Here is a 57,301-nt window from a genome sequence, read left to right as displayed (position 1 = left end):
CAGGCCTGCACCAACGCGCCGGTGATCTCGTGGGCTTCCTTGAACGGCACGCCGCGCACCGCCAGCCAGTCGGCGACCTCGGTGGCGAGGGTGAAACCCAGCGGCGCCTGACGCCGCAGCTCTTCAACATTGACGCGCATGGTCGCGACCATGCCGGCCATCGCCGGCAGCACCAGCAGCAGGGTGTCGACGCTGTCGAGCACGCCGTGCTTGTCTTCGCTGAGGTCGCGGTTGTACGACAGCGGCAGGGATTTGAGGGTGGAGAGCAAACCGGTCAGGTTGCCGATCAGACGGCCAGCCTTGCCCCGGGCCAGTTCGGCGATGTCGGGGTTTTTCTTCTGCGGCATGATCGAGCTGCCGGTGGCATAGGCGTCGTCCAGGTCCACCCAGCGGAACTGGCGCGACGACCACAGGCAGAACTCTTCGGCCAGGCGCGAGATGTTGATCCCGAGCATGCTGGCGATGAACAGGAATTCGGCGACGTGGTCGCGGCTGGCCACCGCATCGATGGAGTTCTCGCAGACCCCGGCGTAGCCCATTTCCCTGGCCGACTGTTGCGGCTGGCGGACGATGGCGGAACCGGCCATGGCGGCGGCACCGAGTGGCGACAGCGCGGTGCGCGCGTCCCAGTCCACCAGCCGTTGCACGTCACGCAGCATCGATTGCGCGTGCGCCAGCAGGTGATGGGCGAACACGATAGGTTGCGCCTGCTGCAAGTGGGTGAAACCGGGGCAGATGCTGTCGATGTGCTGCTCGGCCTGGCCCACCAGTGCCTGCTGCAGGGCCAGCACTTCCACCGCCAGGGTGCGCACATGGTCGCGCAGAAACAGACGCAGGTCGTTGGCGGTCTGGTCGTTGCGCGAGCGGCCGGCGCGCAGCTTGCCGCCCAGCGCGCCGAGGCGTTCGGTGAGCAGGCGCTCGATGAAGGTGTGCACGTCTTCATCGTCCAGCGTCGGGGCAATACGCCCGGCGGCGAAATCGACGCCGATGCCGTCCAGGGCTTCGATCATCGTGCGGGTTTCCTGCTCGTCCAGCAGACCGGCACGCAGCAGTTCGCCGGCATGGGCCTTGGACCCGGCGAGGTCGTACGGGGTGAGGCGGAAATAGCGCTCGGGGCAACGCGACAGGGCCGCCAGGGCGGCGGAAGGGCCGCTTTTGAAACGGGCGCCCCAGAGACGGTCGGTGGTTTGAGACATTGGTTGTTTTCCTCGTCGGTAACGCGAACTGAAATCGGGTGCATGGCCTGCACAAACCGCCTGAAAAATCAGTGCGCGGACTCAGGCCAAAGCAGTTTTCAAGAGGGCAGTTGCAATGTCGCGAGAGCTGATCGAAGTGTCAGCTTTTGATGTTTCGAGATCAGTGTCATGGCACTGATGTTCTGGATTTTGTGGCAGTTGCCAAGCCTTGTTTTCTGTGTTCATTATTATTGGTCGGCGATGTTTTTGTTGTTGGACACAGATTGTTGAACATTGCGCCAGAGGTAAATCAGCATTATGGAAACCCCACTTTCCAATTCCGGAAACCCGCCGCCGAAAACGGTGCAGCGCGCCCCGTTGGCCCTCAGCGGACTGGACTTCAAACTGCTCAAGGTGTTCAAAGCGGTGGTCGAGGCGGGCGGTTTCAGCGCCGCGCAGAACGAGCTGAATGTGGGCCTGGCAGCCATCAGCAAACAGATTTCCGACCTGGAAATCCGTATCGGCATGCGCTTGTGCACGCGTGGTCGGGAGGGCTTTCACCTGACCGAAGAAGGGCGTCTGGTGTATCAGGCGTCAATTGATCTATTTGCTTCTGTCGACAACTTTCGAGATCGGCTTAGTTCTGCGCAGAATGAACTTATCGGCGACCTTGGTGTGGGTGTAATTGATAATACGATCAGTGATGCCAATTCACCGTTAGTTGCAGCGTTAAGGCACTTGAATGAACATTCACCAAAAGTAAGGTTTCAACTTCAAGCGTCACAACTGGATGAAGTTGAGCGCGGCGTAGTTGAGGGGCGCCTGGTGGCTGGGATTGTTCCGGTTTATCAACGTCGCGAGGAGTTTGACTATTACCCGCTGTATGAAGAATGCTCGCAAGTCTACTGCGCCGTCGGCCATCCGTTGTTCACCCTGCCCGAAGCGCAAATGAGCGGCAATGTGCTGCAGGACTATGAGTGCGTCAACCACCGCTACGCGATCCACCGGGACAAGCTCAACTACGCGCGCTACGACAGTTTTTCCGCGTCCGCGACCCAGGTCGAAGCGGTGGCACTGTTGATCAAGACCGGGCGCTTCGTCGGGTTCCTGCCTCAGCATTACGCCGCCCCACTGGTCGCGGCGGGAGAGTTTCGCGCGGTGTTGCCGGAGCGGATCAACATCGTCACGCCGTTCAGTCTGATCCTGCGGCACAACACGGTGCGCAGTCCGCTGGTCAAGGCGTTCGCCCAGGCCCTGGGCGTCGATCTGAAGGCACCGGCGTGACGTCAGGCGAGCGCCAGGCGCATCGCGCAACGGCGTGCGCGGGGCAATCCGTGGCGGGTTTCGTTATCCAGCACTGCGCGCAAATAGGCGTCGGTTTGTTGCGTCGTCAACAGTGAAAAGCCCAGGCGTTGATAAAACGGCGCATTCCACGGCAGGTCGCGAAAGGTAGTCAGGGTGATGGCCTGGAGTTGTGCGTGGCGTGCCTGTTCTATCGCCGCCAACAGTAACTTGCGACCGATGCCGCGCCCCTGCCAATGTTGGCTGACCGAAAGTTCTTCGATATGCAGTTGGTTGTCGACCGGCACCGCTCTTAGAAACCCGGCAAGTTGCTGTTGTGCAACCTCTGCGACCCATACCGTGGCTTCGCGGATGGCCTGCGCATGTTGCGCTGCATCGGGCACCGCCGAGTCCGCCAGCCAGGCCAGTTGTGGATCAAGACGAAACAGTTGCGCGGCGGACTGTTCGATGGCGGGCAGGTGCGGGGCATCGGCTTCACGGGCGCGCCGAACAACAATGGTCATGCTGAGAAAAATCCCTGTGCGGCAGCCGCAGGCTACGATCTTCTTGAAGAAAAGCTAAAGATCGCAGCCTTGGCCGACAGCTACAAGGGCTTGAGATAGAGCAGGACGTAGTCGTTCTTGTCGAAGCGTCCGCTCAGCAGCGGTTGCAGGCCGGCCAGTGCCGTGCCTTGCAGCGATTGCAGGTCCTTGCTGTCCATCATCAGCCAGGCCGGGCCTTTGAGCGCCTCGAGTTGTTGCACCGACTCGGTGAACTGCGGTTGCAGGTCCTGCTCGATGTTGACCATGAACTTGATCGCCTTGGCGTCCTTGCCCATGCCGTGCAGTACCAGCGGGGCCGGGTTCTGTTGCACCCGGGCGAACGCCGCACGACTGAAATCGCGGGTGTCGTACAGCCGACGCTCGACGGGCTCGAACACCGCCGCGTAGACCGTCCACAACGCCAGCACGGCGCTCAGCGCCAACACTTCGGCACGCCGCCAGGGTCGCCACAGCCGCGACAACGCCAGCACTTGCAGAACACCCAGCACGATCAGCACTGGCAGCACACCGCCGAGCAACTGCGCAAATTTGTGCCGGGCCACCAGCAAGGCAATCAGCAACACGCCAGGCGTGAGCAACCACAGACCCTGAATGATCCCGCGCAACCAGGCGAATACCCGCCCGTGCGCGACCTGGAACGGATACGCGGCAATGATCGCCGCCATCGGCAGCATCGGCAGCAGATAACGCGCCTTCTTCGCCTGCGGAATCGACAGGCCGACCATCACGATCAACCCGGCGGCCGCGCAGTATTGCACCAGACGCAATGCCGGCCCGCGCTGCTGCGGTTTGCTCAACCAGGCGGCCGCCAGCACGAGAATGGCCAACGGATAGGCCAGCGCGTAATTGCCCAGGGAACTGGTGAAGTAATACAGCGAACCGCTGACGCCTTCGCTGCCGTCCATGCGCCCCATGAATTGCATGCGGATCACGTCCTGCAGGAACGCCTCGCCACCGCTGGCCTTCGCCAGCCACAACAGCAGACCGACGCACGCGGCGAGCAGCAGCGCTGCCAGGACGCCGAACACCCACAGCCGTGCCCACTGCCGATTGAGCAGGTAGTAGCTGCACAGCATGCCGGTCGGCACCACCAGGCCGATCGGCCCGCGAATGCCGAAACCGAGCAACAACAGGACAAACATCAGCCACCAGCGTCGACCCGCGCCGAAGTGGTCGCGCGCGTAACCCAGGTAGAACACCGACAGCGCCACGGCGGCCAGCATCAAGTCCTGCGATACCGCCCGCACTTCAGTGACGAACGTGCTGGTGAGCAGCAGCAAGGCAATGCTCAGCCAGGCCCAGCGCCGCGAATGCACCGCTAGCAGGCGGTACATCAATGTCACGATCACCGCGCCGGCGATGGCGCTGGGCAACCATGCGGTCAGGGTGTTGACTGCACCGAACGGTAACGACAATAGCCAGATCAACAGCGTCGACAGCGCCGAGTAGTCGGCGTACGGCTCACCGTAGGTGGTCGGAAACACGGTCGGCCCATGCCTGAGCATTTCCTGGGCAAACAGGAAGAAGCGTGAATCGAAGCCAATGGGCGCCTGGCCGTAGACCCCGGCAACAAACAACAGCAGTGCCAGCAGCCCGGCGATCAGGGACTGCCGGCGGATGGCCGGCGACAACGTAATCAAGCGACGTCCGCGGTGCTGGACCATTGCTGCAGCGGGATCGGCAGTCTGCGCGAATCGCCACGGCCGATCGGGAAGTATTTGAAGCCGTTGCGCGCCAGGCGATCGGCGTCGTACAGGTTGCGGCCGTCGAAGATCACCGGGGCTTTGAGGCGTTGTTCGATCAAGTCGAAGTCCGGCGCCTTGAACTGTTGCCATTCGGTGCAGATGATCAGGGCCTCGGCGCCGGACAGCACCGATTCCGGCGTGCCCATCAGCATCAGCTTTTCTTCGTTCGGATACAGGCGCTGGGTTTCCTGCATGGCCTCCGGGTCGAATGCGCGGACATTGGCGCCAGCGGCGAACAGCGCGTCGAGCAGCACACGGCTCGGCGCATCGCGCATGTCATCGGTGTTCGGCTTGAACGCCAGGCCCCAGAGGGCGAAGGTCTTGCCACGCAGATCGCCCTGGTAGAACGCATTGATACGCTCGAACAGCTTGTGCTTCTGGCGCTGGTTGATCGCTTCCACGGCTTGCAGCAGGTCACTGGAGCAATGGGCCTGTTCGGCACTGTGGATCAGCGCGCGCATGTCCTTGGGGAAGCACGAACCGCCGTAGCCGCAGCCCGGGTAGATGAAGTGATAACCGATGCGCGTGTCGGCGCCGATGCCCTGGCGCACCGATTCGATGTCGGCGCCCAGGTGTTCGGCCAGTTCGGCGATCTGGTTGATGAAGCTGATCTTGGTCGCCAGCATGCAGTTGGCGGCGTATTTGGTCAGCTCGGCGCTGCGCAGGTCCATGAACATGATGCGGTCATGGTTGCGGTTGAACGGCGAATACAGATCGCGCATGACGTCCTGCACTTCGTCACCCTCGCAGCCGATGACGATGCGATCCGGGCGCCGGCAATCGGCGACGGCCGAGCCCTCCTTGAGGAATTCCGGGTTGGAGACGATATCGAACTGCAGGTGGCGCCCGGCCTTGTCCAGCGCCGCCTGAATGTGCGCGCGCAGGGTGTCGCCGGTGCCGACCGGTACGGTAGATTTTTCCACCAGGATCAGCGGCTGTTCGCGATGCCGGGCGACCGCATCGCCCACCGACAGCACGTATTTCAGATCGGCCGAGCCGTCTTCGCTGGACGGCGTACCCACGGCAATGAAAGCCACCCGGCCGTGTTGCACGGCGAGTTTTTCATCGGCGGTGAAGTGCAGGCGCCCGGCCTCCAGGCCCTCGCGCACCAGGCTCGCAAGGCCCGGTTCGAAGATGCTGACGTGCCCCTGGCGCAGCAGCTCGACTTTCTTTTCGTCGATATCCATGCACACGACGTCATGACCGACTTCCGCCAGCACCGCGGCTTGGACCAGGCCGACGTAACCGCTGCCAAATACTGTGATTTTCATGGAGCACTCCTGAATTCGGGCGCACGAGCCGGACGAGTGTTGATAGTGATGACCCCGAGCATGACCAGCGCCACGCCCAGCGATTTAGTGAAACTGAAGGATTCGTTGAACAGCGGCAGACTGGCCGCCAGCAGATAGACCAGGGCGTAGCTGATGCTCAGCAGCGAGTAGGCGCGCCCCAGCGGCAGATCGCGCAGGGCGACGAGCCAGCAGAGCATCGACAGCGCATAGGCGACGATCGCCGCGAACACCACGCTCAGCGCCGCCAGATCGACACTGCCGCTGCCGAGGGCAGCCAGCCATTGTTGCGGTTGCGGCAGGCGCGTCATGCTCCAGCGCATGCCCAGTTGGGCGGCACTGACCAGCATCACGCTGCCGAGGGCGAAAACGATGCCACGGGCCTGACTCATGATTGTTGCCCCAGCAGCACCACGCCGCCGATCACCAGCGCCACGCCCAGCCAGTGGCGGCGGTCGATCGTTTCGTGGAAAACAAAACGGGCGATCAGCGTGATCAGCACGAAGTTGAGGCTGAGCATCGGGTAGGCAATGCCGACTTCCAGACGCTGCAACACCAGCAACCAGACCAGCAGGCCGCAACCGAGCGCGACGAGCGCCAGCCACAGCCATGGCGAGCGCAGCTTGGCGGTCCAGGACGAATCGCCACCGCGCCAGCTCTCCACGGCATACTTTTGCGCGACCTGGCCCAGGCAAGTCAGCAGACAGGCCGTCAATAACAGAATCCAGCTCATGACGGATCCTTGGGCAGGATCATGATCACCAGATTGCCCTGCTCGTAGCGGGTGCCGTCCTTGGGCAGCAGATCGACCTCATGCAACTCGTCGTCGCCCTTGACGCGCATGACCACGCCGACCGAACCACTGCGCCGGGCATCGCGTACCCATTGCTGCACCTGGTCGGTGGTGATGCGCTGCGCGGCGCCTTCGGGATAGCTCAGGCCATATTTCAGCTCGCCGACGGTGTTGTACAACGCAACCTTGGGTTGCTGCATGCGCCAGGCCAGTGCCGCGGCGGCGCCGAGGTCGTTACTCAGCAGGTGGGTGGTGGCGGCCAGTTCGGCGGCGTGATGCAGAATGAACTGATCCGGGGTTTTGTTGGCCACCACCGATTGCGGCAGCGCGGCCGGCAGTACCCCGGCCAGCAGCAGGCTGCCCAGCGCTGGCGCCGCCCAGCACTGCAACGGCAGGAAGGCTTGCGCCAGGTTGGCAATGATCCAGCCGATCAGGGCAATGAACACCAGTACCAGGCTGTGCAGTTCATGGTCATACAGCGGCTTTTTCACCTGCAGGTACACCAGTGCGATCAGCACCACCACGCCAAGTACCAGGTTGAGCAGGCCATTGACGCCCAGCGCACGGCCGTGTTCCAGGCGCAGCCGGTCAGTCAGCGCATTGCCCAGCAACAAGGCCAGCGGCAGCAGGCACGGCAGGATGTAGGTCGGCAGCTTGCCGTTGCTCAGGCTGAAAAACAGCAGCGGCATCAGCAGCCACAGCAGCACAAACGCGATGCCGGGATGGCGGCGCGACTGCCAGGCCTGTTTGACCGCGGGCGGCAACATGCCCACCCACGGCAGGCTGAACCCGACCAGCAGCGGCAGGTAGTACCACCACGGCGCATCGTGCTGGGCATCGTCGCCGGCAAATCGACGGATGTGTTCATGCCAGAAGAAGAACCGCCAGTAGTCCGGCTCCTGCGCATGCACCGCGAGCACCCACGGCAGGCTGACCACAATCGCCACGACAATCGCCACCGGGCCGAACAGCAGCAACTCGCGCCAGCGCTTCTGCCAGAGCATCCACGGCAGCGCAATCAGCACCGGCAGCGCCCAGGCGAGAAAACCCTTGGTCATGAACCCCATGCCACAGGCCAGGCCCAACACAGCCCAGCCCGCCAGGCGCTGACCGTTGCGACGACTGTCGAGGGCAAACCACAGAGCTACCAGGCTCAGGTTGACCCAGAAGGTGAATTGCGGATCGAGGTTGGCGTAGCCGGCCTGACCGGCGATCACGGTGAAACTCATGTAGAGCAGGGCGCAGACGAAGCTCTTTCGCGGCTCGTTCCACAACCGCCGGGCCACCAGGAAGCACAACAGCATGCTCAGCACGGTGCTCAGCGCCGAAGCGAAACGCACGCCGAACAGGTTCTGCCCGAACAGTTGCTGGCCGAGGGCGATCATCCAGTAGCCGGCCACCGGTTTTTCGAAGTACCGCAGGCCCATGAAATGCGGCGATACCCAGTTGCCGCTCAGCAGCATGTCCTGGCTGATCTGCGCGTAACGGGTTTCGTCGGGAATCCACAAGCCGTGAGTACCCAGCGGCAGCAGGTAAGCCAACAGGCAAATGCCTACCAGCAGCGGTAGTGCCCAGCGTTTGCTCATGCGCCTTGCACTCCCAGCCAGCCTTCACGTCCCTCCAGTGCGCCGCGTTGTACGCGCCCCACCGGCAAGGTATTGAAGAACTCGGGCAGCAACGCGCCCAGTGGTTGGAACTCGATGTGGCGCTGGCGGGCATCGGCCAGCAATTGACGAAAATCCTGAGCCATCAGAATCCCTTCTACTTCGGCATGAATGGTGTAGACGTTCAGTGCTTGCGCACGGAAGCGGTCGAGGATGAAGGCGTTGAAGTCCCTGGCCGCGACCTGCGGACCGACCACCTCGTCAAAGGTCGGCAGGTCCACCGGAATCTGCGGCGTCCCCGGCGTGCCATCGGCGAGCAACGGACGAAACAGGCTGTGCCCGCGGCAGTCGCTGTTGTAGCGAAAGCCGAAGGCCTGCTTGGCCTCGATCACACGTTCGTCGGCGCGCCAACCGGCGGCGGCCGAGCACTCGATCTTCGCGCCGAGAATATCGCTGAGGGTGTCGACCCCGCGGCGGATCTGCTCGATCAGCTGCGCCTCGCTCCAGCGCCCGGTATTGGCCTGCCAGCCGTGGTGATCCCAGGCGTGCAGGCCAACCTCATGGCCGGCGTCCCGGGCCTGACGCATCAGGTGTCCGAGATCCCGGCCAATCGGCTTGCCCGGCCAGGCGGTGCCGGCCAGCAGAATGTCCCAGCCATACAGGCCGGCGGCGTTGGAACGGAGCATTTTCCAGAGGAACTGCGGGCGGATCAGGCGCCACAGATGCCGGCCCATGTTGTCCGGGCCGACACTGAAGAAGAACGTTGCCTTGACCTGCGCCTCGTCGAGCATTTCGAGCAACCGCGGTACCCCTTCACGGGTCCCGCGGTAGGTGTCGACATCGATACGAAGGCCTGCCTGCATCAACGCTTGTCCGCGATTTCGAGCATGGCTTCACGCAGGAAGAAGTCCAGCGTGTTGCCGATGGTCTCGCGCATTTCCACGGTCGGCTCCCAGTTCAGCAGGCGCTTGGCGTTGGCGATGCTTGGCTTGCGGTGCTCCACGTCCTGGTAACCGGCGCCGTAGAACGCCTTGCTTTCGACGTCGCGGAACCCGGCGAACGGTGGGAAGTTGTGGCGCAGCGGGTGCGCCTCGAACTGACGCAGCAGCTCTTCGCCCAACTGGCGGATGCTGGCTTCGTTGTCCGGGTTGCCGATGTTGATGATCTGGCCGTTGCACACGTCATTTTCGTTGTCGATGATGCGTGCCAGCGCCTCGACGCCGTCGGCGATGTCGGTGAAGCAACGCTTCTGCTCGCCACCGTCGAACAGGCGAATCGGCGTGCCTTCGACCAGGTTGAGGATCAACTGGGTGATGGCACGGGAGCTGCCGATCCGGGCCGAATCGAGACGGTCCAGGCGCGGGCCCATCCAGTTGAACGGACGGAACAGGGTGAAGTTCAGGCCCTTGGCGCCGTAGGCCCAGATCACCCGGTCCAGCAGTTGCTTGGAGACCGAGTAGATCCAGCGCTGCTTGTTGATCGGCCCGACGACCAGGTTCGAGCTGTCTTCGTCGAAGTTCTTGTCCTGGCACATGCCATAGACTTCCGACGTCGACGGGAAGATCACGCGCTTGTTGTACTTGACGCAGTAGCGCACCAGCTTGAGGTTTTCCTCGAAGTCCAGCTCGAACACACGCAGCGGGTTGCGGGTGTATTCGATCGGGGTGGCGATGGCCACCAGCGGTAGGACCACGTCGCACTTCTTGATGTGGTACTCGATCCACTCGGAGTGAATGCTGATATCGCCTTCGACGAAGTGGAAGTTGGGGTGGCTGCGCAGGCGGTCGATGGCGTCGGAGCCGATGTCCAGGCCATAGACCTCGTAGCGGTCGTCACGCAGCAGGCGCTCGGAGAGGTGGTTACCGATGAAGCCGTTGACGCCGAGGATCAGTACGCGGGTGCGACGTGGCGCGCGGCCGGATTCGGCACCGCGCAGCAGCGAGCCGTCGACCAGGCCCAGTTCGTTGGCCAGTTGCGGGCCGCTGAGGTACAGACCGTTGTCGTTGCGCTGCCCGGCGTTGATCACCAGCGAGTCTTCACCGCAGGCGATGCGCAGCGGATCGACGCTGATGACCCGGCCCGGGGCCTGGCCTTCGTTGCCCTTGACGACTTCGGCGCTCCACACGATCAGCTTGTGTTCGCCCACGGCGCAGAAGGCCCCCGGATAAGGCTGGGTCACGGCGCGCACCAGGTTGAACAGCTGCTCGGCCGGTCTGGCCCAGACCAGTTTGCCGTCCGCCGCGGTACGACGGCCGAAGACGCTGGCCTTGGACTCGTCCTGCGGGGTTTCGCTGATCTTGCCTTGCAGCATGTTCGGCAGGGTGTCGCGCAGCAGGTCGCTGGCGGCGGTACGCAGCTTGGCATGCAGGCTCAGGCCGGTGTCGCTGCGTTCGATGGCCACGCGTTGCTGGGCGACGATGGCGCCGGCATCGGCGCGCTTGACCATGCGATGCAGGGTGACGCCGGTTTCGGTTTCACCGTTGACCAGCACCCAGTTGGCCGGTGCGCGACCACGGTAGCGCGGCAGCAACGAGCCATGCAGGTTGAACGCGCCTTTTTTCGCGGTGGCCAGCAGCGGCTCGCTCAGCAGGTTGCGGTAGTAGAAGGAGAAAATGTAGTCGGGGTCGAGCTTGGCGATGCGCTCGATCCACAACGGGTGGTTGGCGTCTTCCGGCGCATGCACCGGGATGCCCTTGTTCGCGCACAGTTGCGCCACCGAGGCGTAGAACGCGTTTTCCTTCGGATCATCGGCGTGAGTGAACACCGCTGCAATGTCGTAGCCGCTGTCGAGCAGGGCTTGAATGCCGGCGCAGCCAATATCGTGGTAGGCGAAGACAACAGTTTTTGCACTCATGAGAGAACCTGATCAGAAGTAGAGTTGTGATGGGGTGCAGAGGACAGACCATCGACGGTGACGGCAGGCGCCGGATCCGCCGGCTGGCTGCGCAGCACCTTTTCAATGAAAAAGCGTGGACGGGCGCGCACGTCGCTGTACATCCGGCCCAGGTATTCGCCGAGCAGACCCATGCCGATGAACTGCCCGCCGGTGAACACGAACAGCACGGCGAACAGCACGAACAGACCGTCACCGCCCCAATCGGCGCCGAGCGCGAGTCGCAATACGATCAACACGAACGCGAACAGCAGGCCGAGTGCGGCCATGGTGAAACCGACGATGCTCAGCAGGCGCAACGGTGTGGTGGTCATGCAGGTGATCAGGTCGAACATCAGATTGATCAGGCGCATCGGGCTGTACTTCGAATCACCGTGTTCCCGTTCGGCGTGGGCGACGACGATTTCCGTGGTGTGACGGGCGAAGCTGTTGGCCAGGATCGGAATGAACGTGCTGCGTTCGCGGCAGGCGAGCATTGCGTCGATGATCGTGCGGCGGTACGCGCGCAGCATGCAGCCGTAGTCGCTCATGGCGACGCCGGTGGAGCGTTGCACGGCGAGGTTGATCAGCTTCGACGGGTAGCGGCGCAGCGCCGAATCCTGACGATTGCCGCGCACGGTGCCGACCACGTCGTAACCTTTTTCCGCTTCGGCGACCAGGCGCGGGATTTCTTCCGGCGGATTCTGCAGGTCGGCGTCGAGGGTGATGACCACGTCGCCCTTGCATTGCTCGAAACCGGCCATGATCGCCGCGTGCTGGCCGTAGTTGCGGTTGAGGATCACCGCCACGAACGGGCTGTCGGGTGTCGCGGCGGCGTCTTCGAGCAACTGCGCCGAGCTGTCGCGGCTGCCGTCGTCGACCAGCACGATTTCATAGTCATGCTCGAGCTGCGCGCAGGCTGCAGCCGTGCGGCGCAGCAGCTCGGGCAGACTGTCCTCTTCGTTGTAGACCGGAATGACGATCGACACGCAATTGATTGGGTAAGGTCTCACAGGCGTTTGTCCATAAGGGTAGCGATGGCACCGACGACGCGATCAAGGTCGTGATCGGTCATGTCGGGAAACAACGGAATCGAGCATAGCCGCGCCGAGTTCCATTCGGTGTTGGGCAGGTACAGGTCGGGATCACGCTGGCGATACCAGGTGTGCAAGTGGGTGGCGATGAAATGGATACCGGTGCCGATGCCCTGATCCTGCAAGCCTTTCATGAACGTTTCGCGATCCATGCCGCAGCGTTCGCTGTCGATGCGCAGGATGAACAGATGCCAGGCGTGTTGCTGGGCATAGGCGGGCAGGGCCAGCGGTTGCACCGGCAGGCCTTCGAACTTTTGCAGGTAGCGGGTGGCCAACTCGGTGCGCCGGGCGTTGATTTCGTCCAGGCGCTGCAACTGCACCAGGGCAATCGCGGCGTTGATATCGGCCAGATTGTACTTGAAGCCGGGTTCGATCACCTGCGCCTGCGGCTTGCGGCCACCGGTGAGGCGGTCGTAGGCATCCACGCCCAGGCCATGGAACTTGAGCATGCGCACGCGATTGGCCAGCGCTTCGTCGTCGGTGACGAACATCGCGCCTTCGGCACAGGTCATGTTCTTGATCGCGTGGAACGAGAAGATCGCCGTGCCTTGCGAGCCGACGTGGCGCCCTTTGTAGCGGGTGCCCGCCGCGTGGGCGGCGTCTTCGATCACGGCGATGCCGTGCTTGGCGGCCAGGGCATACAGCGGATCGAGGTCAAACGCGGCGCCGGCGTAATGCACCGGGATAATCGCTTTGGTCCGTGGGGTGATGGCGGCTTCGATGCGTGCGGCGTCGGTCATCAGCGTGTCGCGGTCGACATCGACGAACACCGGCTTCGCCCCGATCAGGCTAATCATGTTGGCGGTGGACACCCAGGTTTGCGACGGCGTAATGACTTCGTCGCCCGGGCCGATGCCCAGGGCCAGCAATGTTATGTGCATGCCGCCAGTGGCCGAAGAAAGTGCCACGGCATGCCGGCAACCGACGTAGTGTGCGAACTGCTCTTCAAGTGCCTGGTTTTTCGGCCCGGTCGTGATCCAGCCCGAGCGCAGGACCTGCTCGACAGCTGCAATTTCTTCTTCGCCGATACTGGGGCGGGAGAAGGGGAGAAACGCCTGACTCATGGGCACCTCGTTGTGGAAAATGATGGACAGATCCCTCTGGCTTTTCATCGGATCCAATCCCAGAGTAGACGCAAAAAATGGTTTTGCATCAAGAAGTTGCCAAAACGACGTGACGTCGGAGGTTGGTTGACTTTTCAGGCGTTGCCCGGCAGGTTGGGGCGGTAACGACCGAGGATCTGAATCGGGCTCAAGGTTATGCTCGATTTTGTGAAAGGAATATGAAAAACCGGTCGGTGAATCGTTTATCTGTAACTCATACAGCCACTGTTCAGACTGGCGCCGTTTATCGCGTTTTTTAGCGCAAAGTCCGACTGAAATACTCTTCTTTAGACTAAGTAGATTCGATTGTTAGTTGTTGTGTTGAATAGTTTTTATTTAAGGCCTCTGGTTTGATTGACTTGCCCGCTACACCCACCGATACCGTTAGAACCAATCCCCTGTCGTTGTACCTGGCACGATTGGCCCCCTCCAGCCAGTTGACCATGCGATACGTGCTGCAGGACGCCGCTGACCGTCTCGGCTTCGAAGACATGAATGTCGAGGAAATTCCCTGGCACGCCCTGCAGCCCGAAGATGTAGTGGCGCTGGTCGCTGCACTGCGCGAAGACAACTACGCCCCCAACACGTCTTCGTTGTATGTGAATGCGGTGCGCGGAGTGATGAATGAAGCCTGGCGCATGAGTCTGATCAGCCAGGAACACTTGTTGAAGATGCGTTCGGTCAAAGGCATTGCCGGTACGCGCTTGTCCCAGGGGCGCAACCTCAAGCGCACATTGATTCACGAGTTGATGGAAGTCTGCGCCGCCGATCCGCGTCCGCAGGGCCTGCGGGATGCCGCCGTGATTGCCTTGTTGTACGGCACCGGCATGCGCAAGTCGGAATCGGTCGACCTCGACCTCGATCAGGTCGACTTCAGCGAGCGCAGCCTGCGCGTCACCGCCAAGGGCAACAAACAACTGATCAAGTACGCGCCACCCTGGGCGTTCGCCAAGCTCGACGCCTGGCTGGAATTTCGCCGCTCGCAACTCAAGGAGGGGGAAAGCGACGACGCGTTTCTGTTCAACCGCATTCGCCGGGGCAGCCACATCACCCGCGAGCGCATCACCAAGCACGCGATCTATTACATCGCGCGCCAGCGCGGCACGCAGGTCGGGGTGAAAATCATGCCGCACGATTTCCGTCGTTCGTTCATCACCCGGGTGATCGAGGAGCACGACCTGTCCATCGCGCAGAAACTGGCCCATCACAGCAACATCCAGACGACCGCCAGCTACGACGTGCGCGATGACAACGAGCGGCGGCGGGCCGTGGACCGTTTCGACCTCTGATCAGGCCAAGTCGAACACATGCGCCGGGCCGAGCACCGACAGTTGCACGGCGCTCCCGGCTGGCGGCGCGTGCATGCCGGTGCTGCGTACCAGCAATGAGCGGCCCTGATCCTGGCTGGCCTGTGGGTGCAACTCGACGGTGAGGGTGCAGGTGTTGCCGGCGAAATCGCGCTCGACAACCACCGCCGGGCAGCCTTGGCGGGCGTCCGGCGAGTCTGGCTGATCGGAGAGTTGCAGTTGCTCGGGGCGCAACATGATCTGTGCGCTGCCGCAGAAACCGTTGCTGTTCACCGCCACGCGGCCCAGGTCGCAATGCGCCCAACCCGATTCGATCCGGGCCGGCATGACCACGGCTTCTCCAAGGAAATGCGCGGTCTGCTCGTCACCCGGGTAACGGTAGAGGTCCATCGGATGCCCCGATTGCACCAGGCGTCCGGCGCGCATCACCGCCAGTTGATCGGCAAACGACAGTGCTTCGCCCTGGTCGTGGGTCACCAGAATGGTGGTCACGCCGGCAGTTTCCAGCAGCCGCGCGACCATTTTGCGCATGGCGCTGCGCAGCCCGGTATCGAGCGCCGAGAACGGCTCGTCGAGCAGCATCAGCCGGGGTTGCTGGGCCAGCGCCCGGGCCAGGGACACCCGTTGCTGCTGGCCGCCGGACAGCTCGTGAGGCCAGCGGTTGGCCATATTGGCGTCCAGCGCCACGCTGTCCATCAACGCAAGGATGCGCTCGGTCCTGGCCGCGCCGGTGTCCGTCAGGCCGAAGCCGATGTTGGCGGCCACGCTCATGTGCGGAAACAGCGCGCCGTCCTGCGGCACGTAACCGATCTGGCGCTGATAGGCCGGCACGGCGTGGCTGCTGTCGACCAGGGTCTGGCCGTTGAGGGTGAGGCTGCCGGCGTCGGGAAATTCAAACCCGGCGATCATCCGCAGCAGGGTGGTCTTGCCGGAGCCGGATGGCCCGACGATCACTGTACGGCTGCCGGTGGGCACCGACAGGCAGATGTCATCCAGGGCTTTCTGCGCGCCAAAGGATTTACTGAGGGATTTCAGTTCGAGAGCGTTCATCGGCCAGCCGTGCGCCTTGATTGGTGATAGAGAATGGCCGTCAGCGGCAGCGACAGCAGCACCATCAGCAACGCGTAGGGCGCTGCGGCGGCGTAATCGATTTCGCTGGTCATGGCCCAGAAACCGGTGGCCAGGGTGCGCGTGCCGTTGGGGGCGAGCAGCAGGGTCGCGGTCAGTTCGTTGGTGATCGCCAGAAACACCAGCGCCGCGCCGGCGGCGGCGCCCGGTGCGGCCAGGCGCAAGGTAATCAGCCACAGTGCGCGCAGCGGCGAACGGCCGAGGCTTTGCGCGATGTTTTCCAGCTCCACCGGCGCCTGGGCGAACCCGGCACGCAGGCTGACCAGCGCCCGCGGCAGGAACATCAGCAGGTAGGCGAGCAGCACGGTGATCGTGGTCTGGTAGATCGGCCGGGCGAAATGAATGGTCACGGTCACCAGCGCCAGGGCCACGACGATACCGGGCAAGGCACTGGTGATGTAGTTGCAGCCTTCGAGCAGACGCTGCAACTTGCCCGGTGCGCGGATCGACAGCCAGGCAATCGGAATGGCTGCCAGACTGGTCAGCAGCGCGCCGGCCACGCCGAGCGACAGGGTCTGCAACAGCGCCGGCAGCCACTCGCCGCCTTGCCAGACCTGCACGCCACCGGCAATCAGCCAGCGCCCGAGGGTCAGCAGCGGCACACCGAGGGCCAGCACGCAGGTGACCACCTGCAAGCCCAGGCCACACGCGACCGCCTCCCGACTCAGGCGCACGATGCGCTGTTCCCGGGCGCTGCCGGAACCGACTCGTGCATAGCGTGCGCGGCCGCGCGAGGCCGATTCCACCGTGAGCATCGCCAGGCAGCACAGCGCCAGGACACCGGCGAGCATGTTCGCCGCCGGGCCGTTGAAGGTCGATTTGAACTGATCGAAGATCGCCGTGGTGAAGGTGTCGAAGCGGATCATCGCGTACAGGCCGTATTCGGCGAGCAAATGCAGGCCGACCAGCAACGCACCGCCGCAGATGGCCAGGCGCAGTTGCGGCAGCACCACGCGGAAAAACACCGCCCAGGGTTTGAGCCCGAGGGATTCGCCAACGTCTTCGATCGCCGGGTCGAGACGGCGCAAGGTCGCCGCAATCGGTAGATAAAGGAACGGGAAATAGGCGATCACCGACACCAGCACCCCGGCCGGCAACCCGTGCATCGAGGGCACCAGGCTGACCCAGGCGTAGCTGTGGACGAACGCCGGCACCGCCAGTGGCGCCACGGCCAGCACCGACCACAAGCGCCGGCCGGGCAGGTCGGTGCGCTCGGTCAGCCAGGCCAGCGCCGTGCCGAGCAGGATGCACAGGGGCAGGGTGATCAGCACCAGCAGCACGGTGTTGATCAGCAGTTCGGCCACCCGTGGACGGAACACCAGTGCCTGGATCGTCGCCCACCCGGTGTTCCACGACACGCCGAGTACAAAGGCGATAGGCAGCAGCGACAGCAGCGAAACCGCAATCGCCAGGGCTACCACCCACGATCCCCCGCGCCCTTGCAGGGCGCGGGTCTGGCGTGAGCGGCGGCGGGCGGACGCCGGGGCGATGTCTGCCGGAGCGGTTTGCGGCATCACTTACAGCAATCCGGCCTGGGTCATCAGCTCGACGGCTTTCTTGCTGTCGAGTTTCGACGCGTCCACGGTCGGCGCATCGAGATCCTTCAGCGGCACCAGTTTCGGATTGGACGGCGCATCTTTGCCCACGGCGTATTCGAATGAGCTGCCCGAATGGAGAATTTCCTGGCCTTCTTTGCCGGTGATGTATTTGACGAACGCCTGCGCCTCGTCCTGGTGTTTGCTGGAAGCGAGCACGCCGGCACCGGAGATGCTGACGAAGGCGCCAGGGTCCTGGTGCTTGAAGTAGTGCAGTCGGGTGTTTTTGCTGTTTTCGCCGGTCTTGGACTGATCGACGAAGCTGTAATAGTGGTAGATCACGCCGCTGTCGATCTGCCCGGCATTCACCGCTTTAAGCACGGCGCTGTTGCCGCGATAGACCGTGGCGTTGGTTTTCATGCCTTTGAGCCAGTCGAGGGTGGCCGCTTCACCTTTCTGTTGCAGTACGGCGGCGACAATCGCTTGGAAGTCGGCGCCCGCCGGCGACGCCGCCCAACGGCCTTTCCAGGCCGGCGCGGCGAGGTCGAGCAAGGATTTCGGCAGGTCTTTCTCGGTCAGTTTGCTCGGGTTGTAGACGAACACCGTCGAACGCGCGGCGATCCCCACCCATTGCCCGTGCGCGGGGCGATAGGCGCCGTCCACCTGCGCCAGGGTGGCGGGGGCCACCGGGGCGAACAGCTTGGCGTTGTCCACCAGCACCATGGCCGGGGAGTTTTCGGTGAGGAACACATCCGCCGGCGAGGCCGCACCTTCCTGGACGAGTTGGTTGCCCATCTCTGTGTCGTCGCCGTTGCGCACCGTGACCGGGATACCGGTTTCTTCGGTGAAGCCTGCAACCCAGGCCTTGGTCAGGCTTTCATGCTGCGCGTTGTAGACCACGATGCCGACGCTGTCGGCGGCGTAGACCTGACTGGCACCGAGCAACGCCGCCGCCAGCAGCGCGTGTTTCATCAACGACGGAAGGTGTGGATTCATGACCGGACCGCTCCTGCTTTTCAGACGTTATGTGAAGTCACTCGCGGGCGTATCAATGCGAATGATTTGCATGTTTTAAGCCGCTGGCCAATGTAGAGAGGCAAATGAGAAAAAAACGTCAAAGAAACCGTTAATACATGTCATTGCCATTCAGATTAGCCGCTAGTCGCCACTCGCACACGGGCCGTGCGTCACACCACGTCGTTATTCAGGACAGAGCGGGTTGAAACTGCGGATTGCGTACCGAGGCGGGGCAGAAGCGCTGCTATGAATGCAGCCGCGCACAGTGCAGCCACAGTGCGTCTGGCGCACACACCCGCGGGTAGGCGCGGGCACTGAAGCGGCGAACTGCCGTCTGACTGACCGGGTTGCCTTGGCGCAGGTCGTAGCCGCGCGGGATGTAGGCCACGCTTTGATCCTCGCGGCCATGGAAGACCTGCTCGCCACGGGTCGGCGTGGTGGTGATGACCTGATGGTCGACACTCAGGTAGTGCAATGGCAGGGCTTCGCCGCTGTGGTATTGCGCGACGATGATCGTGCGTTGCGGGTCCCAGCGTTCGCCGCTGGTGCGCTCCAGCCACGCCATCAGCGCGGCGCTGTCGCCGGTGCGCGGGAAGTCCTGGGTTTGCTGCACGTAATAGAACGGGGCGCCACCGGTTTGCAGGTACATCGGCACCTTGTTGTCGACCTCGATCATGACCATGCGCCACTGATTCAGCGGGGCCTGCTGGCTGGCCTGTTCCCGTACGGTGGCGCCGAAGCGGATAACGCCGCCACCGCTGTTGGTCCATGGATAAAGCACGCCGAGCACCGCGACCAGCAACACGCTGGTGGCGGCGAAGCCGATGTTCCAGCCGCGACCGGTGCTAGCGCGTGCCGCCATGCGCCGGGTTATCCACCAGGCACCGAGCAGTTGCGCAAACGGCACCAGCGGCAACACGTAGTAACTGCGGCGGCTGCCGCTGGCGGTGAAAAACAGCATCAGCAGGGCCAGGCCTTGAATCAGCCAGCGGGTGTCCGGTTCGAGCTGCCGCCAGTTTCGCGCGGCGACCCACAGGGCAATGATCCAGCACGGTGCCCACGGCAGGGTGTAGACCGGCAGGTAGACCAGATAGATGTAGATCGGGCCGATGTTGTCGAACGGCTGGAAGAAGCGCACGACGTTTTCCCGCAGCACCAGGCCCAGACCGCTTTCACCGTAGTTCGGCGCGCCGTAGAGGTGTGACAGCAGGAACGGCGTCATGTAGAACGCCGCGGCGATCGACAACGCTGCCATCAGGCGCAGGTTCAGGTGCTGTTTCCAGCGCCCCTCGTGCAACAGGTGCGGCAGCAGCACCAGCCCGGGCAAAATGAAACCGATCAGGCCCTTGAACAAGGAGGTCAGGGCCAGCAGGCCGAAGAACACCAGGTAACGCGAGAAGCGCCGGTCCTGCGGCCCGCGCCAGTACCACCAGACTGCCGCCAGGACACCGCAGACGGTCAGGATGTCGGCGGTAGCGACCCGCGCCCAGAAGACGAAATAGAACGTGGTGGCCAGCATCCACCCGGCGATCAGCCCGGTGCCTTTGCGAAACTGCTGTTCGCCGATCAGATACACCAGCCACACGCTCAACCACGCGGCCAGCACGGAAGACAGGCGCAGTGACCAGTGGCCCAGGCCACCGGTCAGCCACGCCGTGGCGGTGATCAGCCAATACGACAGCAGCGGCTTGTCGTAGTACGGGCCGCCCTTGAGGTACGGGTCGAAGTAGTCGCCGCTCTGCAGCATCTGCAGGGCGATGTTGGCCCAACGGGTTTCCGCGCCCCACAGCTCGCGGCTGCCCAGGCCAACCAGCAGCATCAGAGCGGTGGCGACCAGCAGGAGCAACAGGGCGCGGCGATCACGGCTGCTCGCAGTCATGGCTGGCTCTGGGCGAAGATGAAGATCTCGAGATTGCCGCGCTGGTAATGCTGGCCATCGATTGGCAACAGCTCGAGTTCCTGTTCTTCCTGCGTGCTGTTGACGCGCATGACCACGCCCACCGAGCCTTTCTTGCGTGCTTCGGTCATCCATTGGCCGACGCTGTCGAGGCTGACCTGGCGCGAGGCCATGGCTGGGTCTTCGAGGCCGTACTTGAGTTCGCCGACCGTGTTGAACAGATCGACCTGCGGCCGGCCCAGGCGCCACGCCAGCGCCGATGCCGCGCCCAGGTCGTTACTCAGCAGCGAACGGGTTTGACTCAGCGCCTGCTGATGCTCGGCAATGAATTGATCGGGCATCTTGCTGTTGACGATGCGCGCGGGCATGGCCGCCGGCAGCAACGCGATCAGCAGGCCGATGCCCAATGCCGGTGTCGCCCACAGTTGCAGCGGGCGGAGGATTTGCACCGCGTTGGCGATGATCCAGCCGATCAACACGATATAGGCCAGCGACAGGCTGAACATTTCCGTGTTCTCGTAGATTTCGCGAGTCGCCTGCAGATACAGCAGGGCGACCAGTGCGACGCCTGCCAGCACGGTGTTGAGCACACCGTTGAGGCGCAGGATGCGGCTGTCATGGTGGTCCAGCCAATCGATCACGGTGTGCGCCATCAGCAGGGCAAGCGGCAGCAGGCACGGCATGATATAGGTCGGCAGCTTGCCGCTGCTGAGGCTGAAGAATATCAGCGGCAGCAGGAACCACAGCGCCAGGAACGCGGTTTTGCCTTCGCGCTTTGCGCGCCAGGTGCGGATCAGGGTCGACGGCAGCAGCAACGCCCACGGCAGGCAAGAGGCGAACAGCAGCGGCAGGTAGAACCACCAGGGCCGCGCGTGCTGGGCATCCTCGCCGGCCGCGAAGCGGCGGATGTGTTCATGCCAGAAGAAGAACCGCCAGAAGTCCGGCTCGCGGTAATGCACGGCCAGCACCCACGGCAGGCTGACGGCGGCCGCGACCAGGACAGCCAGCGGGCCGTAGCGCAGCAGCTCGGCAAAGCGCCGTTGCCAGATCATGTAGGGCAGGGCGATCAACACCGGCAATAACAGGGCGAGAAACCCCTTGGTCATCAGGCCCATGCCGCAGGCCGCGCCCAGCAGTGCCCAGGCAAGCAGGCGCCCTCGCACCGTCTTGCTGTCAAGCGCAAACCACAGCGCCACCAGGCTCAGGTTGACCCACAGGGTGAATTGCGGATCGAGGTTGGCGTAGCCGGCCTGGCCGGCGATCAGGCCGAAACTCATGAACAGCAGGGCCGCTGCCGCGCTGATCCGCGGGTTGTTCCACAGCCGCCGCGCGAGCAGGTATGCCAGGCAGATACTGGCGCCGGTGCCGAGCGCCGAGGCGATGCGCACGCCGAACAGGTTTTCGCCGAAAATCGCCTGGCCGATGGCAATCATCCAGTATCCGGCGATCGGCTTTTCAAAGTAGCGAATGCCCATGAAATGCGGGGCGACCCAATTACCGCTCAGGAGCATTTCCTGGCTGATCTGGCCGTAACGGGTCTCATCGGGAATCCACAGACCATGGGACGCCAGCGGCAGCAGGTAAAACAGCACGAACGCCACGACCAGCGCTGCAATTGCCAGGCGTTCGATGGCGGTAGGCGGCTTGATGGGGAGCAAATGACGGACAGCGTGGCGCAGCGGCTTGTTCTCGGACGTCATGACTGGACCTTGGTGCAGAAACGGATTACGTAGTTCAGCGATTCATTCGGCACACTCCGGCGCGGCTGAGTCACTGGGTTGGAAAAATGCAGGTGCGTCGTTGGGTGGATGTTTCCTGCATTCGGGAACTGGCGCGCTTCCAGCACGAAGTTCTGCTTGAAAGACAAGCTTGAAAACGGGAAAAGTCCAGCCGTTGCCAATGTTTCATTTGTTACGTCATGTACTCAGGATTAAATATTAAATCGTGCGCGTATTTGTCTGCTTATTGTGCGAGTCCACCATTACTTGTCGATTTTTGCCCAGCCGTCAGCATTCATGATGCCGAGCACCTTCAGTTGCCCTTGCGCATTAATGCGCACCATCAGCGCACTGCCATATTCGGCAAAAGTGGCGCGGGGATAACCGGTCTGCTTTTCGAAATCACTGATGCAACCGCTGTGCGTGATCAGTACCAGATTGTGCTGCGCGACCTTGTGCGCGACGACGTCGTTGCGCAGGGTTGGCCCGCACACTTCGAGCCATTCCTGGGTCACCGCATCATGGCCGAACATGTAGTGCGCGGTTTGCGCAGTACGGGTCAGCGGGCTGCTGTAGACCTGGGCCTGCTGCATGCCCAGTTGGATGAACCCCAGGCCCACGGCACCTGCGGCGATGCTGCCGGCCTGAGTAATACCATCGGCCGGACCCAGGCAAATATTGCTCGAGCGGTCACAACGTTCGGTGTGCCGCACCAGCGCGACAATGTCCCCGGCCTGCCAGGCGCTCTTCCATTCGGCAGTCGCGGCGGCGCCGGCATAGGCCAGGTTACGCGGCGTCTTCTGCCACCAGACAAACCCGCTGACCAGCACGATCAACAGCAATCCGCCGGCGAGCGCAACCAACAGGCGCAACCGCGATACGCGCCATGGTTTGGCCGGTGAATGTAATTGCGTTAGTTCAGCCACAACGTTGCCTCTTGTAATGACGAAGTTCCATTCAATGCAACGTAAGTTTGATCAGCGCCGCTACTTTACGGGTGCCTGCTTGAATGGTTGCTGAACACTACGTTCAGGGTCGTCGGGGCGCAGTGAAGAACATGTGAAAAATTTGCCAGCGATACACCGCCATAACTAAAACGGCCATTTGATAAATAAACTCAAATACGCTTTTTGTTTATTGGCAGACTTAACAAACGCCGATATCGGAGGTGAAGCTGTCATCTTTATGCGCTACGCCGTAGCGCGGGCTGCTGGCGCCTGACAGCCGGACGACAGTCGCGGAGTGAGCGGATCGGATGGATTTCAAGCAAAGCCTCACCAAACGGATCGTGATCGTGTTCGCCTGCATGAGCGCACTGGTCGCGGGTGTGTTTGCCATGGGGATTGTCGCCACCGTGCATGTGGTCGAGCGCAAATTGAGTTCGACCACCCTCAGTGGCGGGTTGCATCGATTGCTGGCGATGGATGACATCAGCCTGTGGAGTCATACGCCGGAAAAGAGCGAACTGTTCTTTTTCGAAGGTGGCCAAGGCGCCATGGCTCTCACCGCGCAACTGGCATCGCTGCCCCTGGGGTTTCAGGAGATCCGCTTCGACGGCGATGACTTCTACGCGATGGTCGAGGCGGTCGGCGGGCGCAAATACGTGCTGTTGCGCGATCAAGAGAGCCTCGAGCAGCGCGAGCACCTGCTGTTTGTCGTCGTGATCGTCGGTTTCATCCTCAGCGTGATACTGGCCATCGTGCTGGGCCGATTGCTCGCGCGGCGGGTCATGGCACCGGTGATACGTCTGGCCCGGCAGGTACGCCACCGCGATCAACTGATTGAACTGGCGCCGCCCCTGCATCCTGAATATGCCGCCGATGAAGTGGGCGCGCTGGCCCTGTCGTTCGACCAGACCCTGGGCCGTTTGCGCCAGACCCTGAGCCGGGAAAAACTCTTCACCAGCGACGTCAGCCACGAACTGCGCACGCCGTTGATGGTGCTGGCCAGCTCGTGTGAATTACTCCTGGCCAATCCGTCGCTGGACGCCCGCTCGGCCGCACAGGTCCACCGTATCGCCCGCGCCAGCCAGGAAATGCGCCAACTGGTGGAAACGTTCCTGATGCTGGCGCGCAAACCCGAAGACGTCGGCATCGCATCCGCCTGTACTCTGCGGGAAGTGGCCGATGCTCTGGTGGAAGTCTGGGCGCGACTGATTCGCGAGAAAGGTCTGCAATTCATCTACGAACCGCAGCAGGCCGGAACGGCGCGCTACAACCTGACGTTGTTGCAATCGGTGATGGGCAATCTGTTGCGCAATGCCTGGCACTACACCGATCAGGGCTTCGTGCGCCTGACCCTGCGCGAGCACAGTTTTGTCGTCGAAGACAGTGGCATCGGCATTCCGCTGGAACGCCGCGACGCGATGTTCCAGCCTTTCGTGCGCGGTGACGAGGGCCGTGGCGAGGGGCTTGGGCTAGGGCTGTCCCTGGTGCAGCGAATCTGCACCCAGCAACAATGGCAGGTGCAACTCACCACGCGCGAACCCAACGGTTGCCGCTTCACGGTCAGCCTGCAGGCAGCGGCTCAAGAAGCCGCAGGGCAGGTGCGCGGATTGCCCGCCGCCTGACTGATCAGCGCGGCCAGGCGTTTGACGTTGGTCTGTTGAGCGCTCACCAGTTCATCGATGCCCGGCCCGGAGGCCGTCTGCAGGGTCGAGCGGCAAGTCAGCGCCGCGCCGTCACTGGCGCCCACCGGACGCAGGCGCCATTTGACGTCGATCAGCGCGTACTGGCCCGGGATCGAATCGAAGCGCTGCACGTCGATGCGCACCGAGACTTTGCCGGCACCGCTACGGTTGCTCAATTGATCCTGCAAGGCGCTGCGTAACTCGTCTGCCAGGCTCGCGCCCCACCATTGGGTTTCCAGAATCGCCAGGCCACTGTCGCCCTGACGGATGACGATCTGCGGGCGATCCACCTGCGGCGGCACGGTGATGCCTTCGATGGGAATCTCGCTGCCGGCGCGCGCATTGCCCGGTTGGACAGGGGTCAGGGTGTGAAAGTTGATCGGCTCGCTGCGGCAGGCGCCGAGCAACAGGCAAACGGCGAGCACGGTGATTTTCAGCGGTACGGCCATGGAACGGCTCCTGTGCTCAATTGCGTGGCGGGCCTTTCAGATCCAGCGGTGCGGCGTTGTCGGGACGGCCACGGATCAACGACTCCGGATGACGGCCCAGGTAATCCGACAACTCACGCAGCGAACGCGACATGCGCCCCAGTTCGTCGAGGGTCTGCGTCAGTTGTTCGCGCTGCGGCGAATCTTCGGCCAAGGTCGAGGAGGCCGACTGCAAGGTCTTGCTGACCTCGCCCAGGGTACTTTGCACGCTGGGCAGGGTCTTGGCGTTGAACTGATTGAGGCCTTTGCGCAGTTCGACCAGATTGCCGTCGAGGTTGCCGGCAATCCGCTCGATCGGCAGTTTGTTGATCTTGTTGACCATCGCCTCGAGTTTTTCCTGCAATTGTTCGAGGCTGCCGGGAATGGTCGGGATGCTCACCGGGCGGGCGCTCGGATCGAACGCGACTTTCTCGGCTTTCGGGTAGAAATCCAGAGCGATGTACAACTGCCCGGTCAACAGGTTGCCGCTGCGCGCCTGGGCACGCAGGCCGTTGTCGATGAAGGTGCCGATCAGGCGCACGCCGGCGGCTTCGTCATTCGGATCATGATTGAGTGCCTTAAGCATTTTCGTGTGGGCCTGGCCCAGTCGTTGCGGATAGATGACGATGCCGACATTGACCGGGAAGCTGCGTTTGGTCGCATCGAAATCGAGATTGATGCTGACCACCCGGCCGATCTCCATGCCGAGGAATTCCACCGGCGCATCGACCTTGAGCCCGCGCAGCGCCTGATCGAAACGCAGGCTCAGGTATTGCGCCTTGCCATTGGGCGGGGCGAGGGCGGTTTGCTGGTCGTCGAACAGATCGAAGGTCTTTTCTTCGCTGGCGGCGACGTCGTTGGGGCTGTACTCCGGTGCCCGGAAGGCCACCCCGCCGATCAGCAGGGTGGACAGCGATTCGGTTTTCACCGCGAAGCCATTGGCGCCGACATTGACGTCGATGCCGCTGGCATTCCAGAACCGGGTGTTTTCGGTGACGTAGGCATCGTTGGGCGCATGAATGAACACCTCGATGTTCACCCCTTTGCCGTCAGGGTCCAGTGCATAGGCGACGACTTGCCCGACCGGAATCTTGCGGTAATAGACCGGCGAGCCGATGTCCAGCGAGCCAAGGTCCTGCGTATGCAGTTTGAAGCGTTTGCCCGGTTCGCCGTAGGTGATGGGGGGCGGGTTTTCCAGGCCTTTGAAATGCTTGGCGCGGCTGTTGGACTGGCCGATGTCGGCGCCAATGTAGTCGCCGGAAAGCAGCGTATCGATGCCTGACACGCCACCGGCGCCGATTCGCGGTCGCACAACCCAGAACTGCGAATCTTCGCGGGTGAAGGTTTCCGCCTGCTTGGCCAGTTTGATCGTGGCATTGACGCTTTTCTGGTCGTCGCTCAACTCGACGTCGGTGACCTGGCCGACCACCACGTTACGGTATTTGACTTCGGTCTTGTTCGCGGTGAGACCGCTGCCGGTCTTGAAGTTGACGGTGATGGTCGGACCTTCCTGCATCACGTTGTGCACCACCAGCGAGATCCCCACCAGCACCGCGACGATTGGCACGATCCACACCAGCGAGACGCCGAAGCGCCGGGTCTTGATCGGTGCCTGCCCGGGTGCTTGCGGTTTGTCGGCGGCTGACGACTGCATCCATGACCTCCTGGGTGTGTTGGGCAATGAGCGTCAGGAACGCAAAAGCACTTCATCAATATAGAAGTGCTTGGCGATAGAGCAAATAACTCACCCAGGGGCAGGGCTAGAGGAACCAGTAGGAGCTGCCGAGAGCAACCAGGCGGCGAACTTTCATTGCCTGCTTCGACAAACAAAGGCTCGCCGCCCACGGCAGCGCTCCTGCGCGGGGTGCCGGTCAGCCGAGCATTTCCCGCAGGCGGTACCAGAACATGCCGAGGGCCAGCAGCGGCGAACGTAGCGCGGGACCACCGGGGAAGGTCATGTGCGGCACGCCGCTGAACACGTCCATGCCCTGGCTGTGCCCGGCATGAATCGCCTCGCCGAGCAGTTTGGCGCACCAGTGCGTGACGTTCAGGCCATGTCCGGAGTAGCCCTGGGCGTAGAACACGTTCGGCTGCTGCTTGAGCCGGCCGACCTGCGGGAAGCGATTGGCGGTGATGCCGATCTTACCGCCCCACTGATAGTCGATGCGCACGTCGGCCAGTTGCGGGAAGACCTTGAGCATTTTCGGCCGCATGTACGCGGCGATGTCCGCCGGGTCGCGTCCGGAATAATGGCAGGCGCCACCGAACAGCAACCGCCGGTCCGCCGAGAGCCGGTAGTAGTCGAGGCCGACTTTCTGGTCGCACAGCGCCAGGTTGTGCGGGATCAGTTCGGCGGCGCGTTCCGCCGACAATGGTGCGGTGGCGATGATGTAGCTGCCGGCCGGCAGGACTTTGCCGTTGAGCTGTGGCTCGAGCTCGTCCAGATGCGCGTTGCAACCGAGCACCAGGCTACCGGCGCGCACCGTGCCGGACGCGCAACGCACCTGCACGGTGGGGCCGTGGACGATCTCCAGCACCGGACTCTGCTCGAAGATGCGCACGCCGAGCGTCGCCGCCGCACGGGCTTCACCCTGCACCAGATCCAGCGGATGCAGGTGCCCCGAGCCCATGTCGATCAACCCGCCGGCGTACACCCCGGCATTCACCACCTGCTGGCGAATCTGCTCGGCGCCGACCAGCCGCGTTTCATGCGGGTAAGCGAGTTCGGCGAGGCTCAGCTGTTCTTCCTTGAACGCGGCAAATTGCGCCGGGGTATTGGCCAGTTCGCAGAAGCCCCAGCGCAGGTCGCATTCGATGCCATGCTCGTCGATGCGCTGGCGCACCAGTTCCACCGAGTCGATCCCGGCACGTTGCAGGTACCGCACGCCTTCATGGCCGACATAGCGGGCGAAGCCTTCGACTTCATGGCCGATGCCGCGGATCAACTGGCCGCCGTTGCGCCCGCTGGCGCCCCAGCCGATGCGCCGTGCTTCGAGCAACACTACGGACAGTCCGCGCTGCGCCAGCTCGATGGCGGTGTTGACGCCGGTGAACCCGCCGCCGATCACGCAGACATCGGCGATCAGCTCGCCGTCCAGCGACGGATAGGGCGTACTGGCCCGGGCCGAGGCCGCGTAATAGGAGCGGGCATGTTCGTGGCTGTGCTGATTCATTTGTTCGACTTCACTTTGCTCCAGGAACGGGTCATCAGACGCATGATCGACTGGGGCGGGGTAGAGGAGATGTAGAGCTTGTCGAGCACTTCCTGTGGCGGATAGACCTCGGGGTTGTTGACCAGCTCCTGATCCATGTACTGCTTGGCCGCCGGGTTCGGGTTGGCGTAACCGACCGAGGCGCTGACCTTGGCGATCACTTGCGGGTCGAGCAGGTAATTGATGAAGGCGTGAGCCTCCTTGACGTTGCTGGCATCGGCCGGGATCGCCAGCAGGTCGAACCACAGGTTGGCGCCTTCCTTGGGAATCGCGTAGGCGATGTTCACGCCGTTCTTGGCTTCCTTGGCACGGTTGGCGGCCTGGAACACGTCGCCGGAATAACCGAAGGCCACGCAGATATCGCCGTTGGCCAGGTCCGAGACGTATTTCGAGGAGTGGAAATAGGTGATGTACGGACGGATGCTCAGCAGCTTGGCTTCGGCCTTCTTGTAGTCTTCCGGATTCTCGCTGCGCGGGTCCATGCCCATGTAGTTGAGGATCGCCGGGAACACTTCGTCTGCCGAGTCCATCATCGACACGCCGCACTGGCTGAGTTTCTTCAGGTTTTCCGGCTCGAACAGCACGGCCCAGGAATCGATGTGGTCGATGCCCAGCACCTGCTTGACCTTGTCGACGTTGTAGCCGATGCCGTTGGTGCCCCACAGGTATGGCACCGAGTGCTCGTTGCCCGGGTCGTTCTTTTCCAGCAGGGCCAGCAGTTTCGGGTCGAGATTTTTCCAGTTCGGCAGTTGCGCCCGATCCAGCTTGAGGAACGCGCCGGCCTTCACCTGGCGGGCGAGAAAGTGGTTGGACGGCACCACCACGTCATACCCGGTGCGACCGGCAAGCAGCTTGCCCTCAAGGGTTTCGTTGGAGTCGAAGACGTCGTAGATCACCTTGATGCCGGACTGCGCCTGGAAGTCGGCCAGGGTGGTTTCGCCGATGTAGTCGGTCCAGTTGTAGACGCTGACCTGCGGTTGGGCCTGCACGCCTGCGCTACAGGCCAATGCCAGAGCGGCGGGGATCAGGGATTTCAATAGACGCATAGCGACACCTCTTCGAATTATTGGATTTTTCAGGTGGGCACGGCCCTTGTGGGAGCTGGCTTGCCAGCTATAGCGGTGGGTCAGTCGACCGAGAGGCTGGCCGCGCCGACGCCATCGCTGGCAAGCCAGCTCCCACAGGGTTCATGGGTGTTGGTTAAACGCTCAGCAACAGGAACTCGCGCTCCCACGAACTGATCACGCGCTTGAAGTTCTCGTGCTCGGCGCGCTTCACTGCGACATAACCGCGGACGAACTTGCTGCCCAGGTACCTGGCGACGGTGTCGCACTCTTCCATCTGCGTCAGCGCTTCTTCGATGGTGATCGGCAGGCGCAGGTTGCGCCGTTCATAAGCGCGACCTTCGACCGCGGCGCTCGGCTCGACGCCGTCGACCATGCCGATGTAGCCGCAGAGCAGACTCGCGGCAATTGCCAGGTACGGGTTGGCGTCGGCGCCCGGCAGACGATTTTCCACGCGCATGGCTTCCGGCCCGGAGGTCGGTACGCGCAGGCCGACCGTGCGGTTCTCTTCGCCCCATTCGACGTTGACCGGGGCCGAGGTGTCCGGCAGGAAGCGGCGGAACGAGTTGACGTTGGGCGCGAACATCGGCAGCACTTTCGGGATGTACTTTTGCAGGCCGCCGATGTGATGGCGGAACAGTTCGCTCATCGTGCCGTCGGCGTTGGCGAAGATCGGCTCGCCAGTGGCGATGTCGACCACGCTCTGGTGCAGGTGCATGGCGCTGCCCGGCTCGTCGCCGATCGGCTTGGCCATGAAGGTGGCGGTGACGTTGTGCTTGAGCGCCGCTTCACGCAGGGTGCGTTTGAACACGGTGATCTGGTCGGCCAGGTCGAGTGCGTCGCCGTGGCGGAAGTTGATTTCCATCTGCGCCGGGCCGTCTTCGTGGATCAGCGTGTCGAGGTCCAGGCCTTGCAGTTCGCACCAGTCGTAGACGTCTTCGAACAACGGATCGAATTCGTTGGCGGCATCGATGGAGAACGACTGGCGGCCGCTTTCGGCACGACCGGAGCGGCCCAGTGGCGCCTTGAGCGGCAGATCCGGGTCTTCGCAACGCTGGGTCAGGTAGAACTCCATTTCCGGCGCGACAATCGGCTTCCAGCCCTTGTCGGTGTACAGCTGCAGGACTTTTTTCAGCACGTTGCGTGGCGACAGCTCGATCGGGTTGCCGAACTTGTCGAAGGTGTCGTGGATGACAATGGCGGTCGGCTCGATGGCCCAAGGCACCACGTACACCGCATCGCTCACCGGTTTGCAGACCATGTCGATGTCGGCCGGATCGAGCAGGTCGTAGTAGATGTCGTCGTCGACAAAATCCCCGGTTACCGTTTGCAGCAGCACACTTTCCGGCAGGCGCATGCCTCGCTCATGCAGGAACTTGTTGGTCGGTGCGATCTTGCCGCGGGCGATGCCGGTCAGGTCGCTGACCACACATTCGACTTCGGTAATCTTGTGATCTTTCAGCCATGTGAACAGCTGATCGAAAGGGGCATTCATAAAGACCTCGTTATTGGTTTTATTGACGCCGGAGAGTGCGGTTTCATCTTCCGCAGGCTTCCCCTGTGGCGCGTTGACGACTATCTTGGGCGGGCCTTGCGGTTCCATCTATCCACTTTAAGCAGCACCAAAGCGCACCAAAAGAGTGCGCAAGGTCCCCCATGACGACGTGCAATCCGATACAGGTCCAGGCTTTCAACACCGCTGATGTCAGCGAGCAGATCCGCGCCACGCCGGGTTGGGTGCAGCATTACCAGCAGATGTCCCCGGGGCATTTCGCCGGGCGGATCCGCTACCTCGACCTGCAGGGCGTAGAGGTCTACGAAGAGCAGATGAACACCCGCGTCGAGCAGAATTTCAGCGCGCCGGAAGGGGCCCTGGCGTTCTGTTTCGATCGCAGCGACAACACGCTGTATCTGCTCAATGAAGAGAGCCGCAACATCTGGATCACCCCGGAGAACTACCAGGAAATCGCCGTGGTCTTCGGTCCGCAGTTCGTCCGCCAGCACGGCCTGGATGTGGCCAGGCTGGAAGGCCTGTTCATGGCGCCCCTGAACGGCGGGCAGAATGCCTTGTTCAGCCGCTGGCTCAGCGCGACGCTGACCCGACTGACGCAGACCCTCGACCCGCCCAGCCGCGAAGCCCTGACTCAGCAGTTGCTCGACGATTGCCTGTTCATCCTCGATAACGCGCAGGTCTGTCTCGATCGTGGCGCCCTGCAGCGTCGTGCCGACGAGCGCAGGATCATGCAGAGGGTAGGGCAGTGGGCGGCGGATTCGCCGGAAGAACAACTCAATCTGCTGCAGCTGTCGCAGGTTGCCGGCGGCTCGCTGCGCCAGTTGCAGCAGACCTTCAAGACCTACACCGGTCTGTCACCGACCCATTGGCTGCGCCTGCGCCGCTTGAACAGCGCACGACGCGAACTGCTCAACCGCAGTCCCGAGCAGACCACGGTGGCCGAAGTGGCGATGAACTGGTCGTTCTGGCACCTGGGGCGGTTTTCCAGCAGCTATCGGGCGCTGTTCAAAGAGTTGCCGAGTGAGACGTTGAAGCGTTCGCCGACGCTGTAACAACGAAAAATCGGCGAGCTGCGCAAGCTTTTGCTGGGCCAGGAGTAGATCTGCAGGGATCCGAGGGGAGCGCGCGGTGGTTTTAATGACTATTTCGCTGACGGATCAAGTCGGGCTGCTGCTCCGGCCCGCCTTCGGCGACCCACTCGAATCAGTGGTTGATAGCGAGGATTGCCCGGTGCGGCCGGATGGCACCCCACGGGGCGTGAACCATGCGCGGCAGGTTACGCACGACTATTGCCAGCCGATGCAATGGCGCAAGTGACCCGTCACGTCAGCTCGCAAGTTGCAGGCTGACGCGAAAGCAGTCGATGAATGAGGGGGGCTGGTGACTATTGCGCCGTGATTGAGTCGACAGCTTGAATCAACAAGTGGTGACTGGCCGGCATCTTGCTTTATGGTTGGCGGCAAATAAGAAGCGAGTCGCACACCGTGAAATTCCATCAAATCAGAGCCTTGGTCGCGATCAATCAGTGCGGCAGCATCAATGAAGCTTCGCAGATGCTGCATGTCACCCAACCGGCGTTGAGTCGTTCAATCAAGGATCTGGAGCGCGAGTTAGGCCTGACCCTGCTGCAGCGTTCCTACAAAGGCATGTCGTTGACTGACGAAGGCCGGCGCATCATCCGGCACGCGCACATGGCGGTCGAGAGCATGCGGCGCCTGCAGATCGAGGCCGATAATATCCACGACATGGCCGTGGGTGAGGTGGCTGTCGGCGTCACTTCACTGACTGCCATGCTGCCGGGTTTCGAGAAGTGCATCAGTGACTACCAGGCGAAAAACCCACGGGTGCGGATCAAGCTGATCGAGCTGCGCCCCAGTCATATCGTCCAGCGTTTGCGCGACGGGAGCCTGGACTTTGCCCTGACCTCTCAACAGAACACGCAACGTCTGAATCTCGATTGGGAAGCCCTGCACCGGATCAAGGGGGCGGTGATATGCGGCCCGAATAATCCATTGCGGCATTCGCCCTCGTTGCGGCAATTGCAGTATGCGAACTGGATCAGCCTGGACGAGGTAGACGACCGCTCTTCGCAGTTCTACCAAATGTTCGAGGTCAACGATATTCACCCGCCGCAGAAGGTCATCGAATGCGCCTCGCTGTTACTGGCCTTGCGTCTGGTGGAGAATGCCGATGCGTTCATGACCCTGAGCAATCTGGCGCTGGGCAGCGCACTGCCGCCGGGACGGGTACCGGAACTGGTCCTGGTCGAAGTCGAAGAGATCATCCCCGAATACCCGATTTATCTGGTGTGCGTCGACCGCCACTCACTGACGTCGCCGGCGAGGGATTTGTTCTACGGGCTCAAATCCAAGCTCGCCGCTGAGTCATCGGCAGAGCCGACTTACTAGAAGTGGTAGTACATGCCGACCGCCAGGTTGCTGGGGTCGTCACCGGTTTGCTCGAGGGGAATTCCCGCATAGCTGATGGCGGATTCGGGGCGGTTATCGATCAGGGCGACCCGACCGTAGATGGCCCAGTTCTTCTTCAGGAAATGGTCGTAGCCGAGCATGATCCCGATGGCGTCCTTGTCGCCGAATTCGATATCGCGCTTGACCAATGCCATGCGCGCCACATCGGCTTTGCCGACGGGCGCGGCAAGGCCCACCGTCCATGCGCTCATGCTGGGTGTGGCGTGGTAGTCGACGTCCTGGCGTTGCCAGGTGACATTGGCAGACAGCGACCCGAAGTCATAAAACGCCGAAGCGCTTTTGAAATAGTTGTGGGTCTGCCGCTGGCGGTCGCCGTCGTCCCACGGATCGCTCAAGTAATCATTGAATGAGCCCAGCAATAGCCACCGCGCATTGCTGTACTGAACACTCATGCCTTTGCCGCGCACGGTGTTGCCGGAGCTGGCGGTATCGTTCAGGCCCAGGCTCACAGCGGTGGCCGCGCTGAAACCGGCGAATGTGGGCGTGGTGTAGGCGAGGGTGTGCTTCGGTCGCATATCCAGATAATAGGCACCGCGTCCAGCGGGCGGGCTGGTCAGGTAGGTATAGGGCGATCCGTAGGTGGCCAGGAATGGATCGGCAAAGGTCGGCGTGCCCATGCCATAGGTTTTGCCGAATTCCAACTTGCCGTACTCCCGCGAGCGCAGCGCCGCCACCGCCAGGCGTAGGGTGCCGACCTGCTTCCAGTGCTCATCCAGCGCTTGGCCATTGAGGTTGAAACCTTCCTCGACGTCGAACTCCAGCACCGTGTCCGGGTTGAGGGCCTTGCGCATGTAGAGCCCGAGCTTGTTGGTCCAGGCGCCACCGCCCGCGAGTCTGGTTCCGGAGTGATGGCCCGAGTCCTGATAATTAACAAATGCGTCGAGCGTGCCGTAGACATTGAGCTTGTCGGTGTAGCCCTTATCGACGTTGTAATAGCCAAATCCTGGCGCTACTCGAGCGATGGCAGGAAATCCCTCAGCCTGGCTGCATGGCGGTAGCCCGAGTCCCAAGAGCAATGCGGTCAATGAACAATTGCGCGCGGCGGACATAACCATTTCAGACGCTCCGTAGACGTGATGGCTGATGGATCGCAGCCTCCACGAAAATAAAAACCGGCGGAAATGGTCAATTTTGCATGGGTATGCCTATTGGTTAATTTGCTAAGGAGTCACCGCCATATTGAGGCGCGCAGGCGCGTGAAAAGGTCTCAATAAATGCACGATTACACCGATTTGCCGGCTGTATGAATCTGAAAAATGAAAGCCATTGGTGCGATAGCCGCCTTCAAGTCCTCCCTGAGCACTGTTGTAGAGCGTGTTCAAAGGACGTGACGCAAACAAGTTAACCACTGGTTAATTGCCTGCAAAAAGTGCAAGTGATTCGTCTTTGGAGTTCCCCGATAGTTGGCCTCGCCTAACGCCAATAAGAAATCGGAGCGTGCCATGACCATCCTGCATTCGGACACTTCCCTGGCCAACGGAGCGATGCGTGCCGATCCGGCCACCCGCAACTCCAGAAAGGCTACCGTAGCGTGCGCCCTCGGCAATGCCCTGGAGATGTACGACTTCACGATCTACAGTTTTTTCGCCGTGATCATCGCCAACAACTTTTTCCCCGCCCAATCGCCGATAGCCTCATTGCTGATGTCGCTGACGGCTTTCGGTGTTGGTTTTTTGATGCGTCCGGTCGGGGCGATGGTGATTGGCCGTTTCGCTGACAGAAAGGGTCGCAAGGCAGCGCTTACGCTGACCATCGCGCTGATGACGCTGGGAACGGCGCTGATCGCATTTGCCCCCACTTACCAGCAAGCCGGGGTCTTGGGCACCGTTCTGTTGGTCATCGGCCGCCTGACTCAAGGGTTTTCCGCCGGGGGGGAAATCGGCACCGCCTCGGTGTTGATGATGGAATCGTCGACGACCAACCGTCGATGCAGCAATGTCAGCTGGCAGGCTGCAAGCCAGGGTTACGCGGCGCTGGTCGGGGCTGGAATCGGTCTGCTCCTGAGCAGTGTCATGACCACGCCGGACCTGGAAGCATGGGGCTGGCGTATCCCCTTCGTCATTGGTTTGCTGATTGGCCCTGTCGGCTGGTACATCCGCCGCTGCCTGCCGGAAACCCTTGAGCAGGCCACTATCAGCGCCGCCCCTTCAACCGTGCGCAAACCCGGCTGGCGCGAGGCCATTGATCTGCGCAACACCGTACTCGCCACCGGGCTGATGGCGAGTGCAACCATCGGCATGTACCTGTTCATTTTCTACATGCCAGCGTACCTGGTCAGTGCGCTGCATTATCCGCAGCGCAGCGCCTTGGCGATTGCCTGCGTTTCGGCTGCGTGCCTGGCGATCATCACGCCGATTGCAGGGCGCTACGCGGACCGCCACGGCCTGCGCAAAAAGCTTTTGGTCTGGACGATCACCTTGCCGGTTATCGCGGCATGGCCGGCGCTATGGCTGCTGTCGCATACCACGGACTTGTACATCGCGATGCTGATCGTCGCACTGCTGGTGCTGCCCGGGTGCGTGGGCTCGGGTGCGTTTTTCGCGATGATCATGGAGGCCTTTGCCAAGCAGCACCGAGCCCTCGGGACGTCGGTGAGCTACAGCTTCGGCGTCACCCTGTTCGGTGGCTTCTCGCCGTTGATCGCCACTTGGCTGACCTCGGCGCTCAACACCCCCACGGCTCCGGCGTTTTACCTGCTTGTCGGCGGGGTCATCAGCCTGTGCTGCTTGAAACTGTTCCCGGAAAACATTGGACGAGACTGACCCATGCGCAATCAACACAACACATCAGCGTTGAGCGACATCGAACTGCAAAGCTTCATCACTTTGCGCCGACAAATCCACGCTGCGCCTGAACTGGGCGGCGAAACCCCGAACACCGCAGAATTGGTCGCCGCCAAGCTGACGCAGTGGGGCTATGAGGTGCATCGCGGTATCGGCGGACATGGCCTGGTCGGTGTCCTGAAAAGAGGCGAGGGCACACGCCGTATCGGTCTGCGCGCCGACATGGATGCGCTGCCCATGCAGGAAAAAAACCCCTTTGCGCATGCCAGCCAGATTGCCGGTCGCATGCATGCCTGCGGGCATGACGGGCACACCGCGATCCTGCTCGCGGCTGCTTATCGTCTGGCCAGCCACGGCCAATTCAACGGCACCCTCAATCTGATTTTCCAACCGGACGAGGAGGGCCTGTGTGGGGCCAAGGCGATGATCGACGACGGCCTGTTCCAGCGTTTTCCCTGCGATGCGATTTTTGCGCTGCACAACATGCCCGGTTACCCCTTGGGCACGGCCGTGGTTCAGGCGGGGCCGACCATGGCGTCCTCGGAGCGTGTGTCGCTGCGGATCACCGGCCAAGGTGGGCACGGCGCCATGCCCGAGAAGTCGGTCGATCCATTGCCCGTGGTGGCCAGCCTGATCAATGCGATCCAGACCATCAAGTCGCGCAACCTCGGCCCGGAAGAGTACGCGGCCATCAGCATTGGCATGCTACAGGCCGGGAGTGTCTACAACATCATTCCTGACGAGGCCCGCATGCTGATCAGTGTGCGTACCGATACTCCGCAGACCCAGCAGAAGATCAATCAGCGACTGGAACACATTGTCCGCGGTCACGAGCAAGCGTTCGGCGTGAGCATTGAGCTGGAATTCACTCCGCTGGCCCCGGCACTGATCAACGATGACACCGAAACACAACGCGTGCGCGAAAGCCTTGTGCCGCTTTTTGCACCTGGCCATCTGCAACGCCGAGGGCCGAAGGTCATGGGTACCGAAGACTTCGCCTGGATGCTCGCAGAAGTACCGGGGTGCTATTTCCTGTTGGGCAACGGTGAGGGCGAGTTTCACGGCTGCTCCGTGCACAACCCACACTACGACTTCAATGATGAGCTTATCCCACTGGGCGCCGATTGCTGGGTAAAACTGGTGGAAGATTTTCTCGTCTGATCGCCCAGCTCAACTGCGGACGCCAGGATTGATCCGCGCACGCCATAGCGTGCGCGGATCAGCGATTGATGGAAGCGATGATGCCGAGACAGCGTTGGACGATAGGACTGATGTCGCCAGTCCGGCGACTCAAAATGATCGGCGATACCGCTTCGGAATCCTGAATAGGCGCGTAGGTGAGATCCGCACGATGTTGCTGCTGAACAGCGGCGGGGACCAGCGTGATGCCCAGTCCGGCCGCCACCAGGCCCAGCGCTGTCTGCAGCTCATTGGCCCATTGAGAAACCCGCACGCCCATACCGTGATTGGCAAACAACGCCAGAACATGATCGGCGTAGCTGGGTCTCGGGTTGGCCGGGTACAGCACGAAAGACTCGTGCGACAGACGCTCCAGGGTGATGGTTTCGCCTTGCAAACGGTGCCCGGTCGGCAGTACCGCGACCAGCGGATCTTCATAGAGCACTTGCTGGTGGATGGCACCGTCGTCGAAGTGAATACGACCAAAACCTATGTCGATGCGGCCGCTTTTCAGTGCCTCGATCTGCTCAAGCGTGGTCATTTCCTGCAGACCCAGCTCAAGGTCTGAATCGCGGCGCAATTCCCGAATGAGTTCAGGCAGCAGTGCATAAAGGGTGGACGGCGCAAAGCCGATACCGAGCCATTGCCGTTGCCCCTCACCAATGCGTCGGGTGTTCTCGCACAGCTGCTCAAGCTGCTTGAGCAGCATGCCGCTGTGCTCATGGAAATAGCGGCCCGCTTCGGTCAATTGCACCGGACGCGTGCGCTCCAGCAGCGCTGTACCCAGATGCTCTTCGAGTTGCTGAATCTGTCGGCTGAGCGGTGGCTGGGCAATATTCAGACGCTCGGCGGCACGGGTGAAATTCAGTGTTTCGGCCACCGCTTGAAAGTAGCGGATATGTCTTAATTCCACGATACCTCCGAGGTATGAAGAGAGACAAAATGAATATTGGACGCAGTGGATGCGTTGCGCGGATTCTAAGTTACATCAAACAAGATTCCGTGGGTATCGATGCTTCGGCATCACGACCCACATCTGAACCCGCGCACAATGGAACCAGAAATGAACGTAACCCGGATCGAGCGCCTTGAGACGATCATCGTCGACTTGCCCACCATTCGCCCGCACAAGTTGGCCATGCATACCATGCAGGGGCAAACCCTGGTCATTCTTCGCCTGCTTTGCAGTGATGGTATCGAGGGCATTGGCGAAGCGACGACGATCGGTGGGCTGGCTTACGGCAATGAGAGTCCGGAAAGCATCAAGACCAACCTCGACAGCTATTTCGCACCGTTACTGGTTGGCCAGGATGCGGAAAACATCAATGCCGCGATGCAGCGTCTGGACAAGGCCATCAAGGGCAATACGTTTGCCCGGTCCGCCGTCGAAACGGCGTTGCTGGACGCCCAGGGCAAGCGTTTAGGCCTGCCTGTGAGCGAACTGCTGGGCGGGCGCGTGCGCGATGCACTCGAAGTGGCGTGGACGCTCGCCAGCGGTGACACTGCCAAGGACATCCAGGAAGCCGAGCACATGCTCGAGCTGCGTCGGCACCGTATTTTCAAACTAAAGATTGGCGCCAATGCGCTGGAGCGCGACCTGGCTCACGTCGTCGCGATCAAGAAAGCCCTCGGCGATCGTGCCAGTGTCAGGGTCGACGTGAACCAATACTGGAGCGAATCTCAAGCGATCAAAGGATGCCAAATCCTCGGCGAGAACGGGATCGACCTGATCGAGCAACCTATCTCCCGGATCAATCGCGGCGGGCAGATTCGTCTCAACCAGCGCAGCCCGGCGCCGATCATGGCCGACGAATCCATTGAATGTGTCGAGGATGCCTTCAGCCTCGCCGCCGACGGCGCGGCGAGTATTTTCGCCCTCAAGATCGCCAAGAACGGTGGCCCTCGCGCTGTCCTGCGCACAGCCCATATCGCCCAGGCGGCCGGCATTGCGCTGTACGGCGGCACGATGCTGGAGGGTGCCGTCGGCACGCTGGCGTCGGCCCATGCCTTCATCACGCTTGAGCAATTGCAGTGGCAAACCGAACTGTTCGGGCCGCTGCTGCTGACCGAAGAAATCGTCACCGAAGCACCGGTCTACCGCGACTTCCACTTGCATGTTCCGGCCACTCCAGGCCTGGGGCTGACGCTTGATGAGGATCGCCTGGCCCGCTTCCGTCGCCGCTGAACCTTGTTATCAGGAGATAGGAAAAATGCTCTTCCACGTAAAAATGACGGTGAAACTTCCCGTCGACATGGACCCACAGAAAGCCGCGCGTTTGAAAGCCGATGAAAAGGAACTGGCGCAGCGTTTACAGAGTGAAGGCAAATGGCGGCACCTGTGGCGTATCGCGGGTCACTACGCCAACTTCAGCGTTTTTGACGTCGAAAGCGTTGAAGCGTTGCACGACACGCTCATGCAATTGCCGCTGTTCCCGTACATGGATATCGAAGTGACCGGGCTCTGCCGCCATCCTTCATCGATCCACGCCGACGATCGTTAAGCGTTGCACTTTGCGACTTTGAACATAATAAAAACATGGGAACATAATCATGACTGTCAGAATTTCCAGCTCTGATGAGATCCAGGCATTTTTCAAACAAGCTGCTGGTTTGGACAATGATCAAGGTAATGTGCGGGTCAAACAGATCCTGCTGCGCGTATTGCAAGACAGTGCGCGTTTGATCGAAGACTTGCAGATTACCGATGACGAATTCTGGAGCGCAATCGACTACCTGAATCGCCTGGGTGGTCGCGGTGAAGCCGCTCTGCTCATGGCCGGACTTGGCCTTGAGCATTTCCTCGACCTGCTCAACGATGCTCGCGATGCCCAGGCTGGCCACACCGGCGGCACGCCTCGCACCATCGAAGGCCCGCTGTATGTTGCCGGTGCTCCGCTGTGTGAAGGTGAAGCGCGCATGGACGATGGCAGCGAAGAGGGCGTTGCCACAACGCTGTTCATCGAAGGCCAGGTACTCGACCTGCAAGGCCAGCCTGTCGCCGGCGCTATCGTCGACTTGTGGCAGGCCAATACCAAGGGCAACTACTCTTACTTCGATAAATCGCAATCGGCGTACAACCTGCGTCGTCGCATCGTGACGGATGCCGACGGCCGCTATCGTGCTCGCAGTATCGTCCCGTCCGGGTATGGCTGCGATCCTCAGGGGCCGACTCAGGAATGCCTGAACCTGCTTGGCCGCCACGGTCAGCGCCCTGCGCATATTCACTATTTCATTTCCGCACCCGGTTACCGCCACCTGACCACTCAAATCAATCTTTCAGGCGAAAAGTACCTGTGGGACGACTTCGCCTACGCCACGCGAGAAGGCTTGATCGGTGAAGTACGCTTCATTGATGACGCGCAATCGAGTGCCAAACGCGGTGTTGAAGGGCGGTTTGCCGAGTTGTCCTTCGACTTCCAGCTGCAACCGGCCGAGGCCGTGACGCAAGAGCAGCGAAGCTTGCGCCCGCGCGTGCTTCAGGACTGACAAAAGAGCAGGGTGGCAACTCCACGCAAGTTGCCACCGCCGCCAGAATCCGTCGCCGGACGAGCGCAATGTTCGTCCGGCGCAGACTTGAATGAGCCAATCAACCCTGTCACTTGATCAGCGGCACACCACTGAGCGATTGCAGATCTTCGAAGCTGATATCGGCCAAAATCTCCCTGACCTGTAAGCCGTCGGGCGTAACGTCGAGAATGGCCAGGTCAGTATAAATCCGCGTTACGCAACCAATACCGGTCAGCGGGTAGGTGCATTTTGGCACCAACTTGCTTTCGCCCGTCTTGGTCAGGTGGTCCATCATGACGAACACTTGGCGTGCGCCCGTCGCGAGGTCCATGGCGCCGCCCACCGCTGGGATGGAGCCTTCAGCACCGGTGTGCCAGTTGGCCAGGTCACCGTTGACCGAGACCTGGAAAGCACCCAGTACGGCGATATCGATGTGACCACCGCGCATCATCGAAAAGGAATCGGCGTGATGAAAGTAGGCACCACCGGCCAGCAGCGTCACGTGTTGTTTGCCAGCATTGATCAGATCATCGTCTTCCTCGCCCGGCGCGGGACTCGGGCCCATGCCCAACACACCGTTTTCACTGTGCAGGAACACTTCCTTGTCGCCCAGATAATTGGCCACCAGCGTGGGCACGCCGATGCCGAGGTTCACGTAAGAGCCTTCAACAATATCGTCGGCCACACGCTGGGCCATTTCGCTGCGTGAGAGTTTGTTCGAAACAGTCATGGCGGACCTCAGTTGGCGTTGGCTTTCGGAAGACGGGCGTGTGGCACGGCGACTACGCGCTGAACGAAAATTCCTGGTGTGACAATGTGCTCGGGATCCAGCTCGCCCAACTCGACGATCTGGTTGACCTGAGCGATGGCTGTTGTCGCCGCCATGGCCATGATCGGCCCAAAATTGCGCGCAGCCTTGCGATAGGTGAGGTTGCCCCAGCGATCGCCTTTCTCTGCCTTGATCAGCGCGACATCGGCGCGCAGCGGCATCTCCAGCACGTAATTGCGACCGTCGATCACCCGAGTCTCCTTGCCTTCCGCCAGCAGCGTTCCATAACCGGTTGGCGAATAAAACGCACCGATGCCTGAACCTGCAGCGCGAATGCGTTCAGCCAGGTTGCCCTGGGGGACGACTTCAAGCTGTACCTTGCCGGCCAGGTAGAGTTCGTCGAATACATAGGAATCGGACTGGCGTGGAAACGAGCAGATGACCTTGGCAACCCGTCCAGCCTTGAGCAAGGCGGCAAGACCGATTTCACCGTTGCCGGCATTGTTGCTGATGATGGTCAGATCGCGGGCGCCAGAGGCGATAACACCATCCACCAGCTCGGATGGCATGCCGGCGGTACCGAAACCACCGACCATGATGGTCGAACCATCGGCTATTCCATCCAGCGCGGCAGCGATGGATTCAAACGTTTTATTGATCAAGGCGTACCCCATGTTTCATGTTGACTGGCAGCTAAATCTGGCTACAAAAACCGCTTGAATCACGGTTACTGCACCGATGTGCATAGCCTGCCAAACAATGGACCAGGGAAGGGTGGCCGACGTTTGAAGTCGTGCGATCAGCGAACGCTACCTTGAGTCATTCCAGATCCGTCCGGTGACTGGCTGACGTTGGGCGAGTAGCTGATCGAGGTGACAGACAGGCGATATCGATGGTCGTCGCCAGCCACATTGAATAGGCCAACAACGCTGTCCAGCCAGAGCATCGTCAGTGGCCTGTATGGCATTTATGAGTGGTCACCACCGATATATTCGATTCGATGGCGATTTCAGCTGAAACGTGTTGGTTCTGCACAAAGCGGATAACAGTCTGCACGCAACGGATATTGCCGATACGGATTGCCGGTGACACTGAGCCTACCAATAACAACAACGGAGGCTCTGACCATGTCCATTGGCGTCGAGTATCTCAATTCCTTGCTCGAGGAAAACCGTGAAGAGGGCATCTATCGCTGCAAGCGCGAGATGTTCACCGATCCCCGCCTGTTCGACCTCGAAATGAAGCACATTTTCGAAGGCAACTGGCTGTACCTCGCACACGAAAGCCAGATCCCTCAGAACAATGATTACCTCACGCTGCAGATGGGGCGCCAGCCGATCTTCATCGCACGGAACAAGGATGGCGTGCTTAACGCCTTCCTCAATGCCTGCAGTCATCGCGGCGCGATGCTGTGCCGGCACAAGCGCGGCAACAAATCTTCCTATACCTGCCCGTTCCATGGCTGGACCTTCAACAACTCGGGCAAGCTGCTCAAGGTCAAAGACCCGAGCAATGCCGGCTACCCGCAGAGCTTCAACTGCGAAGGCTCGCATGACCTGACCAAGGTGGCGCGGTTTGAGTCCTACCGGGGTTTTCTGTTCGGTAGTCTCAATGCTGACGTGGTGCCTTTGGCCGAGCATTTGGGAGAATCTGCCAAGATCATCGACATGATCGTCGATCAATCCCCGGACGGCCTGGAAGTGCTGCGTGGTTCTTCCAGCTACATCTACGAGGGCAACTGGAAGCTCACCGCAGAAAACGGCGCGGACGGTTATCACGTCAGCTCGGTGCACTGGAACTACGCGGCCACCCAGAACCAGCGCAAAGAGCGTCAGTCCGGCGACGTCAACCCGACCATGAGCGCCGGCGGCTGGGCAAAAAGTGGCGGTGGTTTCTACTCATTCGACAAAGGCCACATGCTGCTTTGGACGCGCTGGGCCAACCCTGAAGACAGGCCTCTGTATGAGCGCCGTGACGAACTGGTCAGTGGCTTTGGTCAGGCTCGCGCCGACTGGATGATCGGAAACTCGCGCAATCTGTGCCTGTATCCGAATGTCTATTTGATGGACCAATTCAGTTCGCAGATTCGTATTGCTCGGCCAATCTCGGTCAATCAAACCGAAATCACCATCTACTGCATCGCCCCAGTGGGCGAAAGCGCAGACGCCCGTGCGCGACGCATCCGCCAGTACGAAGACTTTTTCAACGTCAGCGGCATGGCAACTCCAGATGATCTCGAGGAGTTTCGTTCCTGCCAGATCGGGTATCAAGGCAGCGCGACGGCGTGGAACGACATGTCACGCGGCGCCGAACACTGGGTTGAAGGACCTGATGAAGCGGCGCTGGAAATTGATCTACATCCGTTGCTCAGTGGTGTGCGCACGGAAGACGAGGGGCTGTTCGTGGAACAGCACAAATACTGGAAAGACACCCTGCTTCAAGCAGTGGCCGTCGAACAGGCAGGCAACATTCCTGCACGGGAGGTTCAATGAGCGCTTCCTATGAACAAGTGCGCGATTTCCTCTTTCGCGAAGCCCGTTATCTTGACGACAAACTGTGGGATCAGTGGCTGGAGCTCTATGCCGCCGATGCGACGTTCTGGATGCCGTCCTGGGATGACGACGACGAACTGACTGAAGATCCGCAAAGTGAAATTTCGCTGATTTGGTACGGCAGTCGCGAGGGCCTGGAAGACCGGATTTTCCGGATCAAGACCGAGCGCTCCAGCGCGAGCATTCCGGACACCCGCACCTCCCATAACCTGAGCAATATCGAGATCACCGAGGTGAGCGAAGGTCAGTGCGCGGTGCGTTTCAACTGGCACACGCTGAGCTTTCGCTACAAGACCGTGGACAGCTATTTCGGCACCAGTTTCTACACCTTGGATACCCGCGCAGAACAGCCGCTGATCAAAGCCAAGAAAGTGGTCCTGAAAAACGATTACGTCCGTCAGGTCATCGATATCTACCACCTGTGAATCGGGCTGCGTTGCGCAACCCGCCACGAGTGGGGGGCGCGCAGCCATGCGAGGTCTGTCATGAGCCACAAGATTGCCCTGAATTTCGAAGACGGCGTGACCCGTTTCATTGTCGCAACGGCCAGTGAAACCGTGGCTGATGCCGCGTACCGCCAAGGAATCAATATTCCGCTGGACTGCCGCGATGGCGCTTGCGGAACCTGCAAATGTTTTGCCGAAGCGGGTGAGTACGAGCTGGGCGAGGATTACATTGATGATGCCCTGACTGCCGAGGAGGCAGGCGAAGGTTTTGTACTGACCTGCCAGATGCGGGTCAAAAGTGATTGTGTGGTGAGCATTCCTGCGTCGTCCGACGTGTGCAAGACCCAGCAGTCCACGTATGAGGGGGCGATCCAGGAAGTTCGTCGGCTGTCTGACAGCACGCTGTCACTGTCGATCCAGGGCGATGCACTCGCCGACCTGACGTTCTTGCCGGGTCAGTATGTCAATCTGCAAGTGCCCGGCAGCAACCAGACACGTGCGTACTCGTTCAGCTCGGTGCAGAAGGAGGGGCGCGTAAGCTTCCTGATCCGCAATGTTCCTGGCGGCCTGATGAGTCAGTTTCTCACCGAGTTGGCCAAGGTCGGCGATCACATGAGCCTCGCGGGTCCGTTGGGCAGCTTCTACCTGCGCCCGATCAAACGGCCGCTGCTAATGCTGGCCGGTGGGACGGGACTAGCGCCATTCACGGCAATGCTCGAGACGATTGCCGAACAAGGCAGCGACCACCCCCTGCACCTGATTTACGGCGTCACCAACGACTTCGACCTGGTAGAACTGGACCGCCTCAAGGCCCTGACGGCGAGCATTCCCAATTTCACTTTCAGTGCCTGTGTGGCTAATCCGCAGAGCGAGTGGCCGCAACGAGGTTACGTCACCCAGCACATTGCGCCAGAGCATCTGCATGGCGGCGATGTCGACATTTATCTGTGCGGGCCACCTCCGATGGTGGAGGCCGTCAGTCATTACATTCGTGAGCAGGGCATCTCTCCCGCCAACTTCTACTACGAAAAATTTGCCGCCAGTGCTGCCTGAGCAAGCGCTACGTCGAGGTCGCCATGAGCATGAGATTCAACAATAAAGTCGCGCTGGTCACGGGCGCTGCGCAAGGCATTGGTCGAGGCGTCGTCGAGCGGCTATTGCTCGAAGGCGCAAAAGTAGTCGCTGTCGATCGCAGCGAACTGGTGCACGAACTGCCGGCGCAAGTGTTTGCACTGACGGCTGACCTGGAGCGCTACGCCGATTGCCAGCGTGTGGTGAGCCAGGCCATCGAGCACTTCGGCCGGTTGGACATTTTGATCAACAACGTCGGTGGCACGATCTGGGCCAAGCCTTTCGAGCATTATCTGCCCGACGAAATCGAGGCAGAAGTACGCCGCTCGCTGTTTCCCACGTTATGGTGCTGCCATAACGCCTTGCCTCACATGTTGGCACAAGGCAGCGGGGCGATCGTCAACGTGTCGTCTATCGCCACCCGCGGGGTCAATCGTGCACCGTATGGCGCGGCCAAGGGCGGAATCAATGCGCTGACCGCCTGCCTGGCTTTTGAAACGGGCGGGCGCGGAGTGCGCGTCAATGCGACTGCTCCGGGAGGTACAGACGCACCACCCCGGCGAATCCCCCGTAACACCGCCGTGCCCACCGAGCAGGAACAGCATTGGTACGCGCAGATCGTCGAGCAGACCAAGGACAGTAGCTTGATGAAACGCTACGGCACAATTGATGAACAGGTCGGCGCCATTTTGTTTCTGGCTTCCGATGAAGCCTCCTACATCACCGGCGTCACGCTACCGGTGGGGGGTGGCGACTTGGGCTGAGTGCCGCTGTTGGGTGAGGGGTGAAAAGCGAGTTGGATACCTGTCGAGTATGGTGTCCAACTCTTTTCGTATTGGTATTCGACGTGATCGTGACCGAGAATCGAGAGGCCTGTTCGTACCTATGGCTTTGCCTGAGTTTCAAGCCTGATTGATAAAAACAATATAAGAGTGACCGACATGAATATGCCCCTGCTAAGCGAGCGGAGCGAGGTGTTCAAGAACGCCGACCCCCATGCGGTATCTGGATATGTAAATCAGCATGTCGGCAGCCATTGCATTCAATTACCACGCAAGAGCAACGCGCGAGCTCAGTTGAATCATCGCAAATTCGCCAGCCTCGACCTCTGTCGGATCAGCTACGGCTCCAGCGTGCGCGTAGTCTCCGACGCGCTGCAGGACATATTTCATTTGCAGATATTGTTACGCGGCGACTGCCTCTGGCGGGGACCCGCCGGCGTGCATCATCTTGTGCCGGGTGAGTTGCTGCTCATCAACCCCGACGATCCGGTTGACCTCACGTACTCTCACGACTGCGAGAAATTCATCCTCAAAGTGCCTGCACAATTGCTCGAGTCGATCTGCGAGGAGCAGCGCTGGCTGTACCCGCGCGAAGGCATCCGTTTTCTCCAACAACGTTATTCGCTGGATCAATTGCAGGCTTTTGTGCCCTTGATGGCCACCGTCTGTACTGAAGCCGAGGACGGCGCCGCATTGGCCCGTGTCCAGGAGCACTATGCGCAGATCGTCGCCAGTAAGATGTTGACCCTGATGTGCAATAACGTGAGGCGTGAGCATCTGGCGTGCACCAACAGCACGTTCGAGCGGATAGTGGATTACATCCGTCGTAACCTGCAGCAAGACATCAGCGTACAAAGCCTTGCGGATCAGGCGCAACTGAGTGTGCGTTCGTTGTATGCCTTGTTTGAAAGACACATGCACACCACACCGCAACGGTTCATCCGCGAGCAGAAGCTGACACGCATCCAGGCATGCCTTGCCGATCCGGACTGCAATGTGCGAAGCGTTACTGAAATGGCCCTTGACTACGGATTTGTCCACTTGGGCAGATTTGCCCAACAGTACCGCCGACAGTTCGCCGAATTGCCTTCGGAAACGTTGAAGCGGCGCATGCAGCATATGGCCGTCGGTTGAACGCGCGGCGCCCGGAACCTGGGCACCGCAGGCCAGGTTACGGACGCTTTATCTGAAGGTCTTCGGATAGAGGAGGCCGAAGCTAGCCAAAACCTGACACTCATGGACTTTCGAATTCTTGATAGCTTGGGGCAGGGCACTACGCTGACCACGGAGCAATGTAGTCAGCATTTGAGTGTCATGTCATCTAAAGTCGCACTAAGGATCGACAAACTCCAGAAGTCAGGCTTTGTGCAGTACCAACGTGAGAGGCCAGATCGACACATGGTTACGCTGCAATTGACTGATCAGGGTCTGGAAATTTATGAGCTTGCACTGGAAACCCTGTCGGGTCGGTGGCAAAGTGCATTAAGTAATGTCGGTGCGGACGTACTACAGATCACCGCAATTTTCGCCGGCTCGCAACTCGCGCCCATTGCCAAGTTAGTTAAAAATTTACTCCAGAAAAATAGCTGAGCAGCCGGATAATTCATAATCGAGAGCAAGGTGGTTTTTATAACTCAACTAAATGGCTATTTAGCATAGTTATATTATTTAGCTATTAGAGTGGAGTAGGGAAGACCTAAACCTTAAGAGGATTTTCCGGCCTCTAAAAGAGCTTGGAAAGCTTCTGCAGTGGCTTGTTCCGCCTCTTTGATTTGGTTGAGAACCGCCATAAGGTGCTGGGAAATTTCTTCTTCTGACGCCGAGTCTGGTAGATCAGCCAAGAGGCTCGACATCTTTTTTAGACGGTTCACTTGTGAGAATGCATTCGCAAGCCTGTTGTTGACTGTCTCGCTGAAGATGTCAGCTTTATCTAAGAATTGAGATGGTAGATCGATGGTGATTTGCGACGCTTGAGCAGCCAAATCTTTTCGGGCGTTTTCATCATTTAGCACGTCCAGTAAGTATGTTTGGTCGCTATCAGAAGGCACCACATAGCATCTGAATTTTGCGATTTCTATCTGGGTAGCTCCAACCGGTGTTGTCATGATCTGAGCTAGGAGCTTCGCGCTTGCGGCCCGTTCACGTTTTCTTTGAACCTTGTCAAAGCTCCAGATAATAAGTGCGATGATTGCAGCAGCAGCCGTTGCGACAGCAGCTACAGCGTCCCAGTCGATTTTCCATTCTGTACAAAGCCACATGCAATTTCTCCATCAATTGGTGAGGCAACGTTTGTCGGGCGGCATTCAAGCACGCAGTGATCAGCATTGCCATGCTGAAAGCGGGAGGCAGCGCCAGGCTTTAAATCTGACCGCCAAAGCCTCCCAGCTCCGTATATAACGGTACGCATAATGTATATTATGTTAAATGATGTATGCAGACGTGAGCCCCACCGTTCGCCAAATCACTCCATCAGTCACCAACGCTCACAAGCGTTGGCAACCTCGTCGCCTCAATCCCTTCAATGCTGCAACGCATAGCGCCGGCAATGTTCCAGATACCCGCGCTCATGACTCCCCACCAACTGCACCACGCTCGACCACAGCCATGACGGTGCGTCCAGTGTCTTCGAACGGCATGCCTGCAGATCATTGATCCACGATGCGCGCGTGGCCATGTCCATTTGGCGCGCATGCGCGATGCCCACCACTCTGGCCAGATACCCGGCGGCCAGCATGGCGTCGCGTTGGCTGAGTTGGTCGAGTTCCAGTTTCATGTCTTGCGGCAGTAACTCGCGGACGAAGAATCCGTGGTCCAGTACGCGCGTGGCGATCATCCGGTTGCCCAGGCCCGGTGACAGAAACCGTGCACCCTCGACCACGCGTTTGCCGTTGTCGCGTGGCATTGATGCGCGGGCGGCTCGTGGTGCGGCGGCGGCGACGGCTTGCTTGATGTCGAGCAGGCAATATTCCTGGTCATCACCGTCGCCCACACCCAGCAAGATCGCGTAGCGTTTCAGGCCCAGTGAGCTGCAACCTTTCACCCAGTACGCCGAATCGAGCATTTTCACCCGGTCATCCTTTGAACGGCCCTTGAGCGAGGTCACCAGGGTGTGGATGTCCTGCGTTGCGCACAGTGTCTTCAGCGCGGCGCGTTCTTCCCGCGACAGCGACCAGAAATTCTTGCCGATCGGAATGGTCGCCTTGGTGTTTTCGATACGCTCGCGGGCCAGGTGTTTCCAGGTTCGTTGTACCGCGCTGCGCATGCCGGCTTTCACTTGCGCGGGTCTCGGCGGTTCTTCGTCAACGTCGTCTTCGAACGCTTGCTCGTAGCCACGCATCATTTCTTCCAGCATGCGCGCCGTAGCCACGCCAGGCAGATCCGAACCGCGTGCGGCGGTAGCCAGCGACAGCGCCAGTCGAACCAGATCGTGCGCGGGATTGCCGATAACGGTCTGATCGAGGTCACGAATATGAATGTCGATGCGGCCTTTCAGGTCTCCGGTCGGCCCGAGGTTGCCAGCGTGACAATCGCCGCAGATCCACACGGCGGGCCCGCTGGGCAGGCGTCGACCTGATTGGCTGTGCAGCCATTCGTAGAACTGCACGGTGCTGCCGCGAACATAAGCGTGCGCCGATCTCGCCATTTTGAAGTTGCGCAGTTGATTCAGCGGTTCCAGGCGTGCGGACGGTCGGGGTGTTTTCATGGGAGATTCTTGCAGGGAATGAATCCTGTTGACCCCGCTCTTCGGATGAATGTTTCAAAATGTTGCGGATCATTTCATCAGGCTTCTCCATTGGCTCAACCGCGAGCCAGAGCGGCTGCACGTCTCCCCTCCTTCGCCCTTGTCCCAGGCATCGCAGCCAACGGCAATAAAAAGTTGCCGATCACTCAGGCACTTCTATTCTTTTCCTGATGCCTCTCCTTTCCCGCGTCCAGCGAGCCTGCCCATGGTCAACCACCAAAACCTGATCATTTGCGAGCACTGCGACTGCGTGTATGAAAAAACGCCGCTCGCCAAACACCAGAAGACCCTGTGCGCACGTTGCGGTGGCGTGCTGGAACGCTACAGCAGCCTGACGGTGGAGCAACGTCTGGCGCTGACCTTGACGGCAGCGATGCTATGGCTGTTCGCCAATTTCTATCCGGTGATGAGCATCAGCCTCAAAGGCCTGAAGAACAGTGCGACGCTGTGGGATTCAGTGTTGGCCCTGAGTCAGGGGCCGATCACATTCATGGCCATGGTCGCGGCCATCTCGATCATCATCGCCCCGGCGTTCCAGTTGGTGCTGCTGATCTGGGTCTTGTGCTTCGCCCTCACCTCCCGCCGCTCGCCCGGTTTCAAGGTCGCCATGCGCTGGCTTGAAACGTTGCGGCCGTGGAGCATGCTCGAAGTGTGTCTGCTCGGCGCGATGGTGGCGGTGTTCAAACTGGCGGGAATGCTCGATGTGCTGCCCGGTATCGGCCTGTTTGCCCTGGCGGCGCTGAGCCTGCTGATGATCCGCATCGCTGGCCGCGACATCCGCGACCTCTGGAATATCCTGTGAAACGCCCACCGACGGCCGCAGAACTCAACCTGTGCCTGTGTCACAGCTGCGGGCTGGCGTGCGACATGACTGGCGAGCCGCACCACTGCCCGCGTTGCGACGCCCCGCTGCACCGGCGCAAGACCAACTCACTGGCACGCACCTGGGCCTATATGTTCGCCGCGCTGGCGTTCTATGTGCCGGCCAACCTGCTGCCGGTGATGAACACGACGATGCTCGGCAATGGCGCCGACAGCACCATCATGAGCGGGGTCCTGGAGTTCTGGGAGCATGGCGCCTGGGACATCGCCCTGATCATCTTCATCGCCAGTATCGCCGTGCCGGGGATCAAGTTCGTCGCCCTCACCCTGCTGCTGATAACCGTCCAGCGCGGCAGTCACTGGGCGCGCAAGGAGCGCTCGAAGCTTTATCGGTTTGTCGAAGTGATCGGTTACTGGTCGATGCTCGACGTGCTGGTGGTGGCGCTGGTGGCCGCACTGGTGAAATTCCAGGCGCTGGGTGATATCGAGCCGCGGCCGGGCATCCTGTTCTTCGGCCTGGTGGTGGTCTTCACCATGCTGTCGGCCATGAGTTTCGATCCACGCCTGATCTGGGAAAATCCACCCGCCGAGGCGGCCGCGGACGAACTGACCACTCCATGAATCACAGCTGCCGCTGCTCTTCGTAACGCCAATGCCCATGGAGGGTTCATGAGCAATTTCCCAATCGTCGCCACGGTGCTCTCGATGATTCTGGGCCTTTCCGTCACCCGCCTGCTGCTCGGCGCGCTGACCGTATTCCGGATCCGCCGCACGGCCGCTCCCGATTGGGTCGCGCTGGTCTGGGCCGTCATGCTGTTTGCCACGCAGCTGGATTTCTGGTGGGCGGTCAACTCGTTGCCCAGCATCAAGTCGACCTTTTCGTTTGCAGAGTTTTTGCTGCTGGTGCTGTTGGCCTTGTCGCTGTTCGTTTCGTCTGCGCTGTTGCTGCCCAGTCGCAGTGAAGACGAGCAGAACGGTCTACGCATCTACTTCGAGCAGGATGGTCGTTACGCCTTGCTGTCGTTGTCGACCTATCTGGTGCTGGGGCTGGTGGTCAACGTCACGCTGTTCCAGGCCTCGCCACTGGCGCTGTGGGGAATCCTCGACCTGGTGATGATCGTTCTGCCTATCGGCGCATTCCTGGCCAAATCGCGCCGAACCTACGCCGGCATCACCTTGCTGTACGTGCCGATCAACGCGCTGGACACCGTCATTTCACTGAGCAATTAGCCCTGTACGCTTTGCGCGGAAATAAAAAAACACCCCGCAGGGTGCTTTTTTTTCATCGGGCGATCAGCCGATCAGGCCGGCCGCTCTGGCCCGTGCCGCATGCAGTTTCTTGTAGCTGTCGACCAGTCGCTGATGGCGGTCGAGGCCTTCGAGCTTCATGCTCGTCGGCGTCAGCCCGTAGAAGCGTACGCTGCCATTCACCGAACCGATCACCGCGTCCATCCGCTCGTTGCCGAACATCCGGCGGAAGTTGGCTTCGTAGTCTTCCAGCTCCAGATCGTCGTCGAGCTGCACTTCCAGCACCGCGTTCAACGCTTGGTAGAACAGCCCGCGCTCGACGGTGTTGTCGTTGTATTGCAGGAAGGCTTCCACCAGATCCTTGGCTTGCTCGAACTTCTGCAGAGCCACGTAGATCAGCAGTTTCAGCTCGAGAATCGTCAACTGGCCCCACGCGGTGTTGTCGTCGAACTCGATGCCGATCAGCGTGGTGATGTCGGTGTAGTCATCCAGCTCGCTGTCTTCCAGACGCTTGGCCAGGGTGCGCAGGCCGACCTTGCTGAGGTTGTGCAGGTTGAGGATGTCGGCACGGAATTGCAGGGCCTTGTTGGTGTTGTCCCAGATCAGGTCGTCGACCGGGTAGATTTCCGAGTAGTCCGGCACGAGGATGCGGCACGCCGTGGCGCCCAGATCGTCGTAGACCGCCATGTACACTTCCTTGCCCAGCGTTTCGAGAATGCCGAACAGCGTCGCGGCTTCCTCGGCGTTGGCGTTTTCGCCGGCGCTGGTGAAATCCCACTCGACGAACTCGAAGTCAGCCTTGGCACTGAAGAAGCGCCACGACACCACGCCGCTGGAGTCGATAAAGTGCTCGACGAAGTTGTTCGGTTCGGTCACCGCGTGGCCTTCGAAGGTCGGTTGCGGCAGGTCGTTGAGGCCTTCGAAGCTGCGGCCCTGGAGCAGTTCGGTGAGGCTGCGTTCCAGCGCCACTTCGAAACTCGGGTGCGCGCCGAACGAGGCGAACACGCCACCGGTGCGCGGGTTCATCAGGGTCACGCACATCACCGGGAATTCGCCGCCCAGCGACGCATCCTTGACCAGCACGGGGAAGCCCTGCTCTTCCAGGCCCTGGATTCCGGCGAGAATGCTCGGGTATTTCGCCAGCACCTCCTGCGGCACATCCGGCAGGGCCATTTCGCCCTCGAGGATTTCACGCTTGACCGCGCGCTCGAAGATCTCCGACAGGCACTGCACCTGCGCCTCGGCCAGGGTGTTGCCGGCGCTCATGCCGTTGCTCAGGTAGAGGTTTTCGATCAGGTTCGACGGGAAGTACACCACCTCGCCGTCCGACTGCCGTACGAACGGCAGCGCGCAAATGCCACGCTGGGTGTTGCCGGAGTTGGTGTCGTACAGGTGCGAGCCGCGCAGCTCGCCGTCCGGGTTGAAGATTTCCAGGCAGTATTCGTCGAGGATTTCTGCCGGCAGCGCATCGTTCGGCCCCGGTTTGAACCAGCGCTCGTTCGGGTAATGCACGAACGCTGCGTTGGCGATGTCTTCGCCCCAGAACTGGTCGTTGTAGAAGAAGTTGCAGTTCAGCCGCTCGATGAACTCGCCCAGCGCCGAGGCCAGCGCACTCTCCTTGGTCGCACCCTTGCCGTTGGTGAAGCACATCGGCGAATGCGCATCGCGGATGTGCAGCGACCAGACGTTAGGCACGATATTGCGCCACGAGGCGATCTCGATCTTCATGCCCAGCTCGGCAAGGATCCCCGACATGTTGGCGATGGTCTGCTCCAGCGGCAGATCCTTGCCGGCGATGTAAGTGCTCGCCTGGGCATCGGCGTTGAGCATCAGCAAGGCCTGCGCGTCGGCGTCGAGGTTGTCGACTTCCTCGATGACGAAATCCGGGCCGGTCTGCACCACTTTCTTCACGGTGCAGCGGTCGATGGAACGCAGGATGCCCTGGCGGTCCTTGGCGGAAATGTCCGCCGGCAGCTCGACCTGGATCTTGAAAATCTGCTTGTAGCGGTTTTCCGGGTCGACAATGTTGTTCTGCGACAGGCGAATATTCTCGGTCGGAATGTTGCGGGTTTCGCAGTACAACTTCACAAAGTACGCCGCACACAACGCCGACGAAGCCAGGAAGTAATCGAACGGACCCGGGGCCGAACCGTCGCCTTTGTAGCGGATCGGTTGATCGGCGATCACCGTGAAGTCGTCGAACTTGGCCTCAAGTCGAAGGTTGTCGAGAAAGTTGACCTTGATTTCCATGCGGATTACCAGAATAGCGAGCTGAACAGATTGGCCGCCATTATCCGGATTTTCAGCCGCAAGTCTGTACCGGCGGCTGAATGGGCGATCAACGCTGTGCCGCGCGCCCGCCCGACTGCAGCTGCGCTAGTGCTCAGGCTGCGCACTTTGCAGCAGCCGCTTGGGCAGAAACACCGGTGCGAAATGGATGATCGACATGCGTACCACGTGATTGAGCATGACGAAGGCCGGGTCGAGCTTGAGCAGCAACGCGGCGGCGGTCATCACCTCGACGCCGCCCGGCACCCACGACATGAACAGCGCCAGGAACGGCTTGCCGGTCATCTGGCTGAAAGTGAAAGCCACCAGCAACGTGGTGCAGAACGTCAGGGCGGTGACGACCAGTCCGGCGCGGATGTATCGCAGCAAATCCCGGAGGGTAATGTCCTTGAGGCGAATGCCGATCAGGCCGCCGAGCAGGATCAGCGCGACGATTGCCAGTGGCTCGGGAACATGCAGCTGGAACTGCGGGAGCCCGACATTGATCGCCGCGGTAAAGATCAGCCCGGTCAGCATGTAGGGCGCCGGCACAGCGAAGCGTTCCAGCAGATAACCGCTGAGCGCCGCTGCGATGGCCGGGGGAATCACCCCGAGGTAATCGAGCCACGTGCCGAGCGTCGGCGGCGCACTGTCGGCGTGCCCGCCGGCAATGAGCGTCACCACCAGCAACAGCGCCAGCAGACGCACAATGTGCACGAAGGCAATGCGCCCGGAGGCCGGCCCCTCCTCCCCCGATACCGTCATTACCGCCGCCATCGCGCCGGGAATCGAGCCGAGCAGGCTTTCGATGTGCCCCCAGCGCTCCATGCGCCGCAGCCAGTTGTAGCCGACCAGGACCTGCGTGGTCATGCAGATCAGCAGGCCGACAACGATACTCAGGTCACTCAGTTGCGCGATCATCGAGGCGCTGACGATGGCGCCGACGCTGATGCCGAGCAGCAATTGCACGGTGGCCACGAACGGATAGGGCATGCGCATGCGCACGCCGAGCTTGCTCAGTGCGGTGACCAGGCAGATGGCACCGATCAATTCACCGAGCGGCAGCCCGCTCAGGTAACCAAGCCAGGCGCCCAGTGCGGCCACGGGAATCGGGATAAGGCTTTCGCGCAGAGTGTTCATTGGCAATCCATTGTGTGCAGGGGTGGGCATTCCATTCGTCTCGGCGAGTCAGTTCGGTTGAGGGGTGGTTTTCCAGCCGCGCTGCACCAGCAACAGCGGCAGCAATTGCAGCAGCACGATCAGGGCGATGCAGGCGGGCCAGCCCCATTGCGCCCACAGCAGGCCGGGGAAGAAAGCCCCGCCACTGCCGCCCAGGTAGTAGGCGCTCAGGTACAGGCCCACGGCGCCGGCCTTGTTGTGCCGGGCATGGGCGGTGATGAAGGCGTTGGCGGCGGCTTGGGCGAGAAACACCCCGGTGCAGCTCAGCGCCAGACCGAGCACGACCAGCCACAGCGAGGGCGCCAGGCTCAGCAGCGAGCCGCTGACGCCGAGCCACACCGCGACAGTCACCCATTGGTGGCGCGGCCGGGCCTTGCCCAGTCGCCCCGCGACCGGCACCACCACCAACGCCAGCAGAAACACCGCATAAATCGCTCCGAGCGCCGCCGTACCGAGGAAAAACGGCGCCTGGCTCAGGTGCAGGCCGACGTAGGTAAACATCGCCACTTGCGCGAACAGCACGCAGAAACCCACGGCGTAGGTGGCGAGCAACGGTTTGCTCAGCAACTCGCTGCGCCTTGCCTGGTGATCGGCGGCTGTTGTTGCGCGCAATCGAGGGTTGCGCGGCAGCAGCAGGTAAATCCCCAGGCCGATCATCAGGTTCAGCCCGGCCAGTACCGCCAGGGCCAGGCGCCAGTCAGCTAACTCGGTGAGCAGGCCAGTGAGGAAGCGTCCGCTGAACCCGCCCAGCACCGTGCCGGCGATGTACACGCTGGTCATTTCCGTCACGGCTGGGCCGCTCCAGCGCACGCCGATGTAGGCGACGCTGGTGGCGAACACCAGCGGAATCAGCACGCCCTGCCCCGCGCGCCACAGCAGCAGCTCACCGAAGCTGTTCGCGCCGGCCGCCATCAGCGCCGGCAGCGCCAACAGGATGGCCGCCAGCGCAATCACCCGGTGCTGCTCTGCCCGCCCGCTCAGGCGGCTGACAAATGGCGCGGTGAGCGCCACGGCCAGCGTCGTCACCGTAATGCTCCAACTGGCCTGGCGGGGCGAAATGGCAAAGGTCGCGGCCAATTCACTCAGCAGCCCCTGCGTCGCATAAAGGTTGATGAAAGCGGCGCAGCCCGCCAGAAACAGGGCAACTCGAGGACGACCCACGCAGTGATTCCCAAGATAATTCGTAATATTTTCAAACAGTTTTATAAGATGGGCGGGCGAAACCAGCCAATACCGATTTCCGACCGATTGATACCTCAAGGATGACGATGATCGACCTCCGCCGCCTGCGCTGTTTCCTGGTCGTCAGTGACGAGTTGCACTTTGGCCGCGCTGCCACGCGCCTGTACATGTCCCAGCCGCCGCTGACCCGGCAGATTTCCGCGCTCGAGACACAGTTGGGGTTTCGTCTGTTCGACCGCAGCAGTCGCAGCGTCACGCTCACCACCGCAGGCCAAC

The 57,301-nt window shown here is 61.0% G+C and carries 51 protein-coding genes and 1 pseudogene (2 of these 52 running past the window's edge); 21 read left to right on the top strand and 31 right to left on the bottom strand.

All coding sequences use genetic code 11. The features are described from left to right. Positions 1 to 1,196 carry the 5' portion of an argininosuccinate lyase gene (gene argH, locus QRN70_RS02500; RefSeq protein ID WP_285415641.1) on the bottom strand. It extends 232 nt beyond the left edge of the window, so the window shows 1,196 of its 1,428 coding nt (coding positions 1–1,196); its start codon is at positions 1,194 to 1,196; the stop codon falls past the left edge of the window. Between the two features lie 297 nt (positions 1,197 to 1,493). Here argH and QRN70_RS02495 point away from each other — a divergent pair, with 297 nt between their 5' ends. Next, on the top strand, positions 1,494 to 2,459 hold the full coding sequence (locus QRN70_RS02495; RefSeq protein ID WP_285415640.1) for a LysR family transcriptional regulator: 966 nt from the start codon (positions 1,494 to 1,496) through the stop codon (positions 2,457 to 2,459). Positions 2,460 to 2,461: 2 nt separating this feature from the next. Here QRN70_RS02495 and QRN70_RS02490 read toward each other — a convergent pair whose 3' ends face one another. The 10 genes and pseudogenes from QRN70_RS02490 to arnB form a co-directional block, all read right to left on the bottom strand. Next, on the bottom strand, positions 2,462 to 2,980 hold the full coding sequence (locus QRN70_RS02490) for a GNAT family N-acetyltransferase (protein ID WP_285415639.1): 519 nt from the start codon (positions 2,978 to 2,980) through the stop codon (positions 2,462 to 2,464). Between the two features lie 80 nt (positions 2,981 to 3,060). Further along, positions 3,061 to 4,659 carry an ArnT family glycosyltransferase gene (locus QRN70_RS02485; protein WP_285415638.1) on the bottom strand — a complete coding sequence of 533 codons (1,599 nt, stop codon included), beginning with the start codon at positions 4,657 to 4,659 and terminating at the stop codon, positions 3,061 to 3,063. Continuing rightward, a pseudogene (locus QRN70_RS02480) lies at positions 4,654 to 6,035 on the bottom strand (UDP-glucose dehydrogenase family protein); the annotation flags it as partial. The pseudogene QRN70_RS02480 and the gene QRN70_RS02485, both read right to left, overlap by 6 nt. Next, a complete protein-coding gene (gene arnF, locus QRN70_RS02475; protein ID WP_285415636.1) occupies positions 6,032 to 6,445 on the bottom strand; it encodes a 4-amino-4-deoxy-L-arabinose-phosphoundecaprenol flippase subunit ArnF in 414 nt (137 codons plus the stop codon). The gene arnF and the pseudogene QRN70_RS02480, both read right to left, overlap by 4 nt. Continuing rightward, the gene (gene arnE, locus QRN70_RS02470) at positions 6,442 to 6,786 is read right to left on the bottom strand and encodes a 4-amino-4-deoxy-L-arabinose-phosphoundecaprenol flippase subunit ArnE (protein ID WP_285415635.1); all 345 of its coding nucleotides are present in this window, start codon (positions 6,784 to 6,786) and stop codon (positions 6,442 to 6,444) included. Before arnE ends, arnF begins: the two co-directional genes overlap by 4 nt. After that, positions 6,783 to 8,432 (bottom strand): lipid IV(A) 4-amino-4-deoxy-L-arabinosyltransferase, encoded by a 1,650-nt coding sequence (arnT, locus tag QRN70_RS02465; RefSeq protein ID WP_285415634.1) that lies wholly within the window; start codon positions 8,430 to 8,432, stop codon positions 6,783 to 6,785. Before arnT (QRN70_RS02465) ends, arnE begins: the two co-directional genes overlap by 4 nt. Continuing rightward, a complete protein-coding gene (gene arnD / locus QRN70_RS02460) occupies positions 8,429 to 9,313 on the bottom strand; it encodes a 4-deoxy-4-formamido-L-arabinose-phosphoundecaprenol deformylase (protein WP_285415633.1) in 885 nt (294 codons plus the stop codon). Before arnD ends, arnT (QRN70_RS02465) begins: the two co-directional genes overlap by 4 nt. Beyond that, entirely contained in the window at positions 9,313 to 11,304 is a 1,992-nt protein-coding gene (gene arnA, locus QRN70_RS02455; protein WP_285415632.1) for a bifunctional UDP-4-amino-4-deoxy-L-arabinose formyltransferase/UDP-glucuronic acid oxidase ArnA, read from the bottom strand. The genes arnD and arnA overlap by 1 nt, the downstream gene beginning before the upstream one ends. Next, positions 11,301 to 12,335 (bottom strand): undecaprenyl-phosphate 4-deoxy-4-formamido-L-arabinose transferase, encoded by a 1,035-nt coding sequence (gene arnC / locus QRN70_RS02450; RefSeq protein ID WP_285415631.1) that lies wholly within the window; start codon positions 12,333 to 12,335, stop codon positions 11,301 to 11,303. The genes arnA and arnC overlap by 4 nt, the downstream gene beginning before the upstream one ends. Then, the gene (gene arnB, locus QRN70_RS02445; protein WP_285415630.1) at positions 12,332 to 13,480 is read right to left on the bottom strand and encodes a UDP-4-amino-4-deoxy-L-arabinose aminotransferase; all 1,149 of its coding nucleotides are present in this window, start codon (positions 13,478 to 13,480) and stop codon (positions 12,332 to 12,334) included. Before arnB ends, arnC begins: the two co-directional genes overlap by 4 nt. 398 nt (positions 13,481 to 13,878) lie before the next feature. Between arnB and QRN70_RS02440 the strand changes: the two genes are divergently transcribed. Beyond that, positions 13,879 to 14,808: a site-specific integrase gene (locus tag QRN70_RS02440; protein WP_350224492.1), complete on the top strand. Its 930-nt coding sequence runs from the start codon at positions 13,879 to 13,881 to the stop codon at positions 14,806 to 14,808. On the opposite strand, the gene QRN70_RS02435 is transcribed toward QRN70_RS02440, so the two are convergent. The 6 genes from QRN70_RS02435 to pmrG all read right to left on the bottom strand — a co-directional run bounded on the left by QRN70_RS02435 (position 14,809) and on the right by pmrG (position 22,993). Next, positions 14,809 to 15,876, bottom strand: coding sequence for an ABC transporter ATP-binding protein (locus QRN70_RS02435; protein WP_285415628.1), 1,068 nt, complete (start codon positions 15,874 to 15,876; stop codon positions 14,809 to 14,811). It abuts the gene before it with no gap. Then, complete coding sequence (locus QRN70_RS02430) at positions 15,873 to 17,468, bottom strand: ABC transporter permease (RefSeq protein ID WP_285415627.1); 1,596 nt, start codon at positions 17,466 to 17,468, stop codon at positions 15,873 to 15,875. The genes QRN70_RS02435 and QRN70_RS02430 overlap by 4 nt, the downstream gene beginning before the upstream one ends. Positions 17,469 to 17,471: 3 nt before the next feature. Beyond that, positions 17,472 to 18,485: an iron ABC transporter substrate-binding protein gene (locus QRN70_RS02425; RefSeq protein ID WP_285415626.1), complete on the bottom strand. Its 1,014-nt coding sequence runs from the start codon at positions 18,483 to 18,485 to the stop codon at positions 17,472 to 17,474. 265 nt (positions 18,486 to 18,750) lie between these two features. Further along, complete coding sequence (locus tag QRN70_RS02420) at positions 18,751 to 20,385, bottom strand: ArnT family glycosyltransferase (protein ID WP_285415625.1); 1,635 nt, start codon at positions 20,383 to 20,385, stop codon at positions 18,751 to 18,753. Continuing rightward, on the bottom strand, positions 20,382 to 22,103 hold the full coding sequence (gene arnT / locus QRN70_RS02415; RefSeq protein WP_285415624.1) for a lipid IV(A) 4-amino-4-deoxy-L-arabinosyltransferase: 1,722 nt from the start codon (positions 22,101 to 22,103) through the stop codon (positions 20,382 to 20,384). Before arnT (QRN70_RS02415) ends, QRN70_RS02420 begins: the two co-directional genes overlap by 4 nt. Before the next feature lie 281 nt (positions 22,104 to 22,384). Then, positions 22,385 to 22,993 carry a lipopolysaccharide core heptose(II)-phosphate phosphatase PmrG gene (gene pmrG / locus QRN70_RS02410; RefSeq protein WP_285415623.1) on the bottom strand — a complete coding sequence of 203 codons (609 nt, stop codon included), beginning with the start codon at positions 22,991 to 22,993 and terminating at the stop codon, positions 22,385 to 22,387. Between the two features lie 383 nt (positions 22,994 to 23,376). Between pmrG and QRN70_RS02405 the strand changes: the two genes are divergently transcribed. Then, a complete protein-coding gene (locus QRN70_RS02405; RefSeq protein WP_285415622.1) occupies positions 23,377 to 24,690 on the top strand; it encodes a sensor histidine kinase in 1,314 nt (437 codons plus the stop codon). Here the strand turns inward: QRN70_RS02405 and QRN70_RS02400 are convergent. The 5 genes from QRN70_RS02400 to QRN70_RS02380 form a co-directional block, all read right to left on the bottom strand. Next, positions 24,648 to 25,199, bottom strand: a complete 552-nt coding sequence (locus tag QRN70_RS02400; RefSeq protein WP_285415621.1) for a PqiC family protein — start codon at positions 25,197 to 25,199, stop codon at positions 24,648 to 24,650. The two genes, QRN70_RS02405 and QRN70_RS02400, sit on opposite strands and share 43 nt — an antisense overlap. A 16-nt stretch (positions 25,200 to 25,215) precedes the next feature. Continuing rightward, a complete protein-coding gene (locus QRN70_RS02395; protein ID WP_285415620.1) occupies positions 25,216 to 26,871 on the bottom strand; it encodes a PqiB family protein in 1,656 nt (551 codons plus the stop codon). 217 nt (positions 26,872 to 27,088) lie between these two features. Next, positions 27,089 to 28,390, bottom strand: coding sequence for an NAD(P)/FAD-dependent oxidoreductase (locus QRN70_RS02390; protein WP_285415619.1), 1,302 nt, complete (start codon positions 28,388 to 28,390; stop codon positions 27,089 to 27,091). After that, positions 28,387 to 29,475, bottom strand: a complete 1,089-nt coding sequence (locus QRN70_RS02385) for a polyamine ABC transporter substrate-binding protein (protein ID WP_285415618.1) — start codon at positions 29,473 to 29,475, stop codon at positions 28,387 to 28,389. Before QRN70_RS02385 ends, QRN70_RS02390 begins: the two co-directional genes overlap by 4 nt. Positions 29,476 to 29,629: 154 nt before the next feature. After that, positions 29,630 to 30,988, bottom strand: a complete 1,359-nt coding sequence (locus QRN70_RS02380; protein ID WP_285415617.1) for a glutamine synthetase family protein — start codon at positions 30,986 to 30,988, stop codon at positions 29,630 to 29,632. Between the two features lie 161 nt (positions 30,989 to 31,149). Here QRN70_RS02380 and QRN70_RS02375 point away from each other — a divergent pair, with 161 nt between their 5' ends. The 3 genes from QRN70_RS02375 (at position 31,150) to QRN70_RS02365 (ending at position 33,414) form a co-directional block, all read left to right on the top strand. Beyond that, positions 31,150 to 32,058 carry a helix-turn-helix domain-containing protein gene (locus tag QRN70_RS02375; RefSeq protein ID WP_285415616.1) on the top strand — a complete coding sequence of 303 codons (909 nt, stop codon included), beginning with the start codon at positions 31,150 to 31,152 and terminating at the stop codon, positions 32,056 to 32,058. Between the two features lie 85 nt (positions 32,059 to 32,143). Beyond that, positions 32,144 to 32,323 carry a hypothetical protein gene (locus QRN70_RS02370; protein WP_285415615.1) on the top strand — a complete coding sequence of 60 codons (180 nt, stop codon included), beginning with the start codon at positions 32,144 to 32,146 and terminating at the stop codon, positions 32,321 to 32,323. Between the two features lie 167 nt (positions 32,324 to 32,490). Beyond that, on the top strand, positions 32,491 to 33,414 hold the full coding sequence (locus tag QRN70_RS02365; protein ID WP_285415614.1) for a LysR family transcriptional regulator: 924 nt from the start codon (positions 32,491 to 32,493) through the stop codon (positions 33,412 to 33,414). On the opposite strand, the gene QRN70_RS02360 is transcribed toward QRN70_RS02365, so the two are convergent. Then, on the bottom strand, positions 33,411 to 34,550 hold the full coding sequence (locus QRN70_RS02360; RefSeq protein WP_285415613.1) for a porin: 1,140 nt from the start codon (positions 34,548 to 34,550) through the stop codon (positions 33,411 to 33,413). The genes QRN70_RS02365 and QRN70_RS02360 overlap by 4 nt on opposite strands. 387 nt (positions 34,551 to 34,937) lie before the next feature. Between QRN70_RS02360 and QRN70_RS02355 the strand changes: the two genes are divergently transcribed. Both QRN70_RS02355 and QRN70_RS02350 read left to right on the top strand, forming a co-directional pair. After that, on the top strand, positions 34,938 to 36,257 hold the full coding sequence (locus QRN70_RS02355) for an MFS transporter (RefSeq protein ID WP_285415612.1): 1,320 nt from the start codon (positions 34,938 to 34,940) through the stop codon (positions 36,255 to 36,257). A gap of 3 nt (positions 36,258 to 36,260) precedes the next feature. Beyond that, complete coding sequence (locus QRN70_RS02350; RefSeq protein ID WP_285415611.1) at positions 36,261 to 37,439, top strand: M20 aminoacylase family protein; 1,179 nt, start codon at positions 36,261 to 36,263, stop codon at positions 37,437 to 37,439. Positions 37,440 to 37,497: 58 nt separating this feature from the next. Here QRN70_RS02350 and QRN70_RS02345 read toward each other — a convergent pair whose 3' ends face one another. Continuing rightward, on the bottom strand, positions 37,498 to 38,370 hold the full coding sequence (locus QRN70_RS02345) for a LysR family transcriptional regulator (protein WP_285415610.1): 873 nt from the start codon (positions 38,368 to 38,370) through the stop codon (positions 37,498 to 37,500). Between the two features lie 150 nt (positions 38,371 to 38,520). Between QRN70_RS02345 and QRN70_RS02340 the strand changes: the two genes are divergently transcribed. Genes QRN70_RS02340 through catA form a run of 3 tightly spaced genes read left to right on the top strand, consistent with a single transcriptional unit; the run spans position 38,521 to position 40,943 of the window. Continuing rightward, complete coding sequence (locus QRN70_RS02340) at positions 38,521 to 39,642, top strand: muconate cycloisomerase family protein (RefSeq protein ID WP_285417989.1); 1,122 nt, start codon at positions 38,521 to 38,523, stop codon at positions 39,640 to 39,642. A gap of 25 nt (positions 39,643 to 39,667) precedes the next feature. Continuing rightward, the gene (gene catC / locus QRN70_RS02335) at positions 39,668 to 39,958 is read left to right on the top strand and encodes a muconolactone Delta-isomerase (protein WP_285415609.1); all 291 of its coding nucleotides are present in this window, start codon (positions 39,668 to 39,670) and stop codon (positions 39,956 to 39,958) included. Between the two features lie 49 nt (positions 39,959 to 40,007). Further along, on the top strand, positions 40,008 to 40,943 hold the full coding sequence (gene catA / locus QRN70_RS02330; RefSeq protein WP_285415608.1) for a catechol 1,2-dioxygenase: 936 nt from the start codon (positions 40,008 to 40,010) through the stop codon (positions 40,941 to 40,943). Between the two features lie 109 nt (positions 40,944 to 41,052). Here the strand turns inward: catA and QRN70_RS02325 are convergent, their stop codons facing one another. Together QRN70_RS02325 and QRN70_RS02320 are read right to left on the bottom strand one after the other, a co-directional pair. Next, positions 41,053 to 41,694, bottom strand: a complete 642-nt coding sequence (locus QRN70_RS02325) for a 3-oxoacid CoA-transferase subunit B (protein WP_285415607.1) — start codon at positions 41,692 to 41,694, stop codon at positions 41,053 to 41,055. Positions 41,695 to 41,702: 8 nt separating this feature from the next. Further along, positions 41,703 to 42,395: a 3-oxoacid CoA-transferase subunit A gene (locus QRN70_RS02320; protein ID WP_285415606.1), complete on the bottom strand. Its 693-nt coding sequence runs from the start codon at positions 42,393 to 42,395 to the stop codon at positions 41,703 to 41,705. A gap of 465 nt (positions 42,396 to 42,860) precedes the next feature. On the opposite strand from QRN70_RS02320, the gene benA reads away from it, so the two are divergent. The 6 genes from benA (at position 42,861) to QRN70_RS02290 (ending at position 48,174) form a co-directional block, all read left to right on the top strand. Then, on the top strand, positions 42,861 to 44,225 hold the full coding sequence (benA, locus tag QRN70_RS02315) for a benzoate 1,2-dioxygenase large subunit (protein WP_285417988.1): 1,365 nt from the start codon (positions 42,861 to 42,863) through the stop codon (positions 44,223 to 44,225). After that, on the top strand, positions 44,222 to 44,710 hold the full coding sequence (gene benB / locus QRN70_RS02310) for a benzoate 1,2-dioxygenase small subunit (protein ID WP_285415605.1): 489 nt from the start codon (positions 44,222 to 44,224) through the stop codon (positions 44,708 to 44,710). The genes benA and benB overlap by 4 nt, the downstream gene beginning before the upstream one ends. 60 nt (positions 44,711 to 44,770) lie before the next feature. Beyond that, positions 44,771 to 45,784, top strand: coding sequence for a benzoate 1,2-dioxygenase electron transfer component BenC (benC, locus tag QRN70_RS02305; protein ID WP_285415604.1), 1,014 nt, complete (start codon positions 44,771 to 44,773; stop codon positions 45,782 to 45,784). Positions 45,785 to 45,807: 23 nt separating this feature from the next. After that, complete coding sequence (locus QRN70_RS02300) at positions 45,808 to 46,566, top strand: 1,6-dihydroxycyclohexa-2,4-diene-1-carboxylate dehydrogenase (RefSeq protein WP_285415603.1); 759 nt, start codon at positions 45,808 to 45,810, stop codon at positions 46,564 to 46,566. 177 nt (positions 46,567 to 46,743) lie between these two features. Continuing rightward, positions 46,744 to 47,718, top strand: coding sequence for an AraC family transcriptional regulator (locus tag QRN70_RS02295; protein ID WP_285415602.1), 975 nt, complete (start codon positions 46,744 to 46,746; stop codon positions 47,716 to 47,718). 264 nt (positions 47,719 to 47,982) lie between these two features. Further along, entirely contained in the window at positions 47,983 to 48,174 is a 192-nt protein-coding gene (locus QRN70_RS02290) for a hypothetical protein (protein WP_285415601.1), read from the top strand. 113 nt (positions 48,175 to 48,287) lie between these two features. On the opposite strand, the gene QRN70_RS02285 is transcribed toward QRN70_RS02290, so the two are convergent. Both QRN70_RS02285 and QRN70_RS02280 read right to left on the bottom strand, forming a co-directional pair. Further along, positions 48,288 to 48,842 carry a hypothetical protein gene (locus QRN70_RS02285; protein ID WP_285415600.1) on the bottom strand — a complete coding sequence of 185 codons (555 nt, stop codon included), beginning with the start codon at positions 48,840 to 48,842 and terminating at the stop codon, positions 48,288 to 48,290. Positions 48,843 to 49,102: 260 nt separating this feature from the next. Beyond that, on the bottom strand, positions 49,103 to 50,287 hold the full coding sequence (locus tag QRN70_RS02280; RefSeq protein WP_285415599.1) for a DUF2252 family protein: 1,185 nt from the start codon (positions 50,285 to 50,287) through the stop codon (positions 49,103 to 49,105). A 244-nt stretch (positions 50,288 to 50,531) separates the two neighbouring features. Between QRN70_RS02280 and QRN70_RS02275 the strand changes: the two genes are divergently transcribed. From QRN70_RS02275 to QRN70_RS02265, 3 genes are read left to right on the top strand one after another with little or no spacing between them, the layout of a single operon-like run. Further along, the gene (locus tag QRN70_RS02275; RefSeq protein WP_285415598.1) at positions 50,532 to 51,128 is read left to right on the top strand and encodes a paraquat-inducible protein A; all 597 of its coding nucleotides are present in this window, start codon (positions 50,532 to 50,534) and stop codon (positions 51,126 to 51,128) included. Then, the gene (locus QRN70_RS02270; protein ID WP_285415597.1) at positions 51,125 to 51,769 is read left to right on the top strand and encodes a paraquat-inducible protein A; all 645 of its coding nucleotides are present in this window, start codon (positions 51,125 to 51,127) and stop codon (positions 51,767 to 51,769) included. The genes QRN70_RS02275 and QRN70_RS02270 overlap by 4 nt, the downstream gene beginning before the upstream one ends. A 48-nt stretch (positions 51,770 to 51,817) precedes the next feature. Next, positions 51,818 to 52,378 carry a hypothetical protein gene (locus QRN70_RS02265; RefSeq protein WP_285415596.1) on the top strand — a complete coding sequence of 187 codons (561 nt, stop codon included), beginning with the start codon at positions 51,818 to 51,820 and terminating at the stop codon, positions 52,376 to 52,378. A 63-nt stretch (positions 52,379 to 52,441) separates the two neighbouring features. Here QRN70_RS02265 and QRN70_RS02260 read toward each other — a convergent pair whose 3' ends face one another. From QRN70_RS02260 to QRN70_RS02250, 3 genes are all read right to left on the bottom strand, one after another. Further along, positions 52,442 to 54,646, bottom strand: a complete 2,205-nt coding sequence (locus QRN70_RS02260) for an OsmC domain/YcaO domain-containing protein (RefSeq protein ID WP_285415595.1) — start codon at positions 54,644 to 54,646, stop codon at positions 52,442 to 52,444. Between the two features lie 126 nt (positions 54,647 to 54,772). Continuing rightward, a complete protein-coding gene (locus QRN70_RS02255) occupies positions 54,773 to 55,804 on the bottom strand; it encodes an AbrB family transcriptional regulator (protein ID WP_285415594.1) in 1,032 nt (343 codons plus the stop codon). 48 nt (positions 55,805 to 55,852) lie between these two features. Then, the gene (locus tag QRN70_RS02250; protein ID WP_285415593.1) at positions 55,853 to 57,004 is read right to left on the bottom strand and encodes an MFS transporter; all 1,152 of its coding nucleotides are present in this window, start codon (positions 57,002 to 57,004) and stop codon (positions 55,853 to 55,855) included. Positions 57,005 to 57,111: 107 nt separating this feature from the next. Between QRN70_RS02250 and QRN70_RS02245 the strand changes: the two genes are divergently transcribed. Then, positions 57,112 to 57,301 carry the beginning of a LysR family transcriptional regulator gene (locus QRN70_RS02245; RefSeq protein ID WP_285415592.1) on the top strand. 734 nt of this gene lie beyond the right edge of the window, so the window shows 190 of its 924 coding nt (coding positions 1–190); the start codon lies at positions 57,112 to 57,114; the stop codon falls past the right edge of the window.

The sequence above is a fragment of the Pseudomonas sp. efr-133-TYG-5 genome (assembly GCF_030209175.1).
Taxonomy (GTDB): domain Bacteria; phylum Pseudomonadota; class Gammaproteobacteria; order Pseudomonadales; family Pseudomonadaceae; genus Aquipseudomonas.
The sequence above is the reverse complement of the archived record's forward strand: the minus strand, read 5'-3'. Positions and strand labels throughout refer to the sequence as shown.

Coding starts and splice junctions, on each gene's coding strand:
- QRN70_RS02295 (WP_285415602.1), top strand. CDS start 46,744: ATGAATATGCCCCTGCTAAGCGAGCGGAGCGAGGTGTTCAAGAACGCC.
- QRN70_RS02260 (WP_285415595.1), bottom strand. CDS start 54,646: ATGGAAATCAAGGTCAACTTTCTCGACAACCTTCGACTTGAGGCCAAG.
- QRN70_RS02355 (WP_285415612.1), top strand. CDS start 34,938: ATGACCATCCTGCATTCGGACACTTCCCTGGCCAACGGAGCGATGCGT.
- arnT (WP_285415624.1), bottom strand. CDS start 22,103: ATGACGTCCGAGAACAAGCCGCTGCGCCACGCTGTCCGTCATTTGCTC.
- QRN70_RS02285 (WP_285415600.1), bottom strand. CDS start 48,842: ATGTGGCTTTGTACAGAATGGAAAATCGACTGGGACGCTGTAGCTGCT.
- arnE (WP_285415635.1), bottom strand. CDS start 6,786: ATGAGCTGGATTCTGTTATTGACGGCCTGTCTGCTGACTTGCCTGGGC.
- QRN70_RS02385 (WP_285415618.1), bottom strand. CDS start 29,475: ATGCGTCTATTGAAATCCCTGATCCCCGCCGCTCTGGCATTGGCCTGT.
- benC (WP_285415604.1), top strand. CDS start 44,771: ATGAGCCACAAGATTGCCCTGAATTTCGAAGACGGCGTGACCCGTTTC.
- QRN70_RS02380 (WP_285415617.1), bottom strand. CDS start 30,988: ATGAATGCCCCTTTCGATCAGCTGTTCACATGGCTGAAAGATCACAAG.
- QRN70_RS02350 (WP_285415611.1), top strand. CDS start 36,261: ATGCGCAATCAACACAACACATCAGCGTTGAGCGACATCGAACTGCAA.
- catC (WP_285415609.1), top strand. CDS start 39,668: ATGCTCTTCCACGTAAAAATGACGGTGAAACTTCCCGTCGACATGGAC.
- arnA (WP_285415632.1), bottom strand. CDS start 11,304: ATGAGTGCAAAAACTGTTGTCTTCGCCTACCACGATATTGGCTGCGCC.
- benA (WP_285417988.1), top strand. CDS start 42,861: ATGTCCATTGGCGTCGAGTATCTCAATTCCTTGCTCGAGGAAAACCGT.
- QRN70_RS02420 (WP_285415625.1), bottom strand. CDS start 20,385: ATGACTGCGAGCAGCCGTGATCGCCGCGCCCTGTTGCTCCTGCTGGTC.
- QRN70_RS02495 (WP_285415640.1), top strand. CDS start 1,494: ATGGAAACCCCACTTTCCAATTCCGGAAACCCGCCGCCGAAAACGGTG.
- QRN70_RS02280 (WP_285415599.1), bottom strand. CDS start 50,287: ATGAAAACACCCCGACCGTCCGCACGCCTGGAACCGCTGAATCAACTG.
- arnB (WP_285415630.1), bottom strand. CDS start 13,480: ATGAGTCAGGCGTTTCTCCCCTTCTCCCGCCCCAGTATCGGCGAAGAA.
- arnD (WP_285415633.1), bottom strand. CDS start 9,313: ATGCAGGCAGGCCTTCGTATCGATGTCGACACCTACCGCGGGACCCGT.
- QRN70_RS02425 (WP_285415626.1), bottom strand. CDS start 18,485: ATGAATCCACACCTTCCGTCGTTGATGAAACACGCGCTGCTGGCGGCG.
- QRN70_RS02370 (WP_285415615.1), top strand. CDS start 32,144: ATGACTATTTCGCTGACGGATCAAGTCGGGCTGCTGCTCCGGCCCGCC.
- QRN70_RS02290 (WP_285415601.1), top strand. CDS start 47,983: ATGGTTACGCTGCAATTGACTGATCAGGGTCTGGAAATTTATGAGCTT.
- QRN70_RS02390 (WP_285415619.1), bottom strand. CDS start 28,390: ATGAATCAGCACAGCCACGAACATGCCCGCTCCTATTACGCGGCCTCG.
- QRN70_RS02255 (WP_285415594.1), bottom strand. CDS start 55,804: ATGAACACTCTGCGCGAAAGCCTTATCCCGATTCCCGTGGCCGCACTG.
- catA (WP_285415608.1), top strand. CDS start 40,008: ATGACTGTCAGAATTTCCAGCTCTGATGAGATCCAGGCATTTTTCAAA.
- QRN70_RS02375 (WP_285415616.1), top strand. CDS start 31,150: ATGACGACGTGCAATCCGATACAGGTCCAGGCTTTCAACACCGCTGAT.
- QRN70_RS02275 (WP_285415598.1), top strand. CDS start 50,532: ATGGTCAACCACCAAAACCTGATCATTTGCGAGCACTGCGACTGCGTG.
- arnT (WP_285415634.1), bottom strand. CDS start 8,432: ATGAGCAAACGCTGGGCACTACCGCTGCTGGTAGGCATTTGCCTGTTG.
- QRN70_RS02265 (WP_285415596.1), top strand. CDS start 51,818: ATGAGCAATTTCCCAATCGTCGCCACGGTGCTCTCGATGATTCTGGGC.
- QRN70_RS02300 (WP_285415603.1), top strand. CDS start 45,808: ATGAGCATGAGATTCAACAATAAAGTCGCGCTGGTCACGGGCGCTGCG.
- QRN70_RS02395 (WP_285415620.1), bottom strand. CDS start 26,871: ATGCAGTCGTCAGCCGCCGACAAACCGCAAGCACCCGGGCAGGCACCG.
- QRN70_RS02360 (WP_285415613.1), bottom strand. CDS start 34,550: ATGGTTATGTCCGCCGCGCGCAATTGTTCATTGACCGCATTGCTCTTG.
- QRN70_RS02340 (WP_285417989.1), top strand. CDS start 38,521: ATGAACGTAACCCGGATCGAGCGCCTTGAGACGATCATCGTCGACTTG.
- QRN70_RS02490 (WP_285415639.1), bottom strand. CDS start 2,980: ATGACCATTGTTGTTCGGCGCGCCCGTGAAGCCGATGCCCCGCACCTG.
- benB (WP_285415605.1), top strand. CDS start 44,222: ATGAGCGCTTCCTATGAACAAGTGCGCGATTTCCTCTTTCGCGAAGCC.
- QRN70_RS02400 (WP_285415621.1), bottom strand. CDS start 25,199: ATGGCCGTACCGCTGAAAATCACCGTGCTCGCCGTTTGCCTGTTGCTC.
- QRN70_RS02435 (WP_285415628.1), bottom strand. CDS start 15,876: ATGAACGCTCTCGAACTGAAATCCCTCAGTAAATCCTTTGGCGCGCAG.
- QRN70_RS02405 (WP_285415622.1), top strand. CDS start 23,377: ATGGATTTCAAGCAAAGCCTCACCAAACGGATCGTGATCGTGTTCGCC.
- arnF (WP_285415636.1), bottom strand. CDS start 6,445: ATGAGTCAGGCCCGTGGCATCGTTTTCGCCCTCGGCAGCGTGATGCTG.
- QRN70_RS02325 (WP_285415607.1), bottom strand. CDS start 41,694: ATGACTGTTTCGAACAAACTCTCACGCAGCGAAATGGCCCAGCGTGTG.
- QRN70_RS02430 (WP_285415627.1), bottom strand. CDS start 17,468: ATGCCGCAAACCGCTCCGGCAGACATCGCCCCGGCGTCCGCCCGCCGC.